This window comes from Murimonas intestini, assembly GCF_024622195.1.
GTDB lineage: Bacteria > Bacillota > Clostridia > Lachnospirales > Lachnospiraceae > Murimonas > Murimonas intestini.
On the sequence record NZ_JANKBI010000005.1, the window covers coordinates 115,344 to 173,014 of the forward strand.

56 protein-coding genes (1 of these 56 only partly in view) are annotated in these 57,671 nt (G+C 43.1%); 20 read left to right on the forward strand and 36 right to left on the reverse strand.

Translation table 11 applies throughout. The features are described from left to right. Positions 1–71 precede the first annotated feature (71 nt). The 8 genes from NSB28_RS10000 (at position 72) to NSB28_RS10035 (ending at position 7,840) form a co-directional block, all read left to right on the forward strand. Positions 72–659 carry a hypothetical protein gene (locus tag NSB28_RS10000; protein WP_330665364.1) on the forward strand — a complete coding sequence of 196 codons (588 nt, stop codon included), beginning with the start codon at positions 72–74 and terminating at the stop codon, positions 657–659. Positions 660–661: 2 nt separating this feature from the next. Next, positions 662–1,327, forward strand: a complete 666-nt coding sequence (locus tag NSB28_RS10005) for an ATP-binding cassette domain-containing protein (RefSeq protein ID WP_109625084.1) — start codon at positions 662–664, stop codon at positions 1,325–1,327. Then, complete coding sequence (locus NSB28_RS10010; protein ID WP_257497492.1) at positions 1,317–1,919, forward strand: DUF5028 domain-containing protein; 603 nt, start codon at positions 1,317–1,319, stop codon at positions 1,917–1,919. Before NSB28_RS10005 ends, NSB28_RS10010 begins: the two co-directional genes overlap by 11 nt. Before the next feature lie 123 nt (positions 1,920–2,042). Then, a complete protein-coding gene (locus tag NSB28_RS10015) occupies positions 2,043–3,041 on the forward strand; it encodes a LacI family DNA-binding transcriptional regulator (RefSeq protein ID WP_109625086.1) in 999 nt (332 codons plus the stop codon). 127 nt (positions 3,042–3,168) lie between these two features. Next, on the forward strand, positions 3,169–4,512 hold the full coding sequence (locus NSB28_RS10020) for an ADP-ribosylglycohydrolase family protein (RefSeq protein WP_109625087.1): 1,344 nt from the start codon (positions 3,169–3,171) through the stop codon (positions 4,510–4,512). Positions 4,513–4,620: 108 nt separating this feature from the next. Beyond that, positions 4,621–5,970: an ABC transporter substrate-binding protein gene (locus NSB28_RS10025; RefSeq protein WP_109625088.1), complete on the forward strand. Its 1,350-nt coding sequence runs from the start codon at positions 4,621–4,623 to the stop codon at positions 5,968–5,970. A 119-nt stretch (positions 5,971–6,089) separates the two neighbouring features. Further along, positions 6,090–6,992, forward strand: coding sequence for a carbohydrate ABC transporter permease (locus NSB28_RS10030; protein ID WP_109625089.1), 903 nt, complete (start codon positions 6,090–6,092; stop codon positions 6,990–6,992). Next, on the forward strand, positions 6,989–7,840 hold the full coding sequence (locus NSB28_RS10035) for a carbohydrate ABC transporter permease (protein WP_109625090.1): 852 nt from the start codon (positions 6,989–6,991) through the stop codon (positions 7,838–7,840). Before NSB28_RS10030 ends, NSB28_RS10035 begins: the two co-directional genes overlap by 4 nt. 312 nt (positions 7,841–8,152) lie before the next feature. Here NSB28_RS10035 and NSB28_RS25100 read toward each other — a convergent pair whose 3' ends face one another. The 8 genes from NSB28_RS25100 to NSB28_RS10065 form a co-directional block, all read right to left on the reverse strand. Continuing rightward, complete coding sequence (locus NSB28_RS25100; RefSeq protein WP_187374139.1) at positions 8,153–8,299, reverse strand: AAA family ATPase; 147 nt, start codon at positions 8,297–8,299, stop codon at positions 8,153–8,155. A 144-nt stretch (positions 8,300–8,443) separates the two neighbouring features. Beyond that, a complete protein-coding gene (locus tag NSB28_RS10040) occupies positions 8,444–9,160 on the reverse strand; it encodes a hypothetical protein (protein WP_109625092.1) in 717 nt (238 codons plus the stop codon). Between the two features lie 115 nt (positions 9,161–9,275). Continuing rightward, positions 9,276–9,818: a GNAT family N-acetyltransferase gene (locus NSB28_RS10045; protein ID WP_109625093.1), complete on the reverse strand. Its 543-nt coding sequence runs from the start codon at positions 9,816–9,818 to the stop codon at positions 9,276–9,278. Between the two features lie 43 nt (positions 9,819–9,861). Then, a complete protein-coding gene (locus NSB28_RS25105; protein ID WP_109625094.1) occupies positions 9,862–10,191 on the reverse strand; it encodes a DUF3786 domain-containing protein in 330 nt (109 codons plus the stop codon). Then, positions 10,136–10,351 carry a hypothetical protein gene (locus tag NSB28_RS10050; protein ID WP_109625095.1) on the reverse strand — a complete coding sequence of 72 codons (216 nt, stop codon included), beginning with the start codon at positions 10,349–10,351 and terminating at the stop codon, positions 10,136–10,138. Before NSB28_RS10050 ends, NSB28_RS25105 begins: the two co-directional genes overlap by 56 nt. Positions 10,352–10,507: 156 nt before the next feature. Then, positions 10,508–10,972 carry a hypothetical protein gene (locus NSB28_RS10055; protein WP_109625096.1) on the reverse strand — a complete coding sequence of 155 codons (465 nt, stop codon included), beginning with the start codon at positions 10,970–10,972 and terminating at the stop codon, positions 10,508–10,510. A 66-nt stretch (positions 10,973–11,038) separates the two neighbouring features. Beyond that, positions 11,039–11,698, reverse strand: coding sequence for a phage head-tail adapter protein (locus NSB28_RS10060; protein ID WP_109625097.1), 660 nt, complete (start codon positions 11,696–11,698; stop codon positions 11,039–11,041). Between the two features lie 231 nt (positions 11,699–11,929). Continuing rightward, positions 11,930–13,009, reverse strand: a complete 1,080-nt coding sequence (locus NSB28_RS10065) for a CdaR family transcriptional regulator (RefSeq protein WP_109625098.1) — start codon at positions 13,007–13,009, stop codon at positions 11,930–11,932. Between the two features lie 181 nt (positions 13,010–13,190). Here NSB28_RS10065 and NSB28_RS10070 point away from each other — a divergent pair, with 181 nt between their 5' ends. Then, positions 13,191–14,345, forward strand: coding sequence for a glycerate kinase family protein (locus NSB28_RS10070; protein WP_109625099.1), 1,155 nt, complete (start codon positions 13,191–13,193; stop codon positions 14,343–14,345). A gap of 12 nt (positions 14,346–14,357) precedes the next feature. Then, complete coding sequence (locus tag NSB28_RS10075) at positions 14,358–15,608, forward strand: GntP family permease (RefSeq protein WP_109625100.1); 1,251 nt, start codon at positions 14,358–14,360, stop codon at positions 15,606–15,608. Positions 15,609–15,796: 188 nt separating this feature from the next. Here NSB28_RS10075 and NSB28_RS10080 read toward each other — a convergent pair whose 3' ends face one another. From NSB28_RS10080 to NSB28_RS10090, 3 genes are all read right to left on the reverse strand, one after another. Further along, positions 15,797–15,991 carry a hypothetical protein gene (locus NSB28_RS10080; RefSeq protein WP_109625101.1) on the reverse strand — a complete coding sequence of 65 codons (195 nt, stop codon included), beginning with the start codon at positions 15,989–15,991 and terminating at the stop codon, positions 15,797–15,799. 23 nt (positions 15,992–16,014) lie between these two features. Continuing rightward, positions 16,015–16,752, reverse strand: a complete 738-nt coding sequence (locus NSB28_RS10085; RefSeq protein ID WP_257497493.1) for a hypothetical protein — start codon at positions 16,750–16,752, stop codon at positions 16,015–16,017. 86 nt (positions 16,753–16,838) lie between these two features. Next, a complete protein-coding gene (locus NSB28_RS10090) occupies positions 16,839–17,171 on the reverse strand; it encodes a winged helix-turn-helix transcriptional regulator (RefSeq protein ID WP_109625102.1) in 333 nt (110 codons plus the stop codon). 126 nt (positions 17,172–17,297) lie between these two features. Between NSB28_RS10090 and NSB28_RS10095 the strand changes: the two genes are divergently transcribed. Beyond that, a complete protein-coding gene (locus tag NSB28_RS10095) occupies positions 17,298–17,864 on the forward strand; it encodes a flavin reductase family protein (protein WP_109625103.1) in 567 nt (188 codons plus the stop codon). 155 nt (positions 17,865–18,019) lie between these two features. Beyond that, positions 18,020–19,912, forward strand: a complete 1,893-nt coding sequence (locus NSB28_RS10100) for a sensor histidine kinase (RefSeq protein ID WP_109625104.1) — start codon at positions 18,020–18,022, stop codon at positions 19,910–19,912. Between the two features lie 55 nt (positions 19,913–19,967). Here the strand turns inward: NSB28_RS10100 and NSB28_RS10105 are convergent, their stop codons facing one another. Further along, entirely contained in the window at positions 19,968–20,687 is a 720-nt protein-coding gene (locus NSB28_RS10105; protein WP_109625105.1) for a LytR/AlgR family response regulator transcription factor, read from the reverse strand. 84 nt (positions 20,688–20,771) lie between these two features. Beyond that, positions 20,772–21,665, reverse strand: coding sequence for a 4-hydroxy-tetrahydrodipicolinate synthase (gene dapA, locus NSB28_RS10110; protein WP_109625278.1), 894 nt, complete (start codon positions 21,663–21,665; stop codon positions 20,772–20,774). Positions 21,666–22,042: 377 nt separating this feature from the next. On the opposite strand from dapA, the gene NSB28_RS10115 reads away from it, so the two are divergent. After that, a complete protein-coding gene (locus NSB28_RS10115) occupies positions 22,043–22,693 on the forward strand; it encodes an SGNH/GDSL hydrolase family protein (RefSeq protein WP_109625106.1) in 651 nt (216 codons plus the stop codon). 56 nt (positions 22,694–22,749) lie between these two features. Here the strand turns inward: NSB28_RS10115 and NSB28_RS10120 are convergent, their stop codons facing one another. The 10 genes from NSB28_RS10120 to NSB28_RS10165 all read right to left on the reverse strand — a co-directional run bounded on the left by NSB28_RS10120 (position 22,750) and on the right by NSB28_RS10165 (position 32,578). Beyond that, the gene (locus tag NSB28_RS10120; RefSeq protein WP_109625107.1) at positions 22,750–23,322 is read right to left on the reverse strand and encodes a GNAT family N-acetyltransferase; all 573 of its coding nucleotides are present in this window, start codon (positions 23,320–23,322) and stop codon (positions 22,750–22,752) included. A gap of 23 nt (positions 23,323–23,345) precedes the next feature. Further along, on the reverse strand, positions 23,346–24,206 hold the full coding sequence (locus NSB28_RS10125) for a hypothetical protein (protein ID WP_257497494.1): 861 nt from the start codon (positions 24,204–24,206) through the stop codon (positions 23,346–23,348). A gap of 106 nt (positions 24,207–24,312) precedes the next feature. Beyond that, positions 24,313–25,890, reverse strand: coding sequence for a sensor histidine kinase (locus NSB28_RS10130; protein WP_109625109.1), 1,578 nt, complete (start codon positions 25,888–25,890; stop codon positions 24,313–24,315). Further along, positions 25,868–26,539, reverse strand: coding sequence for a response regulator transcription factor (locus tag NSB28_RS10135; RefSeq protein WP_109625110.1), 672 nt, complete (start codon positions 26,537–26,539; stop codon positions 25,868–25,870). Before NSB28_RS10135 ends, NSB28_RS10130 begins: the two co-directional genes overlap by 23 nt. 94 nt (positions 26,540–26,633) lie before the next feature. After that, the gene (locus NSB28_RS10140) at positions 26,634–29,123 is read right to left on the reverse strand and encodes an ABC transporter permease (protein ID WP_257497495.1); all 2,490 of its coding nucleotides are present in this window, start codon (positions 29,121–29,123) and stop codon (positions 26,634–26,636) included. 4 nt (positions 29,124–29,127) lie between these two features. Beyond that, on the reverse strand, positions 29,128–29,802 hold the full coding sequence (locus NSB28_RS10145; RefSeq protein WP_109625112.1) for an ABC transporter ATP-binding protein: 675 nt from the start codon (positions 29,800–29,802) through the stop codon (positions 29,128–29,130). A gap of 1 nt (position 29,803) precedes the next feature. Further along, positions 29,804–29,965, reverse strand: a complete 162-nt coding sequence (locus NSB28_RS10150) for a hypothetical protein (protein ID WP_257497496.1) — start codon at positions 29,963–29,965, stop codon at positions 29,804–29,806. 185 nt (positions 29,966–30,150) lie between these two features. Continuing rightward, complete coding sequence (locus tag NSB28_RS10155) at positions 30,151–31,083, reverse strand: sensor histidine kinase (RefSeq protein WP_257497497.1); 933 nt, start codon at positions 31,081–31,083, stop codon at positions 30,151–30,153. Further along, positions 31,080–31,760, reverse strand: coding sequence for a response regulator transcription factor (locus NSB28_RS10160; RefSeq protein WP_109625114.1), 681 nt, complete (start codon positions 31,758–31,760; stop codon positions 31,080–31,082). Before NSB28_RS10160 ends, NSB28_RS10155 begins: the two co-directional genes overlap by 4 nt. A gap of 194 nt (positions 31,761–31,954) precedes the next feature. Then, positions 31,955–32,578 (reverse strand): 4Fe-4S binding protein, encoded by a 624-nt coding sequence (locus tag NSB28_RS10165; RefSeq protein ID WP_109625115.1) that lies wholly within the window; start codon positions 32,576–32,578, stop codon positions 31,955–31,957. Between the two features lie 323 nt (positions 32,579–32,901). On the opposite strand from NSB28_RS10165, the gene NSB28_RS10170 reads away from it, so the two are divergent. From NSB28_RS10170 to NSB28_RS10185, 4 genes are all read left to right on the forward strand, one after another. Beyond that, positions 32,902–33,366: an HIT family protein gene (locus tag NSB28_RS10170; protein ID WP_109625116.1), complete on the forward strand. Its 465-nt coding sequence runs from the start codon at positions 32,902–32,904 to the stop codon at positions 33,364–33,366. 301 nt (positions 33,367–33,667) lie between these two features. Continuing rightward, positions 33,668–34,441, forward strand: a complete 774-nt coding sequence (locus NSB28_RS10175; protein ID WP_109625117.1) for a nitroreductase family protein — start codon at positions 33,668–33,670, stop codon at positions 34,439–34,441. Positions 34,442–34,466: 25 nt separating this feature from the next. After that, positions 34,467–34,808, forward strand: a complete 342-nt coding sequence (locus NSB28_RS10180; RefSeq protein WP_109625118.1) for an ArsR/SmtB family transcription factor — start codon at positions 34,467–34,469, stop codon at positions 34,806–34,808. 20 nt (positions 34,809–34,828) lie between these two features. Next, positions 34,829–35,581 (forward strand): EFR1 family ferrodoxin, encoded by a 753-nt coding sequence (locus NSB28_RS10185; protein WP_109625119.1) that lies wholly within the window; start codon positions 34,829–34,831, stop codon positions 35,579–35,581. A 111-nt stretch (positions 35,582–35,692) separates the two neighbouring features. Here the strand turns inward: NSB28_RS10185 and NSB28_RS10190 are convergent, their stop codons facing one another. Together NSB28_RS10190 and NSB28_RS10195 are read right to left on the reverse strand one after the other, a co-directional pair. Further along, positions 35,693–36,994, reverse strand: coding sequence for an SLC13 family permease (locus NSB28_RS10190; RefSeq protein WP_109625120.1), 1,302 nt, complete (start codon positions 36,992–36,994; stop codon positions 35,693–35,695). Between the two features lie 36 nt (positions 36,995–37,030). Continuing rightward, on the reverse strand, positions 37,031–38,011 hold the full coding sequence (locus tag NSB28_RS10195; protein ID WP_109625121.1) for a uroporphyrinogen decarboxylase family protein: 981 nt from the start codon (positions 38,009–38,011) through the stop codon (positions 37,031–37,033). 277 nt (positions 38,012–38,288) lie between these two features. On the opposite strand from NSB28_RS10195, the gene NSB28_RS10200 reads away from it, so the two are divergent. The 3 genes from NSB28_RS10200 to NSB28_RS10210 all read left to right on the forward strand — a co-directional run bounded on the left by NSB28_RS10200 (position 38,289) and on the right by NSB28_RS10210 (position 43,367). Then, positions 38,289–39,875 (forward strand): helix-turn-helix domain-containing protein, encoded by a 1,587-nt coding sequence (locus NSB28_RS10200; RefSeq protein WP_109625122.1) that lies wholly within the window; start codon positions 38,289–38,291, stop codon positions 39,873–39,875. Positions 39,876–40,015: 140 nt separating this feature from the next. After that, the gene (locus NSB28_RS10205) at positions 40,016–42,418 is read left to right on the forward strand and encodes a glycyl radical protein (RefSeq protein ID WP_109625123.1); all 2,403 of its coding nucleotides are present in this window, start codon (positions 40,016–40,018) and stop codon (positions 42,416–42,418) included. A gap of 4 nt (positions 42,419–42,422) precedes the next feature. Beyond that, entirely contained in the window at positions 42,423–43,367 is a 945-nt protein-coding gene (locus NSB28_RS10210) for a glycyl-radical enzyme activating protein (protein ID WP_257497499.1), read from the forward strand. Between the two features lie 106 nt (positions 43,368–43,473). On the opposite strand, the gene NSB28_RS10215 is transcribed toward NSB28_RS10210, so the two are convergent. From NSB28_RS10215 to etfB, 11 genes are all read right to left on the reverse strand, one after another. After that, positions 43,474–44,784, reverse strand: coding sequence for an alpha-L-fucosidase (locus NSB28_RS10215; RefSeq protein ID WP_207708130.1), 1,311 nt, complete (start codon positions 44,782–44,784; stop codon positions 43,474–43,476). Positions 44,785–44,819: 35 nt separating this feature from the next. Next, entirely contained in the window at positions 44,820–46,523 is a 1,704-nt protein-coding gene (locus NSB28_RS10220) for an extracellular solute-binding protein (RefSeq protein WP_109625125.1), read from the reverse strand. 99 nt (positions 46,524–46,622) lie between these two features. Beyond that, on the reverse strand, positions 46,623–47,510 hold the full coding sequence (locus NSB28_RS10225) for a carbohydrate ABC transporter permease (RefSeq protein ID WP_109625126.1): 888 nt from the start codon (positions 47,508–47,510) through the stop codon (positions 46,623–46,625). Positions 47,511–47,527: 17 nt separating this feature from the next. Next, entirely contained in the window at positions 47,528–48,454 is a 927-nt protein-coding gene (locus tag NSB28_RS10230; RefSeq protein ID WP_109625127.1) for an ABC transporter permease subunit, read from the reverse strand. Positions 48,455–48,654: 200 nt separating this feature from the next. Continuing rightward, the gene (locus NSB28_RS10235; RefSeq protein ID WP_257497500.1) at positions 48,655–50,502 is read right to left on the reverse strand and encodes a sensor histidine kinase; all 1,848 of its coding nucleotides are present in this window, start codon (positions 50,500–50,502) and stop codon (positions 48,655–48,657) included. Beyond that, a complete protein-coding gene (locus tag NSB28_RS10240; RefSeq protein WP_109625129.1) occupies positions 50,495–51,781 on the reverse strand; it encodes a response regulator in 1,287 nt (428 codons plus the stop codon). The genes NSB28_RS10235 and NSB28_RS10240 overlap by 8 nt, the downstream gene beginning before the upstream one ends. A gap of 64 nt (positions 51,782–51,845) precedes the next feature. Continuing rightward, entirely contained in the window at positions 51,846–53,192 is a 1,347-nt protein-coding gene (locus NSB28_RS10245; protein WP_109625130.1) for a sedoheptulokinase, read from the reverse strand. Positions 53,193–53,499: 307 nt separating this feature from the next. Next, on the reverse strand, positions 53,500–54,573 hold the full coding sequence (locus NSB28_RS10250; RefSeq protein ID WP_187374142.1) for a uroporphyrinogen decarboxylase family protein: 1,074 nt from the start codon (positions 54,571–54,573) through the stop codon (positions 53,500–53,502). 176 nt (positions 54,574–54,749) lie between these two features. Beyond that, the gene (locus NSB28_RS10255) at positions 54,750–56,000 is read right to left on the reverse strand and encodes an MFS transporter (RefSeq protein WP_109625132.1); all 1,251 of its coding nucleotides are present in this window, start codon (positions 55,998–56,000) and stop codon (positions 54,750–54,752) included. 3 nt (positions 56,001–56,003) lie between these two features. Further along, positions 56,004–57,182 carry an electron transfer flavoprotein subunit alpha gene (locus NSB28_RS10260; protein ID WP_109625133.1) on the reverse strand — a complete coding sequence of 393 codons (1,179 nt, stop codon included), beginning with the start codon at positions 57,180–57,182 and terminating at the stop codon, positions 56,004–56,006. A gap of 45 nt (positions 57,183–57,227) precedes the next feature. Beyond that, positions 57,228–57,671, reverse strand: the 3' portion of a protein-coding gene (gene etfB, locus NSB28_RS10265; RefSeq protein ID WP_109625134.1) for an electron transfer flavoprotein subunit beta. It continues 342 nt past the right edge of the window; 444 of the gene's 786 nt are visible here — the last part of the coding sequence; its start codon lies beyond the right edge, outside the window; its stop codon occupies positions 57,228–57,230.

Below are 57,671 nucleotides of genomic sequence, written 5' to 3' on the forward strand. Positions count from 1 at the left end.
TACAAAATAAAATGTCATTTTTTGAACTCCCGGCTATGTGGCTCTTATTTCATCTTTTCCTGACGTTTTGTATGAGCGGATATATACAGCAGGAAGAGCAGAATTTTGGACAGCAGGTGTTGCTTAGAACTAAAAGCAGAGGAATCTGGTGGTCGGGAAAATGCTGCTGGTGCATATTGGGTACAGCTGTTTATTATTGTATTACTTATTTTGTTACAGCCTTATTTGCATTATTCAGACAGGGATTCCAGCCAGGCCTGTCTGCTCAATTGCATGAACTTCTTTCCCATATTGATGTGAGTGGGATTGGAAACAAAAATATATTTGTAATTCTGGTTCTTATGCCTGTGATTTTATCCACGGGATTAATGCTCTTCCAGCTGTTGATATCCTCAATCTTTAATCCCCTTGTTTCAATGGTTGTGCAAACTGTGATTTTATCCGTATCCGGTTACTTTTGTACTCCATTTTTACCTGGAAACTATCTCATGCTCATGAGACTATCACCGGTTTCCGGTGAAAACATTAAGTGGGAATATGGGATTTCTTACGGAATTCTTTTAATTGCTGCCTGCCTCTTAACAGGAAAGATATACTATAGCAGAAAAGATTTATGTGGATTGAATTACAAACAAAATTTACCAAGGAGAGGTAAGTAATCATGTTGATAGAAATTAACAACTTATCAAAAGAAATAGGAAATGAATTAATCTTAAAAGACATAAATATGCGTATGGAATCAGGACATGTTTATGGAATAAAAGGGAAAAACGGTTCGGGCAAGACTATGCTCATGCGTGCCATATGTGGTCTTATTTTTCCTACTCATGGCAGTATTATGATTGATGGAAAAGAATTAGGAAAAGACTTATCTTTTCCTGAGAGTGTAGGTGCTTTATTAGAAAATCCAGGATTTATTAACGAATATTCAGGGGTAAAAAATCTGAAAACTTTAGCTGCCATACAAAATAAAGTTGGATATGAAGAAATCTGCGAAGTATTAGTAAAGGTAGGACTCGACCCATCAGACAATAAAAAATTTAAAAAGTATTCTCTTGGAATGAAACAAAAATTAGGAATTGCAGGAGCTATTTTCGAAAATCCTGAGCTCGTTATTTTAGACGAACCAACAAATGCTTTAGATGAAAAAAGCATTGTCTCTTTTAAAGAAATAATAAAAGAATTAAAAGCGAGGCATGCTTTAGTGATCATCTCCTGTCATGATACAGAGGATTTACAGGAGCTGTCAGACACAATATTTACTATGGAAAATGGGAGCATCACAGCTATGGAAAAATGTAATCCGGGGTATGATTATGAAAAATAAGAAATGGTTATTTATCGTGATTGCAGCAGTTGCAATACTATTAGTTTTTACCGGGTATAAAAATGCTAATAAAGAAATTCATCAGCCAAAAGAAGAATATTTTGATTTAAAGAATTGGGCAGAAACTGAGAAAGACTTATTATTCATGGTAGAAGGATACAATTTTATAGAAGATGAAGAGATCCGCAATATGGAAGGACTTCCAGATTCTACAATGTTTCGTGTTCCCATGAAGGTTTTGTGTCTCAAGATTCAGCTAAAGAATAATTGCCAGGAAAATATTCAAGTAAACCTTACAAAATATATTTTAGAGAGTGACGGCTGGTATAATTCTATAGACCAGGATTTTAACCATGTACTAAATCCTGAAAATTACCAATTACTATTTACCCTGGAGCCAAGTGAAATGAAAGAAATGTACCTGCCTTATCTTCTATTGGAATCACATTTTAGAAAATCAGAGTGGGAACAAATAGAAAACAGAGAATTTTGGCTTACATTTAAGCTGTACCCTGAAAAGAAGATGGGAATTTTTCAATCAGATACCCCGCTGAAAGCAGCCGGGGTATTTGACTCTCTTCACTACTGTTGAGCTGCCTTCTGTAAATTATACCCAAAAAAATTTATTTAGTTTGTCTAAAAAGTCAATAGATTATTGTCAGAAATTTCCTTATACTTGAAATAAATCAAAAACGTTAACGCACACGGAGATCAAATGAAGACTACAATTAAAGATATATCTAAATATTGTAACGTTTCTGTCGGTACGGTAGACAGGGCGCTTAATAACCGGCCGGGCATCAGCAGCCAGACAAAAGAGAAAATACTCCAGGCTGCCGAACAGTTAAGCTATCACCCGAATCATACAGGCAGAAGCCTGGCAAAAGGAAAGACGATGACGATCGGAGTTGTATGCTTCGACTTTTATAATTATTTTTTTCCTGAGCTGATCAATACTATCGAGGCAAGAGCAAAGGAAAAGGGCTACTTTATCTATCTCATACTGACCCACCGTAACTTTGATATGGAGAGGGACGGCATCCGCTATTTATGTGAAAGGCAGGTGGACGGAATCATTCTGTTTCCTATCGGTATGGATAAGGGCTATGTCAGAGAATTAGAGAGGATGGGCATCCCCATTGTTACGATTTATAATAAACTGGACTCCCACTTCCCGTTTGTAGGGGTGAATGACAGACAGGCAATGGAAGACGCTGTAGAATATATCGTCTCAAAAGGCTACAAACATATATCATATGTGACACCGGAACTTGAATCACAGGAGAAGGAAGGGCTTAATACATACACTTTGCAGCAGCGCCTTCAGGGATATTTAAACGGCATGAAAAAGGCGGGGCTGGAAGATATACAGGTATTGGAAAAAGGAAGCATTGAGGAAAAAACAGACCTTTTAACTAAAAACATTTCCCTTAAAGGAAAAACTGCTGTCCTGTGCCTGTGTGACTCTTATGCGATCCAGGTGCTGGACTGCCTTCAGAGCCGAAAAATAAGTGTTCCTGATCAGATAGGGCTGATGGGATATGACAATATTGATGCGCTCAAATATATCAAACCACGGCTCACCACAATAAAATATTCTGTTATGCAGATGGGACAGGCTGTTACAGATCTTTTATTCCAGAGCATCCAGGACCCTGAGTTCACAGCTGAATATATACTGGATTACTCCATAGTAGAGGGAGATAGTCTGTAAAAATGAGCGTTTGTAAAAAAGATTGTTTATAAAATAATTAAAACAAATATTTTAATATATTTGTTTTAATTTTGGAAAGTAACGTGTGCGCACACGATATTTATAAAACAGCAAAAGGAGGAAAAAAATGAAGTTACGGGATGTGAAATATGTTCCCTTCTCAGATACCTGGCTAAAGGAAAAAACAGATGATATTACCAGATATCTGAGGCTGTCAGCCGAATTTGGGTGCAGCAATGAAGGAGGCAGGATTTACGAGGATTTTAAAAACAACATTAACAAATGTATCTCACAGTTTCAGGAGCTGGTGCTGGCTCAGAAGGATGATGACGAACCAGATGACCTGGAAAGTATAAAAAAGCTGCGGCCGGAGGGCCCCCGCAGGCTCCTCTCCCATCTTCCGGATGATTATCTGAACCGGTTAAGAGGCGCTTTTTACGGACGTATGGCAGGCTGTACCCTGGGGGCGGCGCTGGAGTTTAATCCCATCGAGACTATGAAGGCATGGGCAGAATATTTTAATGAAGATTTCCCTCCCACAGATTATTGGACGCATATTAAGGATCCTGCTGCTCCCCATTATATAACAGGCAGAAAGCTCGACCTGACAAGAGGACATATGGATGCCGTACCGCCGGATGATGATACTATCTATACTCTGCTGGGTCTGCTGACTCTTGAAAAATACGGCATGGATTTCACACAGGAAGATATGGCTGAAATATGGAAGCGCTATCTGCCGCTGGATGGTGAGAACGAGAGCAGAGGCTGCTACTGGGGGGAGCGGATCATGATGACAAATCTGCTGAATGGCCAAGAACTTCCCGAGGCCGGCCTTGAAGCAAACCCCAATCTCCAGAATATCGCCGGTTGGACCAGGGCTGATTCTTATGGATATGTCTGTCCCGGCTGGCCTGAAAAAGCTGCAGAGCTGGCATATAAGGACTGCTCTGTAAACCACAGGCGGAACGGCGTATATGGAGCCATGTTTATGGCCGCTGCCATATCAGCTGCTTTTGCAGTTGATGACCCGATGGAGGCTGTCAGGATCGGTCTGACCGAGATACCTGAAAACTGCCTGTTTGCTGAGGGCATACATTGGGCGCTTGAGCACCCCTGCAGTGATTACCGCGAGGCAGCTGACAAAATGTGGGCTGTCTACGGCGGAATGTTTAATGGAAGCGCCATTACAAATGCCATTCACGTCGTTATGGGACTGGATATCGGAAAAAAAGACTTTACCAGGACTATCGGACAGACTATTGCAATGAGCGGTGACAATGACTGTACAGGCGCCACAGCCGGAAGTATAGCCGGGGCCGTCATTGGAAAAGAAGCTATTCCTTCAAAATGGACTGATCCATTCCGGGGCAGAATGCATATTTATCTGAAAGGACTGCCGGAATATCTGGATATTGAAGAGGTCTGCGGCAGATATACCGCCCTTGCCAGGAAATTTATGCAGTTCTAAGCACTTGCAGCGTATGTCTTAGCGCATGTCTTTTTGAAGGAAGTCTTTTTGAAGGATCTTTATAACATAACTTTATAATATTGTGTATTGGGAAAGGAGTTAATAAGAATGTTTAAAAAATCAATGTCCTTAATATTAACAGGAGCAATGTTAACACTTGTATTTGCCGGCATAAATAATGGCGGCGCAAGTGAAAAAGCTGGAAAAATAATCCCTGATATTACTAAAACAGAAAGTTCTGAGCAAGTCACCCTTACGATCTGGGATACCTTTGTAGACGGCTCTCTTGGACAGGCCCAGGAAGATATTATCGCGGCATACCAGGAAGCCCATCCTAATGTAACTGTAGAACGTGTGGCTAAAGACGGGGCTACTTTGTCCGAGACATTAAAGGCTGCTTTTATGTCAGGTGATGCTCCTGACCTGGTATATTATGAAGCCGGAATCGGTACTGTTGGAAATTATGTAAAGGCTGGCTACTATGAGGATCTTGCATCTGTCTATGATGAATATGGCTGGAAAGACAATATTATGTCAGCCTGCTGGGAGATTCCCAGTGCAGATGGATATGTATGGGGAGTCGGCAATGAGATGGAGACGATGAGCCTGTATATCAATCAGGCCATCTTTGATGAGCTTGGGCTGGACGTTCCTGAGTCAATTGAAGAGCTCACAGAGGATATGGCCGTGATCAAGGATTCCGGATACCAGGTGCTGGCCAACACACTTGATTCTCAGTGGTACAATAATATGAACTTTATTGGTACTGTGCTTTATGCATATATGACCCAGGACGAAATACAGGACTGCATGAATAATGACGGCTCCTGGGATAAGGAATCTGTAAGGAAGGCTGTAAATTGTATCCAGGATTGGCTGGATAAAGGATACTTCCCAGCCCATCCGGAGGTTGACGGAGACCAGGAGCAGATGTTTTTCAGCGGAGATTATGCATGCTGGATAACTGGAAACTGGGAGGTTGGAAACATTACGGAAAAAGTGGATTTTACAACCTCCATCTATCCATTCCCTGGCTCCGCATCCTGTGCTGACGGCGGCTCCCAGGTAAACTTCTCAGGCGGGGCTTATCTGGTCTACTCCGGCTCTGAGGTAAAAGATACCGCTTACCAGTTTATTGACTTTTCCATCAATAACCCGGATACAGCTAAAATATGGGCGGAAGTGGGAGGAACAATGCCTCCGTACATGAAGGAATACGATGTGGAACTCTCCCCTCTCAGTGAACGGGTTGTAGAACTGCTGGGAGACGAGACACTCCAGAACACAGCCGGAATTAACATGTGGCTTGGAACGGCATCATTTGATTTCTTCTCAAAGGCAGGACAGAATCTGGCGGTCCAGTCTTTGGATGAGGCCTCCTTTATTGCTGAGGCAGAATCCGCCAGACTGCAGGATATAGAAACAGGACTTACAAAAGGCGCATTTAAAGTGAAGTAAGATATCCGCTCCGGCGGATTGCAGAGGCGCGCAGCTTTATGATGCCATGCTCTGCATGACGCGCGCCTCGCAGCAGGAACGTCAGGGCGTTCCTGAATATAATTGGGAGGGTAATATCTATGCAAAAGCCTTTGTTTAAATCATCTTTACACAGGAACCAGGTCATAATGGGATATGTGCTGATTATTCCCGCCTTACTGTTTTTCTTCGTTTTCTTCGGATACAGCCTTGTTCAGGCCTTTCACTACAGTACGCTGGACTGGGATGGTGTCACTGAGCAGACATATGTAGGCATGCAGAACTATATTGATCTGATACATGACTCAGTCTTCTGGAAAGCTTTTACTAATAATGTATTTTACACAGTGGGAATCCTGATATTCGGTGTCCTGCCCGGATTGCTGCTGGCGTATGTCCTGTCCAGGCCGGGCATTAAAGGCCGCACTTTATTCAGATCCGTTTACTTTTTTCCAAGGATCATATCTGCTGTTGTGTACGGGGCGGTATGGAAGTGGATATATGATCCGAGAAACGGCCTTGTTACTATGCTGATAAACATGTTTGGAGGCAACGGCTCCGATATTGCAATTACAGGAAATGTAAAAACTGCCATGCTGGGTATCACAATAACAGGAGGCTGGACATATTTTGGCTTCTGTATGGTAATCTTCATCGCTTCCTTTATGGGCACAGATATGGAACTGGAAGAAGCAGCCACACTTGACGGAGCAAATAAGTGGCAGCTGTTTTACAGCGTGACCCTGCCCCAGATCAAACCTGTCATTAATACAGTCCTTATCTATACTGTGATCGACTGCTTTAAAGTCTATGACCTTGTACTCGTAATGACCAGCGGCGGGCCCAATGACGCCACCCAGATCATGACCTACTATATTTACAAACAGGCCTTTACCTTCAACAAATTCGGCTATGGTTCTGCCGCAGCCATCCTGCTGGGACTATTTATGATCATATTTACTGTAGTATATAATAAATCCATAGGTAAGGAGGACGAGGCATGATGAGATCGCACAGCAAACGCAGAAATAAGCTTATTCTGAAAATTGTGACATATACCGTTTTGATAATAGCACTTGTCTATACACTGATCCCCTTCCTCACAATTATCCTTACTTCCTTCAGGACAGCAAAGGATGCGGTAAGAGGACCATTTACATGGCCCCGCCAATGGGACATTATCAACAATTACATGGAAGCATGGAAAATAGGAAAATTCAGCCACTACCTCTTAAACAGCCTGTATATGATGGTCTTTACAGTTATCGGAACTCTGGCAGTAGCCACTTTAGCAGGCTACTCCTTCGCAAAGTTCCGTTACCCTGGCAGAAATCTGATCTATTACATATTGCTCATAGGAATGATGATACCCTTTCAGACTATAATGCTTCCTTTATATTTTACGCTGAAGTCTATGGGGCTGCTGAATACGCTGACTGGCATCTCCCTTCTGTCTATTGGTACTGGGGAAGGCTTTGCGATCATGATGATGCGTTCATTTTTCGTATCTATTCCCGATTCTATGCTGGAGGCAGCAAGGCTGGACGGATGCTCAGAGATAAAAGTCCTGACAAAGGTAGTCCTGCCTAATACATATCCTGCCTGGTCTTCTTTGGTTGTCATCACTGCTATGGGATCCTGGAATAATCTTCTGGCACCTATGATCTATATCTTCAAGCAGGATAAATATCCGATCCCTTATGCTTTATATGCTTTCCAGTCCGCACACACCACTGACTACCAGCTGCTGGCGGCCGGTATGATGATCTCGATCATCCCCATCGTTATTGTCTATGTGATCTTCCAGAGAAGTTTTCAGAATGGAATTATGGCCGGGGCTGTAAAAGGGTGAGCATGCTATAAAATTATATGAAAATAATAACCACCGGCTATGACGTCCTGCTTGAGGGTATCATAGCCGGTGGTTACTCTATATTTCTATAAATCCAGACTGTTTTGTTCCCAAAAAAACTGCCTGATTCCCATTGTTGTAATTCCTGCCTCATCTCTTTTCAGTTTAATATGATTTCCAACAATCACTATTTTTTTGAAGGAATCGCCTATAGAAAGTAATGGTCTTTCCTCTTGCATTTTCTTATCTGTATCAGGAAGAGAAAACGCTGATTGAATATAATATTTGTTATTTCCTTTATACGCAATAAAATCAACTTCCAGCTGTTTGCGAAGCCTTTTTCCTCTCTCTCAAGTCTTTTTTGAAAAGCTTGAACAAAAGATATGACTTTCCACATCTTCTTACTCCTGTAATTACTTTGACAAAACCATTTTTCTCTCTCAGTTTTATCTGATTCAAATAAAAATTTCTTGCTATCTACATTTTGAAATATTTATATTATCCCCTAATAATAACCACTGCAGTAATGCCTTTTATTACGTTTTTCTTTTTCATTGCCTCCCCTTTACACCAAATTTTAACTTTTCAACTCAACAGACAATTTCATTCTTCTACGTAAATATTTATATCTTTTGTATTATTGATACTTATGACAGGTTTCCCTGAACCTGACTCAAACCTGTTCTGTTTAAGTATGTTCTGCGGAGCATTTATGGTACCATTTTGAATTATATTTAAATCCAATCTGACATTATCCGGTAATTTATCCAAATAAATTGAGACCCCTCGAAATGCATTTGATTCTGAATCCTCCAATGTGATATTATGATCCAACCGGTCAGCCTCTAAGTCAAGAATTACTACTGATTTATTTGCATGTATTAACACATCCGAGTTTATTGTTTCAAAATAGATATGGCCAAAATCCCCTGTTGTTTCAACTTTTTCAAATTCTTTCTGAGGAATGTAAATGACAAAAGAACCAAGAACATTATTATCCGCTTCTGGATTGTCCATCAAAATGTTAATATCCAGTGTATCACCGCTCACCTCACAATGAACTTCATATGTATGATCCGTATTCAAATCCGCATTATTAAATTCAAAATATTTATTTTCACTTTGCCTTATGATAATGGATTTAGCATTCCCGCTCAGATTAACACGGCAAATATCTTCAGCCTCAATATCATCATATATCTGTTTCTTATTTTCCTTACTCGTAAAATTCAGCGTTTTTTCCGCATTCTTAAAGGCAGTACTTACAAATATAATAAAAATACTTATACATAGAAAACACATTCCTTTTATTTTCCTCATTATATCCTCTCCTTTTGTTTATCTGCTTCATGCTTCTATTCAACAGCATGAGCAAAAATATGAGTCCAATATATGAAATCCCAAATGCCTCATATAATTACCATCATTATAAATTCTAATCTGCAACATCACTTAAAAGCTTTTCATATAGCTTAAACAAATCCAATCCATAATGACCAAACCCCAAATCAATCGATTGAATATATTGATAGCCGCAGCGTTCATATAATGCGATTGCAGGCACATTGTTTTCGTAGACATCCAAGCGAATTGCTTTCATACCGTTTTGTTTCCCCCATTTTTCTGCAAAACGCAGTAGCTGTAACCCTATCCCCCTATTCATAAAGGCAGGATGGACAACGAGAGTATGTACTACCAATATTAAGCTGTAATCACCACCATACAGCCACTTAGCATTGTCATAGCCATTTTCGGGCTTATGGTTCAGGATGAAAGCCCCCACAATGCTGTCACCGCTTCGTGCTACGAACAAGCTATTTTCGACTATTCCAGTTAACGCATCCTTCCTGGTTGGATAAATACCTCTTTTCCAACCGGGATAGTTCATACCTGTTTCAAGTACGTCAAGCAGGTCATTGTACAGCTGCTCTATGACATCCAAATCCGCGTCAGTACCATGCTCTATTCTAATCTCCATTTTTTCTCCTCTGCGTGATTTCTTTAATTGTACAAACCTGACCTTAATTTATTACATCAGCACATATTTTCTTAATACGGTCAAACATATGAGTAATTGCAAACATCAAAGTTTCGTAATGCATATAATCGACAACATTTTTATCCACCAAAATTTGCATAGTGGGAGGAAAGTCTTCATCTGCTTCCCAAAATCTCAGAATTATTGAAAGGAATGAAAACAGATTGAGCTTATAAGCTACATCTCCTTTTTCCAATCTTTTTCCATGAAGAGCCTCGCATGCGAAAGATAACTCTTCTGTTTTTCCATTAAAATAATCACCAATGTTTTGAAAAAATTTCTTCCGACCAACTGACTGCCCCTGTTTCTCGATTTATGCGGTATTTTCTATCTACAAACAGAACATAAAGATATTTTTTATCGTACTCTAATGAAAATTTGGAAATTATTTCTTCCTGATTATACTGTAAAAATACATCTGCCATGCTGTCTTTCATTTTGTCATAATTAGATATTTTATACTCTGGTATCATTTCCTTCCCCTCAAAAATATCGATTTATAAGCAATAGTGTAAAACATATTTATTTTGGCTTACTCCTGACAACAAAGTTTTCAAATTATATGCTCCAAGCAAATTTAGACTCTCTTAAATTCAAATTTCCAGACTGCTGGGCAGCCATTAGCTTATCTATAACACAACAGTTGATTTACCAAGATCATTTATATACACCTCAATTGAATCCCCTGGCGCAAAATTTGGTTTATCCCATAAAAAATAACTTTTATGATGATGTACTTCACCTTGGTAAGTATAGGTATAAAGAATCCTATATGGATGTTTATCCCCATACTGCATATATTTTTGCAAATATACTTTTTCCACTATTCCATTAATTCTAGTTCCGCTGGAAAGCAATTCGGAATAAAGCTTGTTTTTGTTAGCGGCAAGTATTTTAAAGATGGTTTGTACAACAATAAAAACTATGCCCAACAAAGAAAAAATGATTCCAAGCATAGTAGGCTCCTGGACCATTGAGCTTGCATTAGGTTTTAATATACCTAAAAAACATAGGATTCCCATAAAAACAAAAGCGATACCCAGCCATAAAAAAATGATTTTCATCAATTCCTCCATGTATCTTGGTTTATTCATATTCCCATCCCTCCCTCCTGAATTTATCATTACTTTTTCAATATGAAATGGCCAAAATGTGAGCTGTCAGCTTGAGCATATTTTATTTTTAATACGCAAACTTGCTTCAATGTGCATAATCCAGTGTCTTGAAAAAGGCATCTGAATTAACCCTTTTATATCTTTTCCGCACCAATAATCAATAAGCCATACTGCTCTTTCATCTGTACTTACAACATTTAAGAATTTTAAATCGTCTTTTCTGCCCTCTGAAATTTTACTTTTCATATCTGTATAAGATAAATTTTTGATTAATTTTTCAGTACTCTCTTTAACCTCAAAAATATAGGAGTAAAGCTCACTCAAATTTAATTTTTCTGAAAATTCTGCTATCTGATATTTTACGAGTTCATTTCCTGTTGTGGCAATTGGCGCATTTATCCGCTCACCATAATTCCCTGAAAAGAAAACCTGCTCATCACCATTTATCAATGTGTGTGCAACAATATCCTCTATGCGAAAAATATGCCATATAGAATACGCAATACTCTTACTATGATAACCATCGGCATTTATAAACGGCATTGCATTAAAATCTTCTCTGCTTAATTCGTCCTTTAGTGATGTAAGTGTATTCATCAGTCTATTACGCAGATCAAACAATGCAGCAATGCCATCTGTGTAAGTATCTATCTTTTTGATTTGTGCCTGTACAGTTTTATTTATTTCAGACCATTCTTTCTTCATAGGTGTCACTTATGCCCATCTTTACAATTTTTCCGTTCAATGGCTTCGTCTTATTTACAGATTACAGTTTCATCAATTATATCATAAATATAAAATAAAAACAGTATTGAATGCACTAACCGGTAACACCCGCAGGATATGTTTATCTCAAATACTCTTTATAAAAGGGACTGTAATCTGTGAGGAGGAACAGCCTTATCAAAATTATCTTACTTCACATGAATATAATCTCTAAGCTAATCTAACCGCAAGGTACAATTTCACTGCGTCCCGAAAACACCGGGGATCAAATCCCGAAATATCATAAATACGTTTAAGTTTATACTGTAAGGTATTTTTATGAATAAATAACTTCTCAGCTGTATCCTTTAATGACATATTTTCGTCAAAATATGTTTTCAAAAGAGCGATCTCTTCTTTGCCAAATTTTCCGATCATTTTCTGAAGATATTCTTCCCTGGCAGCCCCATTCACACACCCAAGGATAATCTCTAATTCCAGTTCATCGAAACATGCAAACGAACTTTCCTCTGTTAAGCTTGCTATAGCTGTACAGGCTGATTGAAATGAAATATTCTGTTTCCAAAGTGAATTACAGCTTCCAACACCAACTGAAAGAATCTGTCCGTACTTTTCTGACAGATTTTTAAAAACATACTCCCATTTATGATATTGGTTTTCAGGCATAAGCAGAATATATTGGTTTGGATATTGAAAAGTGTAGATTGGATTTTTAATTACCTCAAATGCACGATATATCTGATTTTCTATCATAGAAAGATTACTTGGGTTATAATGAGAATTTAATTCCACCAGCACTACTCTATAGATATCCTCAACGCTTTGTCCTAAATCACTCAATAAGTCCTTTGCCAATTCAAAATCAATATCATTTCCTTCTGTTAAGGTACGAATCAAATAATTCATTTGATTCTTCTTTCCATAGTTAAAAGAATCAATTTCCTGTTCCCTTAAGATCAATGATGTTATCTTTTGCGCTAACATGGCATATTGCCTGACTTCACCCGGTTCGCCGCTTATTCCAATAGCAGCTATCAGCTCTCTGTTATATATAAATGGAATGTTTACCCCTTTGTGAGTTCCATAAAAACTGTCATCCGATGTTACCTCTATGGTTTCCTGTTTTTCAATTACCCTTTTCCCTATTTCATGAAAATCACCGATTCTGGAAAAGTCAGTACTGGCAAAAATGATGCCCTTGGGATTGATAAAATTAATGTCATATCCACAAACATCTTTTACCGTATCAACAATTTTCTGTGCTGTGCGCTTCGATAAGTATACTGACATAAAATGCTCTCCTTTATTCTTTATACTATATTTTCATTTGTTTTTTCAATTAATATTGTTATTTATAATATATCACAATTTCATAAAGTCCAGTATTATTATTCTAACAAAGGCGAGAAATAAGTTACTGGACATGAAGCGGACAGTCACACTGGAAATAATCTTTGAGGAGGAATTTAATATGGATGTAGTGATCGCAATTGATTCGTTAAAAGGAAGCCTGACATCCCTTGAAGCAGGTAATGCTATTTCAGATGGCATTAAAAAAGTTTTTGAAGATGCAAACGTAATTGTCAGACCTCTGGCGGACGGTGGAGAGGGAACTGTTGAAGCACTTACTCTCGGAATGAATGGAACTTTAAAACACGTCTCTGTAACAGGACCTCTTGGAAAACCTGTAGATGCTGTATATGGCATCATGGACAAAGTTTCATCCGGCCAAAAAAGGACAGCTGTCATAGAAATGTCTGCCGCTGCCGGAATTACTTTAGTTGAAGAAAGTGAAAGGAATCCTCTCGTAACAACTACATATGGAGTTGGAGAATTGATTGTTGATGCTATAAGAAACGGATGTCATCATTTTATCATCGGGATCGGCGGCAGCGCCACTAATGATGGGGGGATTGGAATGCTGCAGGCTTTAGGTTTTGGTTTTTTAGATAAAGATGGCAGGCAGATTCCCTATGGTGCCGGGGGGATTGAGAGTCTTGACAAAATTACAGACGAATACGTTATTCCAGAATTAAAAGAATGTACATTTCGAATCGCTTGTGATGTAACAAATACACTTTGCGGAGAGCAGGGATGCAGCGCTATATTTGGTCCACAAAAGGGAGCTACCCCATCGATGATCATGCAGATGGACAAATGGCTTCGCTATTATGCAGCATTAGCCCGGGAAAAATATCCAACTGCAAATATGAATCATGCCGGAACAGGTGCTGCCGGCGGTCTTGGATTCGCATTTCTTACCTTCACAAATGCAGTGCTGGAATCAGGGATCAAAATTGTATTAGAAGAAACAAATCTGGAGGAATACATAAAAGAAGCTGATATTGTTATTACCGGCGAAGGACGTCTCGACTCACAAACAGTAATGGGCAAAGCACCTATCGGTGTTGCAAATATTGCAAAGAAATATAATAAAAAAGTAATTGCGTTCTCTGGATGTGTAACAGAAGATGCTGTTGTATGCAACGAAGCTGGAATAGATGCATTTTTTCCAATTTTAAGAAGAGTTGTTTCACTGCCAGATGCAATGGACCATGATATTGCAAAAAGTAATATGACCAAAACAGTTGAGCAGGTCTTTCGGCTGATTAAAACTTTACAATAGGGGGCTTAAACAATGGAATATACATTTTCAACAGCAGGCGCTTTGATCGGACTTGTTATTGCAATCATTTTGATTATTAAAAAAATTCATCCTGCATATAGCTTAATTCTGGGGGCTCTGGTTGGCGGCATCATTGGCGGCGGAGGTTTAGTTACAACTGTAAATACAATGGTATCTGGCGCTCAAAGCATGATGTCATCTGTATTACGGATTATGACTTCCGGAATTTTAGCCGGTGCCCTGATAAAAACAGGCTCTGCTGAAAAAATAGCAGACACAATCGTTGTAAAACTGGGGCAGAAACGCGCAATAGCTGCAATATCTATTGCAACAATGATTATCTGTGCTGTAGGTGTATTTGTAGATATCTCTGTTATTACCGTAGCGCCAATCGCTATAGCTATAGGTAAGAAAGCCAATCTTTCCAAAGCCGGCATCTTACTCGCAATGATAGGCGGCGGTAAAGCCGGAAATATTATTTCTCCAAATCCTAATACAATTGCTGCCTCTGAAGCATTTGGGATTGATCTTACAGCCTTAATGATGAAAAATATAGTTCCTGCTCTTTTTGCACTGATTGTAACAATTTTGCTTTCTGGATTTCTGGCAAAAAAGGCTTCCGATAATTATGAAAGTTCAGGTGAAGCAGCTCCTAAAAATCTGCCAAATTTAATGGCTGCCATTGCCGGACCTCTTGCAGTGATCATTCTTTTAGCCTTAAGACCCGTCTCCGGCATCAGCATTGACCCGCTAATTGCACTTCCTCTGGGCGGCATTATCAGTATTATTGTCACAGGCAATGCAAAAAACACTATCGCATATACTGAATTTGGACTTAGTAAAGTAATCGGTGTATCCATTCTCCTGATTGGAACAGGTACATTAGCTGGCATTATTAAAACATCAGCTCTTCAGTATGACATGATTACATTGCTGGAGATAATGAATATGCCGGCATTTATTCTTGCACCGCTCTCCGGGATCCTAATGGCCGGAGCAACCGCTTCCACTACAGCCGGGGCAACTATTGCATCTCAGACATTCTCAGGAACATTATTAGAAGCTGGGGTTCCCGGTATTTCAGCCGCTGCAATGATTCATGCAGGCGCTACTGTTATTGACTCCCTGCCTCATGGTTCATTTTTCCATGCCACTGGCGGCTCTGTGTTCATGAATATCAAAGAACGCATGAAACTGATTCCTTATGAGGCAGCTGTGGGACTTACAAGTACTATTGCATCTGTTATTATATATTTAATTTAATGGTTTGTTCGCGGTAATAAAAGGCATGACTCCCAGTTCAAGTCATGCCTCTGTTACTTATGCAATATCTTTGGACAAATTCAATTATTTCATCTGCAGCCTATCCAATTATTTAATTCGTTTTCAATTTTATTTGACTGTCCTGTATTTTCAAAAGGTTCGGACACGGATATGGTTTCCTCGTTGATCTACTTCATTATTTTCTTTAAAAAAATACCAATTATAAATCCAACAACCAGTCCAGTCAGACTTTTTAGAGTATCATCTGTTAACCACCATCCAACTGCATATCCTATACAAGCACAAGTTGACCCCCGGGCAATAATAGATGCAACTGTCAGGGAGTTCTCTTGTTCATTCTCATTTTTATGCTTATTATCCAAATTACATCACCTCAAATTTTCTTTTAATTTTCAATAATCCATATTAGCCAGTTTGTAAATTCAACAGCTAAATGTTTTTGATGAGCTTTGACTATTGTTTTAGGACACAATACAGGAAATTCAACTACTAACCTGCATTCCATTCCGTCAGACGTGTTTCTGAATTGATGTCTTACACCGCCAATAACCGTTCCGTCTTTTAATTTTGCCACACCCGCTGACTGGTATTTAAATTGAGGGTTTTTAGGCTCTATTATTCCATTTTCATCACCAAATGTAATAAAAAATTGTACTGGTATTGGTGCATTCCCGGTTGTTTCAATAACCTCTAAAACTCCATTTTTATCAGGTGTTAAGACATAGTGTTCAGGATAGACTGATAAATTCACTTTCCGATTTTCATTTGTGGCTTCTACCATTAAGGAATCCAGCATTTGACTAAATTTATCAGCGGTTATTCCCTTTGCCAGTATTGTTGTCCTGGATGCACGCCGTTTTTTTCCAGAAAGTATACATGCAATTTTCATCACATATCTGCTTAAAAATAGTTTCTTTCTCAGAATCCTCCTGATTTCATCATCAGAAAATTGAACTTTTATCTTTGTTAATCTCCTGTTCATCTCTGATAACGTTACATTTTGTGGAATTTTTATATGTAAAGTTCTGTATGCTTTTTTTAATCTGGATTTTTTCCAAACATTCATATCTTGCTGGCTGAACCGCTTTCCATTGATTAAGACTTTTATGTTTTTTTCTTTCATTTTATTCCTCCTCAAATTCTTATTTTCTTTCTGCCAACCTGAAATGTACTAATACGGCTACAAACACCTTATCATAAACGATAATGCTATTCTCTGTTCTTCTCACCCCAAATACATAGTTGGTCTAACACATCCATCAGAGATCTTCCTCTGTCACTCAGACTGTACTCAACCTTTGGCGGTATCTGAGGATATTCTTTTCTGATAATGAGCCTGTCTGATTCAAGCTCTTTCAAATGATTGCTAAGTGTTTTATCCGTCACATTTTTCAAATATCGTTTTAATTCATTGAACCTCACAATTTCAAACTCCATCAGACAGTAAAGGATAACCATCTTGTACTTTCCAGATATAAGCGACAGCGTATAACTGAATCCTGTATCTTCAAAATTTGCATTCTCTATATATTTCTTTATCATTTTATACTTTCCTTTTTGATAGTACCTAACTTTAAAGATGGTACTTGTACTTTTTCTGCTGCATGATACAATCATATATAAGAACACAATATTTGTCAATCCTATATAAGAAATGAGGTAATCGTAATGAGAAAAAAGCTTAAGATAACAGAAGGTATTTTTCCAATGCCTGTTTTAATGGTGGCAACTTACAATGAAGACGGCAGTGTTAATGTCATGAATGCTGCATGGGGCACGATGCAGGAAAGAGGCAATGTGGTTCTAAATTTGACAGAGACACATAAAACAGTAAAAAACATCAAAGCAAGAGGTGCATTTACAGTAAGCATTGCCGACGCTGCCCATGTGGTAGAGGCAGATTATTTTGGAGTTGAGTCAGGGAACAGAGTTTTAAAAAAATTTGAAAACAGCGGTCTTACAGCAAGCAGATCCGAGATACTGGACGCTCCGGTTATCAATGAATTCCCACTCTGCTTAGAATGTGAATTTATTGAGTATCAGAACGGAAAATACGGATGCGGCGTCATCGGTAAAGTGGTAAATGTGACAGCAGATGAAAGCGTCATAGCTGACGGTAAGATTGACATGTCCTTAGTAAACGCTATTGCCTTTGACCCATATACGCATGGTTACTATAAGGTGACTGAAAGAGTTGGCGAAGCCTTCAAAGACGGCTTACAGCTTAAAAAGTAATATTCACAAAGCTACCGATACGGCTTATATGCATAAACCATGACGGCACATATACAAATATTCCTGTTTGGCCGAAAAATGCCCCTAACTGGTAAGATTTTGGCTTGATTTCGCACCTCCTTTCCTGCTATCCTTGTATCAAAGGAGGTGCCTTTTTGAAAACAATTAAACCCAAATGGAATATGGGGCTGCTCCCTCTGTATGCTGTAATCATACTGCTGGCTGCCTCTTTCCTCTATTCCTATATGTATACTGACGCGGAAAGATTATTTTTGACTCCGGTATTTACAGACAATAATGGATGGGAAATCTACAGACTGGAGGACGGGGTCAAAAAGAATATCACTGTAGAGGAACTGTCCGAAAATTCTGGCGAAACTATCTATCTTTCCCGAACACTGGATCAGGAACTGGAGGATGGCGGGTATACCATTCTGGAGCTGGATGGCATGGCCTGGCAGGAGAGCGTTTTTCTGGACGGCGCGCTGCTATACACAGCCAATCCGGCGCTGGATAACCGGATCGGTCATGTGGAATTCTCTGAGGAGTATCAAGGCATTCAGGGTATGGGGGAATATGTGCGCCTGTCACTGCCGCCAGGCTATGGCGGAAAGACTCTGACCATCGCGGCCGCCGCCAATACAGCTATAAAGGAACACAGCACACCGATGATCCGCCTGTCCAGTGAAGCAGTCCAGACACAGCTGCTGGTCAGTGACGCCAACCGTATTTCCATACCTGCCGCTGTATGCATGACGGCTGCTGTCCTGCTGCTGGGATTATTTTTCTATAATCTCTACTATGACAGAAAGTCCTTTTCCATCCTGCTGCTGACGCTGGCAGCACTCATACAGGCACTGCGTATCCTGCTCGATTTTGAATTCCGGTTCAGCTCTCATTTTGCCCTGGATTTCATCACCTCAGAACTGCTGGTTCCCCTGGCCTATGGTCTGCCTCTGCTGTATCTGCTCACACAGATGAAGCGTTGGAAGAAATGGTATGCGCCTTTTTTGCTTATTCCACTTGTTTTGTCTGTGGGGCTGCATATCATGGGAAGGATTCCGGTATTCACGGCTGTTTCCTCATATTCTTATGATGCCGTTCTTTATATTCCTCTTCTGGCGCTGGGGGTTTTCGTTGTGCTGGAATGGAAGGACAGAAATACCGTTTACCGCCTGTTTACTCCTGCTTTCCTTGCTGTCACAGCTGTCATTCTCCTGGACGCTCTTGGCTGCGCAATGGCCGGAAAAGCTTCCATCCTGACCAGTATCCTGCGAATGCCGGGTTATTTCTTATACGAAGCATTTCTGTACAGCGGCGGAATCCTTTTGTTCCTCGCCGGCGGGATCAGTTTCCTGCTGACTGTGAAAAAAGCCGCCGATACGCAAAGCGCCCTTTCTGTGATGACAGCAAGAAATGAGCTGGTGAAAGAGAATATCAGAAGTATCCAGGAAAGCAGTACAGAAATATCTGCCATGCGCCATGACATGCTGCGTCACCTGCACGCCATGCTGGATCTAAGTCAGCAGGGAGAAAACAAACGTCTGGAAAGCTACCTGAAAGAACTGGCGGAGGAGACAGAAGACATTCTGCCTCTGCAGGTATGCCAGCACCCCCTCGTCAATGCTCTGGTGACACGCTCACTGGCCAGTGCAAAAAGAGAGCGGATTCAGATGGAGTATCATGTGGAGGTGCCTGCCGATCTCCCGGTGACAGACAGCGACCTTTGCATCCTCGTAATGAACATGCTGGACAATGCCATCGAAGCGGTATCCTCTCTCTCAGAGGAGAAGAAGCGCACCATCGAATTGACAATGCACGTGCGTGGGCGCTATCTTTTTATTGAGACCATCAATTACTGTGAGAGAGCCGTTTTGGTGGACGCAGAAACAGGGCTGTTTATCAGTATGAAAGGTCCGGGACACGGCTATGGCATGAAAGCTATGTCGGAAATTGCGAAAAAATACAAAAGTATACTGCAGGTCAGGCAGGAGGGGGATACGGTTATGGTTCGCACTGCACTGCTCATTCCTGGAGAAAAAGAGTAAATTAAAAACGCTGTCAATTCCAATTTCTCGGAAAACAGCGTTTTTTATACCTTTGTTATAACTTTAGATAGGCAAAATATCTCTCCAGGACCTGGTCATGATAGCGGCGGCTGATGGGAAATTTTTTTCCGTTGTCCATTAGCACGTCCGTGCGCTGAATCTCATTGACGTGACTGAGATTCACCAGATAACTGTTGTGGGACTGGCAGAAACTGACTGGCGGAAGCTGGGGCTTCAAAGCGGACAAGGCGCCGTTCCAGTCCTGATAACTGTCTGCAAGCCAGATCCTTGCATGGTGCTGGGTGGATTCCAGCGCGTAAATATCCTGATACAGGATGGCAAGCTGCCTTCCGCCTACTTTTAGAGCCAGCCGTGCGCCGGCATAATTCCTGCGGTAATCTGATAAGAGGATCTCTTTATATTTTTCTAAATCCACAGGCTTGAGAAGGTACCATAAGGGACGGGTATCAAAACAGTCGAATACATAATCCCGATGGGATGTTATAAAGATGATACTGCATTTAACCTGCTGTTCCCGGAGCGTCCGTGCCAGCTCCATTCCATTTTCCCTGGAAATCTCTATATCCAGCAGCAGGAGGCTGTAGGAATCTTTGTCCTCCAGAACCCTGCTCTGTACTTGTGCAGCCTGACTAAACAGGTCCATACCAAAATCGCTGCCGCGCACAAGACCGCTGACTGTCAGGATTTCTTCTGTTGCCCGGCCCAAGTGATGCAAAAAAGCTTCATCATCGTCACAGATGGCAATTCGGTACATTTCTTCCACCAACTTTCCTTTACTATGCTTGTATGTGAAAGTATACCATTTTTCAAAGGCTTAGGCAAACTGTTTTGTGTCCGTTTACCGCTCTATAAGTCCGTACCCGGCCATAACTTCATACATTTTTTCAGCCGTGTCTTGTTCCATATCACAGAGGGGGAGCCTGCAAGGGCCTGCATCATATCCCATGACACGCATGGCCTGTTTTACCGGGATCGGATTCACATCCAGGAAGAGCGCTTTCATTAAAGGAAGGTATTTCAGCTGAAGATCTTCACTTTTTTTAGCATCTCCCTTCATATACGATATACAGATATCATGGACGGCCTCTGGAAGAATATTTCCCAGCACAGAGATGACTCCTTTTCCCCCAAGAGCCAAAATATCTGCTGCCTGGTCGTCATTTCCTGAATAAACAGTCAGATCGTCACCGCAAAGAGCGCCTATATCGGTGATCTGCTGATAATTTCCGCTGGCTTCCTTTACCGCTGCTATATTGTCAATCTCACTCAGCTTCTTATAAGTGTCTGGAAGAATATTGACCCCTGTTCTGGACGGCACATTATAAAGAATGACAGGGAGCTTTGAGGCCTTTGCACATTCTGAGAAATGCAGGAACAGGCCCTTCTGTGATGCCTTGTTGTAATATGGTGTTACATGTAGAAGACCGTCTGCGCCAGCCTTCTCACATTCTCCGGAAAGCCAGACTGCATGTGCCGTATTGTTGCTCCCTGCTCCCGCAATGACCGGGAGCCTGCCCCTGACCGTCTTAACAGCATGCCGCACCAGTTCTATATGCTCCTCATCCGTCAATGTGGAAGCCTCCCCTGTAGTACCAGCCACAATAACCGCGTCTGCTTTTTCCCTGACCTGCTTCTTGAGCAGCTTGTCAAACATCTCATAATTTATTGAACCGTCCTCCCTCATAGGGGTGATGATTGCCGTACCTGCTCCTTCAAATATAATCCTTTTCATAATAAATAAGACCTCCTGATAATCTATTTTCTGCCCTGAACCTGTTTTCCAGGAATGCCTGGGCATTCTTGCTGCGAAACGTGTATCCTGCTTGGGGCAAATAACTGAATTAATATCTATATTATAATTATGCAGATATGAAGATTGTGTAAAAAAGATGCCCGGGGCATAAAGATGGTCTTAGAGTGTGTTTGAAGTAACCAGCGTACACGCTTTTACTGATTTACTTCTCGTTCACTAGATGTTAAGATAAAAATATCGTATTATAAATAAAAAAAGAGCCTGTTTGAAAATTCATTCCCTCAGTCTGCACGCCTCACTTTGCGGTATATCTCACGGAAAGTATTATTCAGACAAGCTTTAAAACGGAGGATATTATGAAAACTCTTCTTTTTCTGGGCGACAGCATCACAGACGCCGGACGTCTGTTCTCTGGCCGGGCTGACGGACTTGGAGACGGCTATGTATCGGTTCTGGCTGACAGGCTGAAGGACTCAGCCCAAAACTTCCGAATCATAAATAAAGGCCATGACGGCTTTACCCTGCCGCGGATCATACACAATCTTTCTCAGGACTGTTTTTCATGCCGGCCTGATATGGTCAGCATTCTGGCCGGGATCAACGATGCCTCCATCTGTATGAACACAGGACTTAGCCTGAAGGATTACGGCTTTACAGCTTATTATGAACAGCTTCTGCTGTCCATCCAGGCAAATACCTCAGCCAAGATCGTCTGTATGGGACCTTTTCTGTTCCCTTACCCGCAGGAATATTTAAACTGGCTCCCTCTTGTGAATGAAATTAATCTCTGCATAAAAGAGCTGACAGACAAATACCATCTTCCCTTCATTTACCTGCAGGATCTGTTAAATGGTGCGGCCCGGGAACAGGGATACAGCAAAATCACCGTGGACGGCGTCCACCTGACTCCATTGGGCCATCAGCTGGCAGCCGGGGCCTGGCTGAAGGGAGTCCGGCTGAAGAGAACCAGGCAAAAAGCCGTTTGGCCGGAAGATTCCTTATTTTAAATACGCAGCAAGGGCCACGCGGAAACAGTCAGATCTGCCGCCGCATGGCCCCTCCATTATTCCATAGTCTTCTTCACCATTCTGTACATGAGTATCTCATCACGGTAAGTACCGTCTTTCAGCTTGAAAGCCTTTGGTATCCTGCCGCACTGGATAAATCCTTTTTTATTGTAGAGGGATATCCCTCTCTCATTCCCCTCGCATACCCCCAGTTCAACCATCTCATAGCCCATGCCCGGCGCCTCCTCAAGGAGTATATCTAAAAGCATGCCGCCGATTCCCAGCCCCCAGGCTTCTTTTATGATCGCTATGCCAAAACTGGCTCTGTGTTTCATTTTGAACCGTTCACCTGCACTCTGAATACCTGCATTGCCCACCAGCTTTCCATCCAGAAATGCTCCAAGCATCAGACTCCTCTTATCCTCCTGGTTCTCTTTGAGCATTTCCTTTTTCCGCTGTATCTCCTCCTCACTGATCTCCACTTCTTCAGGATACCTGACCATATTTTCAGTCTCCGCAGATGTCTGTCTCATATATTCCAGCATTTCCAGAGCATTTTCCGGCTCCTGGTTCTTCAGTACAAGTGTCCTTCCATCCTTCAGTGTGACTGCTTTCGGCTCAAAATGCATCTTCTTACCTCCTGTGTACCGCCTTACTCTTCATCTGCCTTCTTCTGCAGCATTTCTTTGGGCGTAATTTTTTCAGCTTTTATTATATTCCCCTCATCATCTCTGGATACATATATATAAATCCGGGCTTCTTTTGCTTTTTCAAGTCCATTCTGATACATACTGCCGTCATCATCCATCAACATGAAAATCATATTTCCTTCCCAGGTCCAGCATCCATTCTTATTTACGCCAATGCCTGCCTCCTCGTATTCCCGGCGTTTTTTCTTCTCTGCCTTTTTTTCCTCTTCTGTCAATACACCGCTCCCGTCAGCCACTGCTGTGGTGACCGCCTCTTCTGTAATCATTCCCTCCATGGCTTCACCCTCACCTATACAGTAAGATGAATCTGAACTTTCTATAAAATATGCCTCTTCACTGCCTTTTTCATTTATCTCCTGAATTTCCGTCTGCTTATCATATTCTTCTTTGGTTGCTTTCCTGACTCCTGTCAGCTTACTGTTTTCATCCCGGACTGTATACAGGTCGATTTCTCCCTTGCTGGAAAAAAATGTGATATACGTATTCTCATACTGTTCATCCAGAAGCCACCTTACCACTTTTCCCTTATAAAGGATATTGTCTGTATCTGCATCATACGTTACCCCGTATTTTTCCAGATATGCCAGGCTTTCTCTCTTTCTCTCCCTGTCGGCTGCCTCCCATTTTTCTCTTTCCTCATCAGTCATTGAATCAAGGTCCACAGAATAAGCTGCCCCTCCATCTGTATAATATCTGATACCCCCATCACCCTCATCAACTCCCAGAGTCTTCGCCTGAGCGGTAAGACTCGTACAGGCAAAAAGCCCCATTGCTGCCATACATACTAAATACTTAGATTTCATAATATACCCCTTTCTTTTCTCATCCGCTCTCAATCCGGCGGATATCTTCCTTTTGATTGATTACAGATGTATCATAACAGGGATATTTGTATTCCTTTTGGCAGTTTTATGTGTTTTTCATGGAGAAGTAAAAACTTACCCCCTGATCTGTATTGCAGGCGCCAAACTGAGCCTGATGGTATTCCAGCGCCATTTTGACTATGTACAATCCCAGCCCGCTGCCTCCCATGCTGCGGTTTCTGGAGTCGTCCACCCGGTAAAAAGCATCAAAGAGCCTGGGGAGCGCTTCTTCAGGAATATGTATTCCTGTATTTTCTACCCCGCAGAATATCTCCCCTTCATTTTCCCGGGCACGGACCGTTATCCTTTCCCCTTCCGGTGAATAACGCACTGCATTCATAATAAGGTTCCGGAACACCTTATTCATCATAGATTCATCCGCCATACAGTATATATGCTCCGGAATCTCCACGTTCCAGTCCAGGCCCTTCTGCTCCATCAGCTCAACCATCTGGGCAAACTGCCGTCTGATGATCTCTGACAGGTCCAGTTTTTCTTTCTTTGTGATTCCTTCCTGGGCATCCATCCTGGATATGGTCAGTATTTCCTGCACCATCCCTTCCATACTGTCAGTGACCTCATAGGAACGCTCCAGATAATAATCTCTGTCCTGATATCCGTCCACCCTCTTAAGCATGCCGCCAATATGCCCTTTCAATATGGTAACAGGTGTCTTCAGTTCATGAGAGACAGCAGCAAAAAAAGCTGTCCTTTTCTGCTCCTGCTCTCTTTCCTTTTCCATATCACTTTTTAGCTGCCGGTTAGCCTCCTGCAGATTCTTAAGGGTCACGGAAAGCTTTTCTGATAAGGCATTCAGGTTCCTGGCCAGAATACCGACCTCATCCCGCCGTTTCTCGCTGCATTTCCTGTCAAACCGCAATTCTGCCATATCCTGTGATATGCTGCTGATCCTCCTGATGGGCGCAGCCAGATAAAATGCTGCCCCTAAAGCACAAATGAAAGAAGCTGCCGCTATAACTGCTATGATATATGGAAGAATACTTTTTAGAACTTCCACTGCCTGGCTAACCTGCTGCAAAGTCCCCCTGACCAGCATTGTATAAGCAGCATCCCCTACCTTTATACTGTAGCTCTTTGTGCCTGCGCCCTCCACTGTATATATATCGGATGCTTCTGCTGTAACCTGCATCTGTTCAGCGGATGCCGCACTGACATCATGTACTTCCTCTGCGGCATTCTGCACCTGTTCAGCGGATGCCGCACTGCTGTCATGCGCTTCCTCTGCGGCCTGCTCATCAGTAATTCCCACGCCAGCCATATCCATATCACTGACGAGATCCTTACTGACCGATTCTTCATATACTGCCGTCTCCCTGGCAGGATAGACCTCATTGCCTTCCTCATCTAAAATGATTACAGAAGCCTGGTGGTCCGCCTCGAAATAATCCAGCACACTGACAGCATTTTCGACAGAATCATGTCTTTCTAATTCTTTTTTCAGATCCTCAGCCGCCTGTCCCAGTTTCTCTTCCAGCTGGTTCGTGTACACTGCAGGCATCATCCTTGCAATGCACAGATAAGTGATTCCGCTTATAAGACAGAGCAGCAGGCATGTGAGCAGGAATATCTTTACTGAAAGACTACTTCTGACATTTTTTTTCAACTCTGTATCCCACCCCTCTGACTGTCTGTATATAATCACTGTCCATCTTTTTCCTCAGGTTCTTAATATGTGTATCTACAATGCGCTCATCCCCGAAATAATCCATCCCCCAGACTTCGTCCAGAAGCTGCTGCCTGGTAAATACTCTTCCTTTGTTTGCCAAAAATGTCCTCAGCAGCTCAAATTCTTTCTGCGTAACCTCTATCTCCCTCCCCTCCTCATACACATGGTATCCCTCCAGATCCATTTCCAAAATTCCATGCCTGAGGCGCCCGGCCGCCTGGCCTTTCCCTGCCCTTCTGAGGACTGCAGCGATCCTGCACATCAGCACAGGCATATCAAAAGGCTTGGAGATATAATCATCCGCAAGAAGCTTCAGCCCCCTTACCTGGTCCTCCATGCTGTCCCTGGCCGTCACCATGATAATAGGCACGTCAGACTCTCTGCGGAGCAGTTCACAGACTGCAAAACCATCTATTTTGGGCATCATAATATCTAAGAGCACCAGGTCCGGATTTCCTATATGGAATGCAGCTATCCCCTCCACACCATCACCAGCCAGCGAAACACTATATCCTTCTGCCGTCAGGTAATTTTTAAGAACCTCCTGAATATCTTTATCATCCTCGATCACTAATATTTGCAGCATCGTTTCCCTCCATTGTCTGTGGAGTAAATGCACAGACCTGCTGAATAGTTACAAAGAATTATACCATACCTTTATGTAATTTTCATGGAGCGGTTTATGAATCTCTGATTCTCTCAATAACGCTGGCCTTTTTAACCAGCACCTGATATGCCGCCATAGGAATCCCGGTACAGACAGCAGTGATCAGCAGGATACTGATTATGACCGGATTCAGAGGAACCGTGAATGGAGCATGCATGGTATTCATAAACTGGAAAATCATATAAGTGGTCCCCAGCCCGGCAGAGACGGTAAACAGGATTGTCAGGCCCGCATACAGCAAGCCTTCGCAGAACAGCATCCTGCTGGTCTGTCTGCCTGTCATGCCGATACTTTCAAGCACAGACAATTCCTTCAGCCTGTTCCTCAAATTACTGATCGTCGCATTAATATAATTCATCAGCCCGATAAATCCTACCAGAACAGCAATACCAACACCGAATATCATGATATTGCCCTGAGTATTCCTTAGATTCTCTCTTATCTGAATCCTTGATTCTATGCTGGAATCAACAGCACATGAATCGTTTTGCACAACTTCTCTTATCTGCTGCTCTGTATTTTCATCGTACCTTTCCCTGTAGTGCAGGGCTATCCTCTGCCTGTAAGCATCTGTCATGATCTTATTGAGCCATCCGCTGCTTACAATGATATTTGGTCCATAGCCTGTAAATCTCAATATATCCATACTATCTGTCACAGCTGCTATTTCTATCTCCTGCATGAAGCCTTCCCCATTTTTCTGGGGATAAAACTGCAGCTTCTGCCCAACCAGAAAGTCATCAGACAAATCAAGCATACTTCTGTATATCAGACAGCATTCCCCATTGTAAAACTTCTGCGGACCCATAGGGTTTTCCAGCCCTGCATTTATTTTTTCAAACTCTTCATTATCAATACCCGCCATCACAGAATAAAACTTTTCCGGATTATCCCTGTACTCTTCTGGATCATATGGTACAGCCATGGACGTGGCATAAAATTCTCTCATCCAATCATCCGGCAGTCCCTCTTTCCACGGTACTATAATGTCTGCTGCATACGTTACATGCACAGATTCCACTCCCTCAATCTGTTCCAGTCTGTCCACAAATTCCTGTTCAAATATCTGCTTATATTCGGAGCGGTTAAATTTTGTAAAGGTATCATTTTCTATTACCAGATCCGAATCCAGATAAAATGGAAATAATGTACGCGCTTCCTGGCTCTGGATAAGTGTCATAATACATAAAAACAAAGATGCGGAGAGTCCCATGGAAAGGACAACAACCGCTGTCCTCTTCTTTTCCCTTTGCAGATTCCTGCATGCAATATTAAAGACAGGACAGCCTTTTCTGATTCTCTTATGTTTCTTACCTGCATGTCCGCCTGCAAATCTGGATGCTTCAATAGGTGAAACACTTCCGGCTATCTTCGCTGGCTTCCGGCTGCCCATATAGATTGTGATCCCTACAAGTATTGCCGCCAGCACATAGATCCATGGACGGAAACGTACTTCAATCACACCTTCGTTTTTTATGCCAAGCCCTCTGAGAAGTTCAGGGAGCAGAGCCATTGAAATGCTCCCTCCCAGCAGCAGCCCGGCTGTGATTCCCACACTGCCCATATAGTACATCTGACGGAACAAAAAAGAGCGGATCTGCCTCTCAGTCATACCAACCGTCTGAAGAAGCCCATAGTACCTCACGTGGCTGGTGACAGACAGATAAAGTATATTATAGATCAGAAGATACGCACTGCAGAGGGTAATCAGGACAATTCCTCCCATCCCTGTGAGTACCTGCAGCTGTCCCCCCGCTCCGTCAGTAATAAAAAAAGCCTGCTGCTTTCCCAGCTGAAGAGCTTCTTCAAATTTCTCCTGTTTCTTCTCTGACCATATCCAGTCCCGGAATCCCAGATACATACTGCCTGACAAGACATCTGAAAGGCTGGATCCGCTTTTCTTAAAAAAGGCTTCCGAGACATATGCCTCTTTGTCCTGATAATAATCCTGAAAAATGCCGCTTATGGTAAATGTATTCCTGTGGAGCCCGGTCTCATCTTCAAAAACAAGTTCCAGGGAAGAGCCTATCTTCATCCCCTCTTCTCCGCATTCTTTAAGGGCCGCCTCTGATATCATCAGTTCATCTTCTTTTTGGGGATAAGATCCTGTAACATACTGAAGTGCAGGCTTCTTCTGCTTTTCCCAGAATACATCATTACACCAGATAAATTGTGTATGAAGGGTGTCATCCCTCCCATTGCTTTGGACCTTTCCGCACTTTGCCTTCAGCCCCACATACTCTATCTCCCTGTCTTCTCTGCATGATCGGATCTGCTTCTCACTGACTCCTCCCATTACTACCGCATCATGCTTTGCACCATACTGGCGTATATTCTGGACCCGGCTGGCCTGGTAATAAGAAGCTCCCAGTGTCAGCACCGCAGAGACCATAAATGCTGAGAGTACTACCGCAATAATGATAAACGCATTTTTTCTCCTGTTTCCTGAAAGTGAATTCCGGGCCATCCTTGAAATAATTCTCTTATTATTATTTGTCAGCACAGACTCATCTCCCTTCAGCGATCCGCCCATCCTCGATACGGACGATCCTGTCTGAGAGCTGTGCAATATCTTCATCGTGTGTGATCACTACAAGTGTCTGCCTGAACCTTTTGGCTGTAGATATGAGAAGCCCCAGTACATCGTGGCTGGAAGCGCAGTCCAGGTTTCCCGTCGGTTCATCTGCCAGCACGATCGCCGGTTTTGCAGACAGTGCCCTTGCAATGGCCACACGCTGCTGCTGCCCGCCAGATAGTGTATTTGGCATCGCCTCCTTCTTGTCTGACAGCTGAAGCATATCTATCAATCCCTCAATATAATCCTCATCCACATATCCCCCATCCAGTTCAATGGGAAGCACAATATTCTCATACACATTCAGGTCCGGAATCAAATTATAACTTTGAAATACAAATCCAATCTTCCTTCTCCTGAAAATAGTTAACTGTTCCTTTTTCATTCTTCCCAGGTTCCTGCCATCTACGACAACTTCCCCGTCCGTGGGGGTATCCAGTCCGCCCAGCATGTGTAAGAGGGTAGATTTACCGCTGCCTGACTTACCTATGATTGCCGTGAATTCCCCCTCCTTAACCAGAAAATCCACACCGTCCAAAGCCTTCACTATATGCTTTTCCATTTTATAATATTTCTTCAGTCCTGTTGTTTTTACAATCTCTTTCATTTTATCCCCCAATCTGCTGACGGCTATAGCTGTTTCGTATCTCTTCCTCCGCCTCCATCTCTGTGACGGGCTCTTCCCCTGGTTCCCTTGCCTGCCTGCACGATACCGCCAATACAAAAATGCATATCAAAGTCAAAAGTGCCGGAAAACATCTCTTCTTCATATTTCCTCCCATCCGGGGGACAAACTGCCCTGCCTGATAATATCTCCGGACCGCAGATCAGCCGTCTCACCTTGTTTCCTTATTCCTGTTTACACTTTTACTTTATTATACAAAAATCACAGACCTGTCTCAGTTTCCAATCTTCACAAAATTGTGACTAATTCTTCTGCAATCCGCTGCAGCCTTTATCTGGGCAGGTAGATCTGAAATACCGATCCCTTCCCCTTCTGAGATTTAACTTCTATATATCCCTGCTGCATTGTAATGATCTCTCTGGACAGATAAAGACCTATTCCCACTCCCTCCTGGTCATGGACATCCTCCTCCCTGTAAAAACGCCTGAATACCCTCCCCAGATTCTCCTCAGCAATTCCCTTACCTGTATCTTTTATACTGATCTTTACAAATATTTCCTGCTGAACCACAGATATACTTATTTTTCCTCCTGTTTCGGTGTATTTGACTGCATTATCCAGAATATTATAGACGGCCTCCTCTGTCCACTTCCTGTCATGGTTCACAGTCAGCTTCTCCGGACAATCCACAAATACCTGTATTCCTTTCAGTTCCGCCTTGGCCCGAATAGCCGCCAGCGCATTCCCGATTGTCTCGAAAACAGGTGCCGGAGTCTTTACTATCTTCAGAACTCCCGTCTCCAGCCGGGACATCTTCACCATTGACCTGATGAGAAAGTCAAGCTTTTCTACCTGACCGTCAATCAGCTCCAAAAAATCCTGTGCCTTCTCCCGGCTGTTTTCTCTGTTCTCCAGGATCTCCAGATACATTTTCATATTTGCCACAGGCGTCTTCGTCTGATGAGAAATATCGGAAATAAGAGCCTGGATCTGTTCCTTTTCCCTGCGGGCGCTCAGAGCATATTCCTGTTTCATCTCATAAAGGCGCTTCAGCTTCGTCTGAAGCCTGGAGAGCACATCTTCCCCTGTCTCCTCAAATTCCAGGCCATCTTTTCCACTGATCATTTCTTCCAGGCACTTATCCATCTTGTCCACAAAATGATAGATATCTTTCTTTAATCTCCAATACCTGAAATATAAAAAACCGGAGGAAAAAAGAAGTACCAGAATTACTGCGCCCATTGCCGCCCCTGCTCCGCTCATTCTCTCTCACCTGCCCACTGGTATCCCATGCCATATACATTTGCAATATATACATGGCCGTTTCCCTCCAGCTTACTTCTCATCCTGTTCACATTTACGGCTAACGCATGCTTATCAATAAACAATCCCTCCACTCCCCACACATTTTCTATAAGGACTTCGTGGGTAAGCAATTGTCTGCGGCTGCTTAAGAATACCTTCAGAAGCCTGTACTCTGTAGGCGTCAGGTTCACCTTTTCCCCGTCCTTTAAGACTTCCATCTCATCCAGTCTTACAAAGAGATGCCCGTCATCGTAGTCCGGCTGGCCTGCCCCGCCAATCCTCCTGAAAACGGCAGCGATTTTTTTTCTGAGCAGCACCATGCTGAACGGTTTTATGATATAGTCATCCGCGCCCAGGTCATATCCCTGCACCGCATCTTGTTCCAGATCCCTGGCCGTGACAAACAGGACAGGAACCTCTTTTTTTCTATCCTTCACCCACCTGCAGAATTCGAACCCGTCTCCGTCCGGCAGGTTCACATCCAGAAGTATAAGGTCTGCGGAATGTATTTCAAAAAGCTTCTTTCCCTCTGCAATGTTGAATGCAGGACGTACCAGATACCCTTCCGCCCCAAGGTCATATTGCAGCCCCTGGTTTAATGCAGGGTCATCTTCCAATATCATGATCTGTTTCATGCTGCGTTCTCCCAAAATTTGATTTTTCGTTATAGATGTTCGTATGTAACTGTGTAGGCTGAACCATTGCGTTATTTCTTGTTACTTTTATTATAAAGTCCTGGTAATTAAAAAGCAAATCCTCAAATATCACATGTTTGAGATATTTGAGGATCTGCTTTTTACCTGCGCGGTACAGATTTGATGCCGCAGCTTTACTGCGTGGCCTTTGACTTATACAGGCTTCTGACAGCATCAACCGGACAGATTTCCCGGCATGCCCCGCACTGCAGGCAGTTTGATGCATTAATTATACAGGGAGTCCCTTCCGTAATACATTTCTGAGGGCAGACTGCAGTACACGCCCCGCATCCGGTACAGGCATCTGTTATCAAGTATCCTGCCCTCTCTTCCTCCATTCCATAAGAAAATGATTCCCTCCTTATAGGATAATGAAGCAGATCAAACCACTCCCCGCTTCCCTGATATATAAGAAATGCATCCAGTATATATCTTGTATCTCCCGGGTAGACTTCATTCATGCCTGGATTCTGTTCAAATACTTCATCTACCCACTTCTTTTCCGCCATTTTGACCTTTCCCCAGAATTTCAGGGACTGGCAGTCGGGGCACATGGCGCTAAGAGCTATCTCCCCTGTCTTAACGAGCTGGCTGTAGAACGGCTTTCCCTTAGAAGTTACAATATACATTCCCTCGTCCGATGCTATCATGATATTTATGATCCTGCTGCGGGGATGGCCGCCTTCATCTACAGTCGCCGCTGAAGCTATCTTTACCTGCCGGAACATATCCACGTATTTTCTTGCTTTCTCATCCATCTGCTTTTCCTCCGTTTCTACTGCAGTGTTTCTTTGACTATATTTATTCTATACCTGGAATCTGCGGGAGTAAAGCAGGCACAATTAAGTGGGATAGTTACCTTCCGGATACCTTGGCGTGTGAATAGTAACCTTGGCAGTTACCCTTTCCGCAATAATATGGAATTTAGTTGTAAATATACTGCTTAGATTGTATAATAATTTAAATTCTTAAGTTTACGATATTCTTCAGATTGTATAATCATACAGTGTTATTCATTCTGTAAATTATTATTGAACCAGAATTTCCATATAAACATTAATTGGTAAACAGGGAGAAAATTATGTGTATAGTTTGTGACAGGATTTCCATGATAAAAAATGGAACAAACCCTTATTTTGTTAAAGAATTAGAAACTGGATATGTAGTAATCGGCGATAATCAGCATTTCAAAGGATATACATTATTTTTATATAAGGAACATGTAAATGAATTATACCAGCTTAATCATTCAACGAAATTAAAATTTTTAGAAGAAATGTCTCTCGTTGCTGAAGCTGTCCAGAAAGCGTTTAAGGCAGAAAAAATGAATTACGAATTACTCGGTAATGGTGACTCTCATATGCACTGGCACTTATTTCCACGCCGAAAAAACGATTTAGGAATTTATGGAAAAGATGGACAGGGACCTGTATGGTGGTATCCCAGAGAAAAAATGTATTCTTCTGCAGCTGAACCAACTGAAAACGAGTTAGAAGTAATGAAATCTTCTCTCTTGACTGAACTTAATTCTCTTCTTGCAAAATAAATATTTAGTATTATTTACACTTACTGTTTCCTGCACTGTCCGGCTCACCCCAGTAAAAGGAACATCTATTTTTATTATAAAGTGTTTTGTATTTGTACATCAAATTTCTGTTATTCATACCCCACTTTTATCGTTGGGCATGATTTTTTTCACATTCCATATTTCATTTGAAATTGCTTTCAGCGATAGGATTTCCGCACTCTTCTTTATTTATGGTAACGACTTTCTTTACGGATAATGCAATTTCCATCATCTCTGTTATAATGGTTAAAGAATGTTAACGAAGGAAGGGAGCATTATTATGTCAAACCATGTAATAAGTATATCAAAAGATAAATGCATTGGATGCAGTATGTGTGTGAAGGACTGCCCGGCAAATAATATAAGGATCAAAAATAAAACTGCCTGCATCATTTCAAATGACTGTGTCATGTGCGGACACTGCACGGCAGTCTGTCCGAAGGGCGCAGTCACGATCAGCGGTTACGAGGAGCAGCCGGCTGAGAAAAGCAGAGAGGTACGCCTGAATCCTGACGATGTACTGGACACCATACGTTTCCGGCGTACTGTCAGACAATTCATAGATAAAGAAATTCCCGACAGTGTTCTGCAGCAGATCCTGGAGGCCGGGAGACTGACTCACACAAAAAAGAATATGCAGGACGTTTCTTTTTTCGTATTAAAAAAGGAAAAATCAAATCTGGAACATCTGGCAGTCAATCTTTTCCGGAAGCTGAAACCTTTTGTGAATCTGTTCAGCCCTATGTCCCGCAGGGTAGAAATTACAGACAGCTTTTTCTTTTTTAATGCGCCGGAGGTCATTGTTATCGTATCCTCCAGCAGTATAAACGGGGCACTCGCAGCACAGAATATGGAATTTGCCGCGGAGGCAAATGGTCTGGGGGTACTGTACAGCGGGTTTTTCACAATGGCTGCCAACAGTTCACGCAAGATCAAAAAAATACTTGATCTACCCAAAGGGAAAAAAGTAATTACCACCCTAGTTCTTGGATATCCTAAGGTTAAGTACCATCGTTCTGCCCAGCGTGAAAAATTAAATGTTAAATATTTGTAACTGTAAAAGTACAAAGGTGGATAAAATGGAAAAAGAATGCAAAGAACGGGTTGAAAAAATAACTCGGGGATTTCAGGAATGCCGGAAAGCATTTACTGCAATCGGAGATGAGACAAGGCAGCTGATTCTTCTGGTGCTTCTGCAGAGTGATCTCTCTGGTATACGCGTAGGCGAGATTGCAGAAAAGACTCACCTGACAAGACCTTCTGTCTCTCATCACCTGCAGATTTTAAGAAGTGCGGGTATCGTAAGCATGCGCAAAGACGGCACTAAAAATTATTATTATATCTGTGAGGATGAAACACAGTGGAAATCCATCGCAGACCTGGTAAATCTCATATATGAAAGTGTGACAACCATCCATTAATTAAAAGGAGCTGATAAATTATGATTATATTTTTCTCTGGAACAGGCAACAGTGAATATGCTGCCAAAAAAATAGGAAAGGAGATCAATGACAGCGTTCTGGATCTCTTTGAAAAAATACGGAACTCAGATTATTCTGCTGTTGCATCTGAAAAACCCTGGATACTTGTAGTTCCCACTTATGCGTGGCGGATTCCCCATATCATACATGACTGGCTGATGAAGACAGAATTGTCAGGAAACCGCAGTATCTATTTTGTAATGACATGCGGAGGATCCATCGGCAATGCAGGCAGTTATCTGAAGAAGCTCTGCAGAGCAAAAGGTCTGAACTATATGGGATGCGCTGCCATCACCATGCCGGAAAACTACATTGCGCTTTTTACCACTCCTGGAAAAGAAGAGGCCTTAAAGATCATCGAACAGGCTGATAACAAAATATCTGATGTGATACGCTATATAAATAAAAACACATCCATTCCAGATGCCGGGATAACCTTTAAAGATAAAATAAGCAGCGGCCCGGTAAACAATATTTTTTATCCTCTGTTTGTCCACTCTAAAAAATTCTATTCCACAGATGCCTGTATATCCTGCGGAAAATGCGAGAGGGTCTGTCCGCTTGATAATATACGGCTTCAAAACGGAAAACCAGTATGGGGCAAAAACTGTACCCACTGTATGGCCTGTATATCCAGATGTCCGAAAGAGGCAATTGAGTACGGCAGCCACAGCAAGGGTATGCCAAGATATACCTGTTCTAAAGTCTTATAAACCGATGTCAGGGGCAGCCGCTGTTAAAAGCGGCTGCCCCTGACATTCTAACTTTAAATGTATGTGCATCTACTACACAGACTTCTGAATAGTTACCTTTAAACTTTGTACTTAAATATGGAAAAATGAAAATACGCCAATGGTAGCCAGAACCGCACATATTAATGGAATAACAAGTGAAGCAACTATCATGCCATTAGGCAGTACATTTTCCTTTACATCCTTATCCGCACAGCTGGCAATTGTCAGCGCTCCACCTGTTGAGAACGGTGACATGGCTGTTGACAGCCCGCCTATATAGATACATGCAAACAGCATGACGGGATTTAACCCCAGGGATGCTGCCAGTCCGGGTACCAGCGGATACATCAGCGGCATAACTGTTGATGTGCAGCTGGAGAAGAAGCTTAAGAAAGCTGCAAACAGGATCAGGAATGCCGGAACCAGGAATTTCGGAATAGTACCGGAGAGCAATGATGCCATCGCGTCTACTAAGCCTGCTTCCTTTGCCACACAGATCAGAGTGTATACACCAACGATCATAACAATTGTGTTGATTGGAATAGATTTGATAACTTTTTTCTCATCACCAATTTTCATCAGTACACATACAAGCGCACCTATAAACATGATGACCTGCGGCTGGCAGAAATTAGCCACTGCTGCTACAACATCATTTTTTACCCAGGCATTTAAAAGAGCCGGTACGACCATAAATGCAAATGCTATCAATACGATAACCATTGTCTTTTTCTGCAGCGGATTGAAAGCCTCCGGCTTCTCCACTGCCACTCTTTTAGCCTTATAACCTTTATAGAAGATATAAAAAATAACTACTGAAAGGATAAAAGCTATACATGAATTCAGCCAGACAAAGTTCCCTGCTGCATTCACCTCTGAAGCGCTGTAATTACATGCTTCAATCAGAGATTTAGAAATCATACCGCCGTAACCGTTGTAAATATTTCCAGATCCAATAGTATTTCCATATCCGATGCAGACTGCGATCAGGACTGGATTTACATTGGCGCTGAGTCCGATAAGGAACAGGAAGGGACCTACGATAACTGGTGTAGATGCGCCAGCCCCAAGACCTCCAACAACTAAAGATACTAAAAAGATGGCAAGCGGAATCAGTTTGGCATTTCCATTTAAAGCGTACAGGATCTTATGTCCCAGCACATCCATAGTTCCGTTGTCGTTTGCATACGTAAAAAACAGTGAAATTGAGATCAGATAGAATACGATAGTCGTCGGCCAGAAATTAATGATATCGCCGGCTTTCATACCCATAACGCCTATACCGATTACAAATGCACATACCATGGCGATGATACCGGTATTCTGTTTAAACTTCCATCCAATCACAATAGAAACAACAATTGCTATCAGGCATAACCACATTGCAAGCATTTCTTATCCCCCTTTTATCATGTCAATATTTTTGTTTTAAGCAGGACCGTGGGCAGCTTCCGCCGCATACCTAAGTCCTTCTTCACGAAGCAATAAAACCCTTCTCATCGTTTCCTCCGGTGTAGCCCCCTGCACGATATGGTTGCCCATAATAAAGCTGCCATAAGGGCCATACGTATCGATCACCCGGTGGACCTCGCCGATCATCATCTCATCTGTGGCGTCAATGCCTGCAGGAGCACCAAAGGAATCAAATCCGCCGATCAGTGTGATCTGTTTACCATATTTCTTTAAAATACCCACTATATCATTTGCCGGATCGACTGAACTCCAGGCAACTGCGCCCTCCCTGATAAACTCTTCTACAAGTGTCTCTGCCTTGCCGCAGCAGTGCTGTATCGGCCTGGCGCCAATTGCATAAATTGCATCATTAATCATTTTGTGGGAAGGCTGGATGAATTCACAGTACTGCTCCCGTGACAGGAACAGTCCTGACGCATAACCAGTATCATCAAATGTGACCACAAAATCAGGATGATAGTATTTCCCTATGTATTCAATATACTCAATACGGTATTCTGTGAATGCTTTCAGGAAATCCTTGCAGTGGTCCGGCTCATCCATCAGTGCATAAGTCAGCTCCTCAAGCCCCATCAGGTCCAGGAACCGCTCAAACGGCCCATTGCCCATACAGTATTCCATGAACTGGGTATCTCTGTCCAGGCCCTTTAACTCCTTCTCCGATTTTTCCGCCCAGTCTACTGCCTTCAGATCCGGAAATCTGACTTGATTTTTCCAGTCAGTTATATCTGTCAGTACATAGTTTCCGGGTACAGGTGTCTGTCCTCCGATCCCAGACGCCCACAGACATCCAAAGCCGTCAAGTCCGCCGCCAGCCGGTCCCTTTTCCCATACATCCCCCAGTCCTACATTGTAGCGGACAGGTTTTGAATAGACAGGCACCTGTTCAGGCATCCCATGGCGCATGGCAATGTCGTAATTCTCTTTTAATGTCATTAATACATCTGCATCTCCCTTCCCATTTTGTTTTATTTCGTACAGTATACCATGTGCCTGTCATATTGTATCTTTTTGTAAGGTGTTTTCCAAAAATCATGGCAAAAACGTACAGTTTTTTTTAATTTCTTATGCACAAAAAGACATTTTTTCATAATTTCCTGTCGAATAATGCTGTATATGTGGAAGATAATAAGCTATACTAGATAATAAATATATACATAATAACAAGAGTCCAGATACAATCACTTATAAATCACAAAACCAGGAGGTCTCTATGGCTATTTTTGATCTGTTAAAACTTAAGCTGCAGGAAGATATTATTTTCTCAAGGTTTTCCGGCAAAAATTTCCGGATTGAGTCTGTCGATATACTCACTGAAAAAACTGTACTCTGCGACAGGATGATCTGCATTTCTAATGAAAAAACCGCCAGTTCTATTATCCAGACAAGGAAAAGCCAGTGCTCCGGCATCTCTGCTATTTTTCTTGTGTCAGCACAGCCTTCTAAAAACCGTGTGCTCCAGGAACTGAGTGAAAAATATAATTTAAATATTATCATGGCCAGCCGTTCTGAGAATGAGCTGAATCTGGCTGTGACACAGGCCATGAACTACTATCTGTCTGCCTCCCGCTTTTTTAAAAAGCTGTGGTCCTGCCAGGATATGGTACAGGTTATCAACCAGGTCTCAAAATTCCTGGGGGAAGAGGCCCTGGTGATGAACAGTTTCGGGAATCTGGTATACCAGACTGCCAATTTCAACACAAGCATCAAAGCCCATATCACCAGGCAGTTTCATGACATCTGTTCCGGCACGGATAAAGACAGTTTCGACCGCTGCAGGATCGGAAATATGCCTGAGACTCCTTTTATCTATGTAAAACTATGGCAGAGCAATTTCCTGTATGGTATTTTGTTCATTACCACTTCCAACCATACCATACATGATTACCGCTGGCTTTTGAAGCATCTCTTTGACTGTCTTACCAGGCTGATTTATTCTGATACCCGGACAAATCCCAATGTGCCGCCCAGATTTTCTATCATCTGGAAAGAGATCATGGACAAACGTTTCAGCTCATCTGAGGAACTCAGGAACCGTTTTCTTCACTCCGGATACAGGATCGATACATTCTCCCGCCTGATGGTGGTCCAGATGAACCAGCCCACAGAACAGCTGGAATATCTGTACCTGCAGCTTTATCCACTATTGAAGAACTTTTTCCCTGACAGCCAGATCACCCTTTATCTGGGCACCATTGTAATCCTTAACTGGGAAGCAGAGCGCAATTACAATCTGTCTCTCTCACCGGAGATAGCGGTTCAGTTAGAAGAGCTGCTGAAAAAATATAACAGTTATATCTGTGTGGGCTGGGGAACCCGTGATATGAGCTGGCTTCCGGCCCTGTACAACTTCAGCCACAAGGTACTCTATCTGCACTACCAGATCGAAGATAAATATCAGGAATCCCGGATCATCCACTATGGCAACTACTGTCCAATGCTCATCACCGACCTGTGTGTGCAGCACGCCCGGACTGAGGGCAGTACAAAGAGTGTGATGCTGCTGTGCCATCCTGCTGTCATCAACCTTTACCGCTATGACCTGAAGCACAAGACAAATCTGGAAAACACCCTGTTTCATTATCTGATCAACCATCACAGCCTTGAGCAGACAGCTGCCAGCCTTTTTATGCACAGGAACACAGTAGTAAATAAACTGAGGAAAATAAAAGAGCTGGTCTCCATGGACCTGACCGCCCCCGAAAACCAGCCCCATCTTATTTTCTCACACTATGTCCTGCACTACTGCATCAGCATGGTGGATCCCGGGTTTGTAACTACATACCCGTTAAACAGATAGTCACAGATTTAACCAGAATATCTGTACTTTGCGACCAGATGTTATATTTTCTGAAAACCTTCCATAGATATGCGTGCGTGACTTATGTTAAGCTTTCGCTATAGAATCATAATTATCATGAAATCAAAGGAGGTTTCCAAATGAATGAACGAGTCAAAAAGATGAAGGACAGCCTTCGTATCAGCAAATATCCGCTTTGTATCGAACTGTTCCGGCTGGCTAACGAATCTCTGGATTCAACTGCCGGGGAGCCCATGATTACCCGCCGCGCCAAACTGCATGAGCATATTCTTGACAATATCACGATCTTTATAGAGGAGGATGACCTGATCTGCGGTTCAGGCGCCAGCAAGCCCTTTGGTATGGAGATGCAGTATGAGTATGGGGTATGGACAAAGGATGAAGTAGAAGCTCTGAAAAGTGAGATCTATACGATTGATCCCAAAGATGAAGAAGAACTCTACCAGCTGAACGAACGTTTTGCAGGAAATGCATTAAACAGCAACCTTGTTGACGCACTCTCCCAGTCTCTGGGAATGAATGACAGGATGTGGCCTTTTATGAAATCCGGCGTCATTCTCCCCCCGTGGAAAGACAGGAAAGGCGGCTCCGGAGGAGGATTTGCCATGTCCGGCTACGGCCTCGGCCCCGGCTTCTTCCTTGTCTGCATTGATTATGAGCGTATATTAAAGGAAGGCGCTAAATCAGTCATTGCTGAAGCTGAGCAGTGCCTGAAAAATCTGCGCTATACTTCCGGGGACAGCATTGATAAACAAAATTATTGGGAGGCTGTTATCCGTGTCTTCAAGGCATGGGTACGCTTTGCCGGCAGATATGCCGATCTCGCCAGACAGATGGCTGCTGAAGAGAAAGACGAAGGCCGAAAAAAAGAACTGCTTGAAATGGCCAGAATATGCAGCAAGGTGCCGTATGAGCCGGCTGAGACCTTCCCTGAAGCTATCCAGTCCTTCTGGTTCACCTTCCTTCTGGCATGTCCGTCGCCCACAACTACAGCCGGAAGATTTGACCAGTATATGTATCCTTACTACCGCCATGATATTGATGCCGGCCTGTTGACTGATGATGATGTCCTGGAATATCTGGAGATCATGCGCTGTAAAACCATGAAGATCAACCGTGTATCCGGAAAAGCAAACCGGGCTAAAAACTCCGGTATGGCTAAATGGTATAACTGGACCATCGGCGGTGTTGATAAGGACGGCAATGATGTGACGAATGAATTATCCTATCTGCTGCTGGAATCAGCCAGGGATACACAGCTGCCCCACTTTACAATTACAGTCCGGGTTCATGAAAAAACACCGGAAAAGCTCATGGTCAAGGCTCTGGATGTAGTAAAGACAGGTCTTGGCATGCCTGCCTTTTTAAGTGACAAGAGCTACATCAATTTCTTCCTTGAGGGAGGCATGTCCATAGAGGATGCCAGGGATTACTGCGCAACCGGCTGTGTGGACGGCAATATACCAGCAAAGACAAGAAGCCAGGTTGTAACCTTTTTCATCATAGCCCAGGCCTTTGATGTGTTCATGCACAATGGCTTCTGCCGTTTTACAGGTGAAAATGTGGGGATCCCCACAGGCGATGTGACTCAGATGAAAACCTTTGAGGAATTTAAGGATGCCTTTTTCGTTCAGTTTGATTATCTGATGCATATGGCAGCCGAGCGCAATAATGTAGAACTCATCGCAGAGCGCCGTCTCTTTCCTGACCCGTTCCGTTCCGCTCTGATGAAAAACGGAGTCTCCTGCGGCAAGGATATGCTGGACCGCCACTTTGATTTTGAAAACGGCAGTCTTCTGGGTGCAGTCGGCGGCGTTAATACAGGTGACTCACTGGCCGCTGTCAAGACTCTGATATTCGACCAGAAAAAATACACGATGCAGGAGCTTCTCACTGCTCTTGATAATAACTGGGAAGGCTTTGATGAGATGCATTCAGACTTTATCAATGCTCCAAAATACGGCAACAATGATGATCTGCCCGACCAGCTCGTTTCAGAAGTATATAAGTTTTTTGCTGACACCTGCCACCGCATGGATACTGCTTATGACGGCAAGGTAACGCCGAATGCCATATCCATATCTGCCCATCAGCCCGGCGGAGCGTGTACAGGAGCTACCCCGGACGGCCGCAGGAGCGGAGAGATCCTGGCGGATGCCTCTCTGTCCCCGGATCACGGAAAAGACCACAATGGCCCTCTGGCAGTACTCTTAAGCGCCATGAAAGTAGATCAGGACCCGTACCAGGGTACACTGCTGAATATGAAGTTCCATCCTTCTGCGCTGAAGACTGCAGATGATGAAAAGAAGCTGGCCTCCATGATCAAGACATATTTGACAAACGGCGGCAAACACATCCAGTTTAATGTAGTAAACCGCCAGGAGATGACAGACGCCAAGATCCATCCTGAGGAACATCCTGAACTTGTAGTGCGTGTTGCCGGATACAGCGCTTATTTCACCCGCCTGAGCGGAGCAATACAGGATGAGGTCATTAACCGTACATCCTTTGAGCAGGTGTAATATTATGGAGCTGGCAAAAGAATATCTGCACCTTGCTGCACCTGTATTTAATATACAGACATATTGTATACATGACGGCCCCGGCATCCGTACCACAGTATTTGTCAAGGGATGTCCCTTGAGATGCCTGTGGTGTGCAAATCCGGAGTCCAATACTTCTTCTCCCCAGCTGCTGACATACCGTGAAAAATGTACAGGCTGCGGCATATGTGCCGCGGCCTGTCCGCAAAAAGCGATACATATGGAGCTGGAAGATGAAAAGCGCTTTGCCGTCACTGACCGCAGCCTATGCACCTCCTGCGGCGCCTGCACCGGAAAATGCCCTTCCCAGGCCCGGGAGATTGCCGGTAAAATGACGACTGTGCAGGAATGCTTAGATAAAATAATGGAGGATAAGCTCTTTTTGGTCAGTTCCGGGGGCGGAATGACAATAAGCGGAGGCGAGGCATTAAGCCACCCCGACTTTTGTGAAGCGCTGCTTTATGCCTGCCATGAAAATGGCATCAGCACAGCAGTCGAATCCTGCAGCTATGGAAGCCGCGATGCCATCGACCGGATATACCGCTTCGTGGATCTGGCTCTGCTGGATATAAAGCACATGGATTCTGCGCAGCATAAGCGTCTGACCGGCGTGCCTAATGAGCTGATCCTGGAGAATATCCAATATATCTGCCATTCCCTTGGGGTGCCTGTATGCATACGGATTCCGGTAATACCGGGCTATAATTCAGATGCCTCCAATCTGGAAGCCACGGCAGAATTTGTGAAAAATAAGTTAAAAGCAGACGTCCCGATCCATCTGCTCCCCTATCACCGCCTGGGTCTGTCCAAATCGGAAAGCCTGGGGCAGCAGGGCGCAGATGACATAGAGGTCCCTGATGACTCTTTTATGGAAAAATGCAGGGCCGTGGTAGAAAGCTGCGGAGTTTCTGCAAAGATCGGAGGATAAACTGAGACAGCGCAGGTCTGCGCTGCGGTTCCTAAAAAGCTCCCGGGAGAGAAAATCCGGGAGCTTTACTATATATAGAGCGTAACAGTTTTATATTTTACTGGTACTATTCAAAAACCCTTCCACCATTCAGCTGCGGCAATATACTGAATGAATGATATTCCGGTTCTTCCTCGAATTCCATATCAAGTACCGCCACACCCGCAACTTTGTCAGGGCTTGTTTTTGGCAGACCATACAACCTGATCCTCTGATTCTTCTCATCATACACAAAAGGTATCTCCTCGCCTGTAGACAGAACCTTTACTGACCTGGGGCTGTTAAAATATCCGCCGACTCCCATCTCTCCATTAGAAGGCCAGATATAGTTCCACAGATAGATATGTCTCCCATCTTCTGACTGGCTTGAAAAGGTAACACCATTTCCACGTGCCGGAAACCCATCTACTATCTTTTTATGAATACCATAGACAGCCGCCTCATTCTGTGAGAGCCATTTTCCAGTCTGCCTGAGCGGCTCCCAGGCATCTTCCGGCACGCTTCCATCCGGTGCCGGCCCAATGTTTAAAAGTAGATTTCCGCCTTCCCTTGTGCAGATGTTCACCATTCTGATAATACGCTGGGCATTATAGGCATATGGCTCTGCCTGTTTTGCATCCAGGTACCCCCAACTGATATCGTTGAAAGTCATGCAGGCTTCCCAGTCTCTGGTCTGTGATTCCACAGCTCCCTCCGGTGTGCCAAAGTCTTCCTCCAGCTTACTGCGGTCATTAATGATTATATCTGGCTGCAATGCCCGCAGACGTTGGTTACGGGCCAGAGAATCCCAACCCTCCCAGCTTTCCATTGGACTGGAGACATCATACCACAGCAGATCGATTTTGCCATATTTCGTTAAAAGCTCTGTATTCAGTGCTTCTATATACTCTGTAAAACGCTTTCTGGCTTCTGTGTCAAAGGCACATTTCCAGCTGTCAGGATGATGCCAGTCCATCAGTGAAGAATAAAATCCTATTTTTAGCCCATATTCATGGCAGGCATCTACAAACTCTTTTACAATATCTCTATGGCAGCCGTAATTGACGCTGTTAAAGGGATTTGTCTTAGAATCCCACAGTGAAAACCCTTCATGATGCCTCGTGGTCAACACCATATACTTCATACCTGCTTCTTTTGCCAGCTTTGCCCATTCCCTGCAGCATCCTTCTATAGGCTGAAAAGAGTCCGCCAGTTTTTCATATTCATCCTGCGGGATATTTTCACATGCCTGGACCCATTCATTACGCCCCAGTACAGAATACAGTCCAAAATGCACAAACATTCCAAAGCGCGCCTCTCTCCACCACTTCATCCTCGCATCACGGGTATTGGCAATCTGTACTGCATACTCATTTTTTGATAAAAGCTTCATATCCATCCTTCAACTTTTCCTCCTTATCGATCTTTTTATACTTACTTCAGGGATTTCAGTGCTTCCAGTGCCTTTTGGTTTGCTTCTTGATTCCAGCGGTAAAATTCTGTAAATTCCATTTCTTCCAGCTCCTTGTTTCCTGTTTCCCAGTTTTTTTCAAACTCCTCGTCTGTCTCAGATAAAATAAGTTTAGCAACAAAATCCAGGCTGTAATTTTCAATTTTACCTTTAATTAACTTTATATCATCTGGCATATCCGGCATCAATGCCTGCCAGGTGGTGTTAAAGAACTGGATATTACATTTTCCCTCTTCTGCTGCCTTCTGAAAAGCTTCACCCGGATAACTGACCTGATAATAATCGCAAAAGCCTTTGTCAACTTCCGTCACACGCTCCTTCATAGCTTTTTCAGAAGTCATAAGGTCAATATAATTCCCGTCTTCATGTTTAGTGTTTGGCGAGAGCCCTACCAGACTATGGTAAATCCCCACTCCTGTTTCTAACGGATAATTTGGATTATTCAGCCTCTCCTGAATTGTTTCTGAAGTTAATTCTCTCTTTCCATCTTCCATTGCCCAGTCTATCCCCTCGATACCGTCATAAAATAAATTAGCGCCTTCCAGAGTATATAGATAATTGATAAGCTCCATAGCTTTTTCCGGATACTTACAATTCTTAGATATCATTAAGACACGGTCACATGAGCCTGCAAGAATGGAACCGTAACCTTCCCATACCACAGGCGCAGAACCTGGAATCAGAAAATATCCGTCTCCTCCGGCCTGAGGAGCAAGCACCTGATTGTTTTTCCTCTTTGTTTCGTAGTCAGTATACTTCATGGTAAAAGATTCCGGGTCATATATTCCTCTCTGATATGCCTGATTATACATTTTGAATGATTCCTTGCACAATACTGCCTCTTCTCCAAACATGGGCTGCAAATTTCCTTCTGCATCAAAGATATAGAAGTCACCATTCATATATCCTCTCGAAAAACAATATGGTACGATAAATGGCCATATTCCCCAGTCATTCCAACCACAAAAAGCATATACAGATTTGCCGTCTTCCGTCTTCGGATGAGCTGTCTGGATTTCTTCCAGCACATCCAAATATTCTTCAGTTGTTTTGAATTCAGGGTATCCTGCTTCCGCATAGAAATTCCACGGGACCATAGGACCATAGACATAATTATACTGCGGAGCCACATCGTCCTTTACCAGGTAATTTCCTCCTATCAGCCCATAGAGTGTCCCTTTAAATTTTTCTGGTGTAATATAATTTTTAGAAAATTCTAAACTGTCCGAAGCATTTTTTATAATATCCTGACCGTACTGTGATACCAGATCATCCAGGGCTATAACATGTCCGCCTTCAATATATGTATCAATTTCTGTTGAGTACACTTGTATGATATCCGGTAAATCACCGGCTGCCAGAGAAGTTGCATTAATGCTGTCATCTGAATGACTGTAATCTACAAGCACTCCAAACTTGTCTTCCACAGCCTTCATAACCCGGTTATCTTGTATTCCCGGGATTGGATCAGGTGCTGTAATCCTTACTGTTAATGTGATAAGCTCTTCATCGGAAGAAGGCTCTGCTGCCTCTGAAGTCACGCTTCCAGTTTCCGCCTTTTCCTGAATTTCTGTTTTTCCGCACCCTGTCAAAGCTCCAGCTGCCACAGCAACCGTCATAACCAGTGCGCATCCCTTTGTAAAATAGTTTCCTAAATACCTTTTCATATTCCTTCTCCTTTTCTTTTTATTATTCGCAGCTGTCCGGGATAGCTATCCGGCCAGTTACTTTCTTTTTTCTGTATCTTCCAGTACAGGATAACAGTACTAGCCCTTAACTGCCCCCATCATTATACCTTTTGTAAAATAACGCTGCATGAATGGATACACTATAATAATCGGCAAGATAGTAATTACAGTTATGGCTACCTTCAGTGACATAGGTGTTGTCATCTGCGAAGCTCTTCCTGCTGCCAGGTCAAGATTGGACATATTCTGGAGAACCGAGGAAGAATTCAGATAATCATACAGTACAAGCTGCAGAGTCTTAAGTCCCGCTTTCGTGTTGTACAGCTTATTATCAAACCAGGAGTTCCATTGTCCGACCGCTGTAAACAGTGCTATAGTCGCTATGATAGGTTTAGACAAAGGAAGCACTATTTTCCAGTAAACAGATAAGGTCCCCGCTCCGTCCAGCATAGCTGACTCCCTCAGTGAAGCAGGAAGAGATTCTATATATGTCTTGATCAGTATTATATAATAGGCTACTGCCAGCCCGGGAATAATATACACCCAAAATGAATTTGTCAGATGCAGCCCTTTAATAACAAGATAGACTGGTATCATACCTGCGTTGCAGTACATTGAAAAAATACAAAGCCTGTATATAAAGGAACGGAACCACATCTCCGGTATAGACACCAGATATGCAAAAAAGGAGCAGGCCAGCACGGTTCCCACTGTGCCAATAAGTGTCCTCAAAACAGATATAAATATAGCATGGGGAATGTCATTAAGTTTAAACAACGTGATGTAAGACTGCAGGCTGAAGCCTTTAGGCAGGAGAGAAATCCCCTGTTCTGCCAGCTTAGCATCACTGATAGAATATATAAATACATAATAAAATGGGAAAATACAAAGTATTGTAATAATGCCTATAATCAGATAATTAAATATATCAAATACCCAGTCCTGCCTTTTTTTCTTTTTCTTCATTTAGCGACTCTCCTCTCTTAGAAAATTGATTCCTTTCGTATTTTCTTGGACATCCAATTGGCTCCTACCAGTAATAACACACTGATTAAACTTTTAGACATGCCTACGACAGTAGAATACGAATACAGATTCTGTCCTATTCCAAGATTATAAACATACACATCCAGCACATTGAGTTTCGAAGACACCATTGGGTTGGAAAATGCAAAGTATTGATCAAAACCATTACTCAGAATATTACTGATACTCAGCAGCAGCAATACGAAATATGTAGGCAGCAATCCAGGTAATGTAATATGTCTTATTTCAGCCAGCCGGCCCGCACCGTCCACTCTGGCCGCGTCGTACAGTTCCTGGCTTATTCCTGCTACTGCCGCAATATAAATGATTGCCGACCACCCCAGGTTCTTCCACATGCTCAACGCCGTCTGGAACCACCATGCAATTTTTTCGTTTCCTAAAACATTCACTCCTGTATTCAGTATCCCTATTTTTGTCAGCAGATTATTTACTATCCCTTCATTAGAGAAAATGGCGAATGCAATTCCATAAACAATAATCCAACTTACAAAGTTTGGAAGAGTAGTTGCCGTCTGCACGAACTTCCTGACTTTATTGCTCCGGATCTCATTAAGCATAATGGCAAATATCATAGGCACCCAGGAAAAAAGCAGGTTCAATCCGCTGAGTACTAACGTATTGCGAAGAACGATACTAGTCTGCCTCCAGTCTTTAAAGATCTCCATAAAATATTTCAATCCCACAAACTCACAATCCAGCAGATTTAGTCCAGGTTTATAATTAAAGAAACCGATAATCCATCCTGCCAGTGGCAGATAGGAAAATACTATGAAAAAAAGTACAAAGGGCAGAGAAAGTAAAAAAGGTGTTCTCCCGCGTTTTGTCAGCCCTCCAGTTTTTTTACCGCTGATTTTCTGATACATTTTCATATCCTCCTTCCATCTGCTATAGATTATATCAGCGTTTCCCCCTATATTGAATGAATACACCCACTTATGTTTGGACATTTCAAACTGACAAGCATGGATTTTTTTCATATTATATGTACATTTTTCACATATCCTTTGAATCATTAATCTCATCGGGAATAAGTTACTAATAAAGTGAAAAGGACACAGCAGCTTTATTTTCCTGCTGTGTCCCTGAGACATTTCCTGCTAATTCTGATACACACCGTTGTTCCCATCTCATTACTGATAATCTGCATATCCTGTTGTTCCCCATAATAAAGATACAATCTCCGCGCTACATTGGCAATTCCCACATGTTCACCTGTACTTTCCTCCCGGTGATTGCTGACCATAATACGAAGCTCCATCAGCCTCTCAAGGCTCATACCTCTTCCATTATCCTGCAGCAGCAGCTCTATCTGCTCTCCCCTTTGGGTTACTGCAATTCGAATCACATTTTTGCTGTCGGAATAATCGAAAGCATGCTGCAGGGAATTTTCCACCACCGGCTGGAGTACAATGCGCGGGATCTGGATCTCCCATAACTCATCTTCCACATCCAACTCTAATTTAACAACTTCTCCGAATCTCATATTATAGATCTTAATATAGTTTTTTAAAAAATCTATTTCTTCCCGAATAGTATGGAATGCTTTCTGTACCCGAAACAGCGCTTCAATATATTTCCCGAAAATAACAATGCTGTTTTCCACGTTTTCTGCCCTTGCCATAACTGCCATACATTTAATGGTATTGAGCGTGTTCAGCATAAAGTGAGGATTTATCTGGGCTCTCAGCGCAAGTATTTCCTGCTGCGTCTTCTCCTGCTGCACGCGTTCCTTTTGTATTATCAGGTTCTTAACGCTCTGCGCCATGGAGTTATAACTGCTGACTAGCAGCCCTACTTCATTCTTCCAGTTTCCTGCCACCTTATATTCCAGATTGCCTTCCTGTACCTGAGCCATAGCTTCCATCAGCTTTTCTACCGGCCTCATTATTTTTCTTACAGCCAACAGCAGAATCACAAATAAGCTTACCAGAGTGACTGCCAGTATTATACTGAAAATCCGCCTGAACAGGACAGTATCCTTCTGATAACCAGAATAAGGATATACAGATACCGCCAGCCAGTCTGCGCTGCTCAGCCGGTAATACAGTACATTTATCCTCTCCCCTTCACTTTCTGCAGAGAGATTTCCGTATACGCTTTCCCCTATCTCTGTAATATAAGGACATTCCTGTCCAATTTCCTGACTTTTAAGAGATGAGATGATTTCTCCGCTTTGTATGTCTGCAAGATAAAAATCCGCCTCTTTACTGTCAAAAATATACCGGTAACTGTCCGATATATAATCTTCCTGAATACTCAGGCATATCATCCCAATCTGACTGCCTCCCTTGACATCAAACAATTTATGCGCCCATGTAATCACATTTGTATCCTGATTATACTTATCCCTACTGGATATGGAAATATCCCCAAGTGGATTGGCTCCAAACAGATACCAGTCATTTTCCTTTCCCATGACGTTCTGGTAAGTACCATTCCTGTATAACGGATAATCTCCCATTCCCGAAAAATCATAAAAAGTCCCAGCTTCACTGCAGGATATTATATTTTGATCAGAAGTATAGATGTCAATAGAAACCAGCTGTGAATAACCTTCCAGAATTCCATCCATCTGCGCCAGAATATGTTTCAGCCGTGTAATGCGTTCTCCTTCTTTCAAGCCGCTTAACCTGTTCAGCTGTGAAAAAAGATCCACATTATCCACATTTGTAAAGATAAGATTATTCAATAGGATATTAAATATTTTATCTATTTCATCATTAATTTTATCAAGTCCTGAATCCTGCTGCCGGAATTTCTGCAATGTCTCCTGTTCCTGTTTTTCCTGAAGTATAGTGATTGTCTGACGGTAATATACAAAATATCCTATGGATATCACCAGCATACATAAAATAGCAACCGGAATAAATAATTCCAGAAAAATACGATTAGGCCTGCGGTATTTAATCAAGTGAGTCATCCCCTTCCAGTGTACAGAACATATCCTTATATTGCTGGGGTGATAAACCTGTCACCTTTTTAAAACATCTGCTGAAGTAACTGTAATCCGTAAAACCTACCTTCTCGGCCACCTCATAACTATAAACACTCACATCCATCAGAAGCTGCCTGGCATGTCTCATCCGCACGTCCAGCAGATATTTGGCAAATCCTGTATTCAGTTCATTTCGAAAAAGACTGCTAAGATGGCCGGCAGAGAGTTTCATCCGTTCCGCCAGTCCTGTCAGTGTTATTTCACTTGCATAGTGGTTCTCAATATAATGTATGGCCTCACGGATAATACCGCTTAATGGCGCATCATCTCCTGCCGCCCCTTCCATAAGATGCCAGCTTTTTACATCATCAAAGAAGAAAATAGAACTCTTGGGATAGTAAAATTCTTCACAAAAGGCACGCTCCGCCTGTTTGTACATGTCCGCAAGCCTGTCTTCCCCTTTCATGCTGCTGACTCCAAAAACAGCCCGGATATTCAAATACATTTTAAACAGTTTTTTCATCTTTTGAAGTTTGAGAATCAATTCCTGCCTGCCGTTTTCACCTTCCTCAAACACTGTTACTGCAATGTATTCTACCATACTTTTTCTCTCTATAACAAAAGGAGCTTTCCTAAAACAGTCTTGCATCAGATTACAGACAGGATCCCCGCTCTCCGGCATTGCCGGTGCTTCCGTGGTGCCATAATTCAATTTGATCAGAATCATGATACACGTCTGCGCCATTCCTCTTCCTATTACATTATCTTTCAGCAATTCAAACGCTGAGCCGTTCTCCTGTTTCATCCCCTCCAACAGTCTGTGCTGAGAACCCTGCATATTGTGCCCCATACCTGGGAGTTCCGCAATACCATATATCCTGTCCAGCTCCTGCTGAACTCTCCCAATGACCTCTTCCAGTTGTGACCATTTCATAGTCAGCTTGGGAATATAGGCGCTGACATGCAGATCAATAGCTTCCTTAGCAGTGTCAAATTCTTCCACGCAAGTCAGTATGACCACCCTGCACCGTTCATCCTGTTCCCTGATTTTAGCTATAAGCTCCATCCCTGACATATCTGGCATCCTGATATCTGTAACAACCAGCTGTGGTTTCAGTTCCTGGCAGGCCTCCCATGCTTCCTGCCCATTAGCTGCTTCCTTTACCACTGTCATATTGAACTTCTTCCAGTCCACTGCATTACACAAAGTCATGCGGGTCAGAAGCTCATCTTCTACAATCATCACTGAATACATTATTTTTCCCCCTGTTTTCAAACTTTCTCCTTTTTAATCCCTCCACAAGCCAATTTATTACACTTTATCTGTTAATTCCCAGAGTATCCAAAACAGACAGTTCCTCTACTGCCATGAGCCCGGCTTTTGCCGCACCGCAGGCTGCCTCCTCCTTCTGTTCTGCCAGATACAGTTCCCGGGCAAATCTCCTGCTTACGATCTCCTGAAGGAAAACATTTTTACGGATCCCGTTTCCTGAAGCTATAATTTTAGTTTTAGGAATATGGATAGTATTTTCTATGGATACATACATCTCATATAATTCTTCAGCCATCCCTTCCAGCACCCCCTGTATCAGAGCCGCCGGAGTAAAATTATCCGTGCCTATATTTTCAATTGCCCCTCTTAAAGCAGGTTTCTCTCTTGTCCCCGCAAACCGGGTGTCTACACGCAGCCTGTCCCCATTTACATTTCCTGACCGGAGCAGCCCTTCCATGATCTCATAGTGGTCTGTATCCTTAATGCCCAGTGCCTCTGCATATTGACGGAAGAACCTTTCCAGAAGCGCATAAGCCCTTCCTCCACACAGGGAGGAGCCTGCTAAAATATAACTGCCCTTCAGAAACGGCCTTGTTTCGATTCCATCCACTGAAAAATACTCCTCTGTGTAAACAGACACCTGTCCCCCCGTTCCCATATTGACAAGAATCGTATCTTTTGCACTATCCACTGACCCAAGAAAGCTTGCCTGGTTATCCCCGATGGCCACGCACACAGGAATTCCCTTATAGGTGCCCAAGATCTCAAGCTCCTCTGTGATCTCCGGGAGTATTTCCATACCTGTATTCATTTTTTTAAAGACTTCACTTATAAAACTTCCTTTTTTTACATCATACATTCCAAGGCCTGCCGCATTGCCTGCATGGACCAGCGGTCTTTTTCTTCCTGTCAGGATCATTCCCAGATAGTCCATGACCGTACAAAAGCTCTCCGCCCCGTCAGGCACCTGTCCTGTCATGGCATTGTAAAAATGAGTAACTGTTCCATATCCGGAGTACGCCTGAATTCCGCATTGCTGTCTGAGTATCTCACAAACACTTTTGTTTTCGAAATGTTTTTCATTTCCCCTCTTGTCCTGCCATGTGTAAAGAGGACTTACATGAGTTCCCTCTCTGTTTATGTAGACAATTCCATGCATCTGCCCCGTCAGCCCAATAACTCCAATATCCTTATACATATCCAGAACTTTATCCAGCAGCCCCTTTACCTTTGAGATAATGATCTCCGGGTCCTGCAGCTTTTCCCACTGCTGATCTGATCTTATAAAACTGCTGTTTTCTATTGTGTATGCCTCTTCTGCCTTCCTGCTCTCACTGTCCATTACTATTCCGCTGACAGTCGTTGTCCCAATGTCTATTCCCAGCGCCCTCATACTATTCTTCCTTTCCTGAATAAGCATTTATTCATATATTAAAGATATACGATTATTGGTAATTAATCAATATCCAGTATACAAAGGACAAGGGTACCGGACTTGCCATGTTACTGTTCACTCCACCAGTAACACGCTTCGCGATGACAGGAACGGCCAAAATCGCCGTTTTGCGCTGCAGCCCTCGGGATTTTCGTGTAAAATACGCACGAAAACGCTTCGCGGGACGGTGACGTGTGAATAGTAGCCTTGTCATTACGTAAAAATGCCCATATTTCATGTTCACTGAAATATGGGCATCCTTGTCTTATTCTCCCAATGCCATCCTTCCATACCGGTACAGAGACTCACGGTACTCCGGAATAGCTCTTCTCAATACTGCAAAGAATGGTTTCTGATGGAAACCGGGGCCGTAATCGTCCACAAATTTCTTTGCCAGTTCATCTGCTTTTTTTACATCGCGTTCTGTTCTGCAGTCATATGGGGTTATGCCGATCACCAGCTTATCTCCATATTTCTCATAAATGTAGTCAAAATCATTGACTGCCTGTCCGCCCCACTGGTCCATACCACATTCTATCATGATCGGAACGAGAGCTTCATTTTTACCGCAGCAGTGGAAATCAAAAATGATTCCCCTCTTATGGCAGCTGTCAACTACGCGTTTCATATAAGGAGCGATCATTTCCCTGATCGTATCAGGATTGATCAGCGGTCCTCTCTGAGAACCCCAGTCATCGTGGAACTGGAACATATCAATGTGGAAATACCTGTGCAGGTGGTCTATCAGATCATCGTAAAAATCACACAGACGGTCAAATAATTCTTTGACTGCATCCTGCTGATCCTCATCCATCAGGGCGATCAGGGCATTCTGCATTGTCATAAACGAAATTAAACGCTCAAACATCCCTGTAAACTGCACATACTCAGTCATACGGTCTGTGTCAAAATAGATTCCTCTGTTCCTGTCAGCACATCCCTGCCAGTCCCATTCATCCAGGTTCGGGAATACAACCTTATCCTTCCAGTCATTTGCATCGTCAAACAGATATACTCCGGATTTTACCATAGAACCCCCGACATTCTCCTCATATATCCATTCCAGGCCAAACATATCTCTGCCGCCCTCCTGGCCCTTTTCCAGCATCTGTACCTCATTTACCATACCTCTCGCCTTACAGTCAGGAATAATAACGGGATTAAAGTTAATACAGTCACAGTGGGCCGGGATCCACTCGCATTTTTCATCTCTGCGGAACAGCCTGTAATAATTTTCTTTTGCAGTTATAGGCGTATTGTACTTAGGGATTGCTTTTGCTACCATCAATTCAGGAGACCATTCTCCTGTTACTCTCATTTCATCTTCTGAAAATCTCATAATTACCTCTCCTGTTCTATCTAATTTATATTGTAACTGTTCAGTACCTTCACAGTTACATGCAAAAATCCATTTAAAATCGCCTCCGGCGATGGGATTTTTGCACCCTTGAATCATTTTCTTACGGTCTGTGCAGTAAATGCACAGACCTGCTGAATAGTTACTTTATATTAACATTAAATCCCGCATCCTGCCACAGCTTCCGCTGCTTTTCGCACAGGCCTCCTCAGTATAAAGTTTATACCGAAGCCTGCCACGCAGATAATTAACATTACTGCGGCTGATACCAGATAGGAACCAGTCTTCAGATACAGGTTGCTTCCAATATACTGCCCCAGAAACGAGGATACAAGCAGATTAAAATTAACAATACTAAAGTTTACCGGATAGTGTTCCTGCCCATAGAAATCCCTGATAAAATTGGAATTGGTTGGGGTAATGCCGCCATAGCCCAGACTCATGAATGCAAATGCCGCGATCAGCAGCACACTGCTTCCTGACATGACTGCGGCCACAAGCATCAGCGTGCCCAGAATACTGCTTCCGGCTATGACACCCATAGTAGTTTTCCGTCCCTTCCTGTCATAGATGGTTCCAAAGACCAGACGTCCTATTCCATTGCTGGCAGAGACCATACTGACTGTAAGAGATGCCGCCATGCTGCCAAATCCGAATGTGCCGGCAATCGTTGCCGCCTGTCCCACAAGAGCCAGACCCACGGCAGAGAGTATTGTACTCCACAGCAGATAAAACCAGAACGTAGGGTGGGACAGCATTTCCCCCGGCTTAAATCCTGCATTTCTGATCTCCCTTATCGCCCCGTCTCCTGAAGCTTCCGCCATGGCTGCCGGATCCCCCTCCGGCATACATACCTGGACCGATGTAAGGGCAAAGACGATAAAAAACAATACTCCCAGGATAACAAATGTCCAGCTCCAGCCTGCCACATCCATCAATACAGTGATCAAAGGTCCGAATAACAGGCTGCCGGCCCCAAAGCACATCAAGAACAGTCCTGTCATAAGCCCATTTTTGCCCTTAAACCAGGCATTTCCGGTGGATAATACACAATTATAGACAGCTCCCACACTGAATCCTACGACTACCCCGTATGTGAGATACAGCTGCCACAGAGCATCCATCCTGCTTGCAAAGCAAAATGCAGCCAGTATAGCTGTTCCCGCCGCCAGCACTACTGTGCGGTGCCTGATTTTCTTTGTGATCTTCGCTGCCAGCAGGCTGCCGAAGCAGAAGAACGACATACAGATGGTAAAGCACATAGTCAATTCCTGGTCATTCCAGGCAAATGCATCTGCCAGAGGTTTTTTAAATACACTCCAGGCATAGACCAGTCCCAGAAACAGCAGCAGGATACAATTGCTGGCTGCTATGAACCCGGGCCTGGATGATTTACTTTTTGCCGTCATTTTTTATGCCTCCAGCGCCTCCAGGATCGCAGGGATCACCTGGAACAGATTTCCTACAATTCCATAGTCAGCCACCTCAAAGATAGGAGCAGCTTCATTTGTATTAATAGCCACGATCTGTCCTGAATCCTGCATTCCTGCCAGATGCTGAATGGCTCCGCTGATACCGCAGGCAATATACAGTTTAGGCTTGACTGTCGTTCCTGTCTGCCCTACCTGACGGGCTTTCTCGATCCAGCCCTCATCCACTGCAGCTCTGGATCCCGCCAGGGTCCCTCCAAGCTTATCAGCCAGCTTCTGAAGCAGTTTGAATCCTTCCGGGCCGCCTGTTCCCTTTCCGCCTGCCACAATAATATCTGCATCCGTAAGAGATACTGTTTCACCTACAGCTTTCACAACCTCCAGCACCTTTGTCCTGATATCACCCTCTGCAAAAACAGGAGCCAGATCTATGATCTCACCCTTGCGTCCGGGAATACTTTCAGCTTTTTTCATAACGCCCGGGCGGACTGTGGACATCTGCGGACGGTGCTTCGGACAGCGGATGGTTGCCATGAGATTGCCGCCGAAAGCAGGCCTTGTCATCATCAGAGAGCGGTCCTCCCCTATCTCCAGCTTTGTGCAGTCGGCTGTCAGTCCTGTGTTTGCCTTTACAGCTAGGACAGGGCCAAGGTCACGGCCTATGTGGGTGGCGCCGTATAGCACGATCTCAGGTTTATATGTATTTACTGCTTCCTCGATCACTTTTGAATAAGCGTCAGTAGTATAGTTTTCAAGTTCCGGGGCATCAGCCAGATACACCTTGTCTGCACCGCCGGCAAACAGTTCTTCTGCCAGCCCTCCTATCTGGCTGCCGCAAAGCACTGCTGCCAGTTCTGTGTTCAGCGCATCTGCCAGCTTACGGCCTTCGCCCAACAGCTCTATGACTACAGGCATGATCTTGCCCTCTCTTTGCTCAGCGAACACCCATACTCCGTGGTACAGGCCAAGATCCACCTCTGCACTGCCTTCCTCACTCTTACTCAGGGCGCCAAATTTACAGTTTTCCACGCACTGTCCGCAATTGGTGCAGGAACTGCCTATAACAGGATACTTATCCTCCATCACAATTGACTCAAACGGACAGCTTTTCATACATTTCCTGCATCCGATACATTTCTCTTTATCTACAATGATTCCCATGTTATGTACTCCTTCCTCATTATGATCCGCCTCTGCATATTTGTTTTACAGCACATGCTTCTCTCTCAATGCCTCCACCAGGGCCTTTGACATCTCAGCCGCAGTTCCCTCCAGCATTACGCCTTTTCCCTTTGGCGGCGGAGTGAAGGAACGGAATACCTGGGTAGGAGAAGCTTTCAGACCGCAATTTTCAGGATCCAGCTCTACATCCTCATGGTTCCATACTGTGATTTCTTTCTTATAGGCATCTACGATTCCTTTTACAGTCATATATCTGGGCTCATTCAGCTCTTTTACCATTGTCAGCAGACAGGGCGGCTGTACCTCTATGATCTCGTATCCATCTTCCAGCTGGCGCTGTACTTTTATTACACTGCCATTCATTTCCATATCCTGCACATATGTCACCACAGGCATTCCAAGTCTCTCGGCTGTCTGCGGCCCTACCTGAGCCGTATCTCCATCGATAGCCTGGCGTCCTGCAAATAC

Bases quoted from the DNA above. Each gene is read 5' to 3' on its own strand.
- NSB28_RS10050 (WP_109625095.1), bottom strand. From the start codon at position 10,351: ATGATACCAGAGTATAAAATATCTAATTATGACAAAATGAAAGACAGC.
- NSB28_RS10070 (WP_109625099.1), top strand. From the start codon at position 13,191: ATGGATGTAGTGATCGCAATTGATTCGTTAAAAGGAAGCCTGACATCC.
- NSB28_RS10030 (WP_109625089.1), top strand. From the start codon at position 6,090: ATGCAAAAGCCTTTGTTTAAATCATCTTTACACAGGAACCAGGTCATA.
- NSB28_RS10180 (WP_109625118.1), top strand. From the start codon at position 34,467: ATGGAAAAAGAATGCAAAGAACGGGTTGAAAAAATAACTCGGGGATTT.
- NSB28_RS10035 (WP_109625090.1), top strand. From the start codon at position 6,989: ATGATGAGATCGCACAGCAAACGCAGAAATAAGCTTATTCTGAAAATT.
- NSB28_RS10165 (WP_109625115.1), bottom strand. From the start codon at position 32,578: ATGGATGAGAAAGCAAGAAAATACGTGGATATGTTCCGGCAGGTAAAG.
- NSB28_RS10060 (WP_109625097.1), bottom strand. From the start codon at position 11,698: ATGAAGAAAGAATGGTCTGAAATAAATAAAACTGTACAGGCACAAATC.
- NSB28_RS10065 (WP_109625098.1), bottom strand. From the start codon at position 13,009: ATGTCAGTATACTTATCGAAGCGCACAGCACAGAAAATTGTTGATACG.
- NSB28_RS10240 (WP_109625129.1), bottom strand. From the start codon at position 51,781: ATGTATTCAGTGATGATTGTAGAAGATGAGCTTCTGACCCGCATGACT.
- NSB28_RS10210 (WP_257497499.1), top strand. From the start codon at position 42,423: ATGGAGCTGGCAAAAGAATATCTGCACCTTGCTGCACCTGTATTTAAT.
- NSB28_RS10255 (WP_109625132.1), bottom strand. From the start codon at position 56,000: ATGACGGCAAAAAGTAAATCATCCAGGCCCGGGTTCATAGCAGCCAGC.
- NSB28_RS10120 (WP_109625107.1), bottom strand. From the start codon at position 23,322: ATGCATTTTGAGCCGAAAGCAGTCACACTGAAGGATGGAAGGACACTT.
- NSB28_RS10160 (WP_109625114.1), bottom strand. From the start codon at position 31,760: ATGAAACAGATCATGATATTGGAAGATGACCCTGCATTAAACCAGGGG.
- NSB28_RS10095 (WP_109625103.1), top strand. From the start codon at position 17,298: ATGAGAAAAAAGCTTAAGATAACAGAAGGTATTTTTCCAATGCCTGTT.
- NSB28_RS10075 (WP_109625100.1), top strand. From the start codon at position 14,358: ATGGAATATACATTTTCAACAGCAGGCGCTTTGATCGGACTTGTTATT.
- NSB28_RS10135 (WP_109625110.1), bottom strand. From the start codon at position 26,539: ATGCTGCAAATATTAGTGATCGAGGATGATAAAGATATTCAGGAGGTT.
- NSB28_RS10015 (WP_109625086.1), top strand. From the start codon at position 2,043: ATGAAGACTACAATTAAAGATATATCTAAATATTGTAACGTTTCTGTC.
- NSB28_RS10000 (WP_330665364.1), top strand. From the start codon at position 72: ATGAGCGGATATATACAGCAGGAAGAGCAGAATTTTGGACAGCAGGTG.
- NSB28_RS10215 (WP_207708130.1), bottom strand. From the start codon at position 44,784: ATGGATATGAAGCTTTTATCAAAAAATGAGTATGCAGTACAGATTGCC.
- NSB28_RS10005 (WP_109625084.1), top strand. From the start codon at position 662: ATGTTGATAGAAATTAACAACTTATCAAAAGAAATAGGAAATGAATTA.
- NSB28_RS10020 (WP_109625087.1), top strand. From the start codon at position 3,169: ATGAAGTTACGGGATGTGAAATATGTTCCCTTCTCAGATACCTGGCTA.
- NSB28_RS10190 (WP_109625120.1), bottom strand. From the start codon at position 36,994: ATGCTTGCAATGTGGTTATGCCTGATAGCAATTGTTGTTTCTATTGTG.
- NSB28_RS10045 (WP_109625093.1), bottom strand. From the start codon at position 9,818: ATGGAGATTAGAATAGAGCATGGTACTGACGCGGATTTGGATGTCATA.
- NSB28_RS10260 (WP_109625133.1), bottom strand. From the start codon at position 57,182: ATGGGAATCATTGTAGATAAAGAGAAATGTATCGGATGCAGGAAATGT.
- NSB28_RS10220 (WP_109625125.1), bottom strand. From the start codon at position 46,523: ATGAAAAGGTATTTAGGAAACTATTTTACAAAGGGATGCGCACTGGTT.
- NSB28_RS10245 (WP_109625130.1), bottom strand. From the start codon at position 53,192: ATGAGGGCGCTGGGAATAGACATTGGGACAACGACTGTCAGCGGAATA.
- NSB28_RS10230 (WP_109625127.1), bottom strand. From the start codon at position 48,454: ATGTATCAGAAAATCAGCGGTAAAAAAACTGGAGGGCTGACAAAACGC.
- NSB28_RS10010 (WP_257497492.1), top strand. From the start codon at position 1,317: ATGAAAAATAAGAAATGGTTATTTATCGTGATTGCAGCAGTTGCAATA.
- NSB28_RS10205 (WP_109625123.1), top strand. From the start codon at position 40,016: ATGAATGAACGAGTCAAAAAGATGAAGGACAGCCTTCGTATCAGCAAA.
- NSB28_RS10185 (WP_109625119.1), top strand. From the start codon at position 34,829: ATGATTATATTTTTCTCTGGAACAGGCAACAGTGAATATGCTGCCAAA.
- NSB28_RS10105 (WP_109625105.1), bottom strand. From the start codon at position 20,687: ATGTACCGAATTGCCATCTGTGACGATGATGAAGCTTTTTTGCATCAC.
- NSB28_RS10250 (WP_187374142.1), bottom strand. From the start codon at position 54,573: ATGAGATTTTCAGAAGATGAAATGAGAGTAACAGGAGAATGGTCTCCT.
- NSB28_RS10145 (WP_109625112.1), bottom strand. From the start codon at position 29,802: ATGAAAGAGATTGTAAAAACAACAGGACTGAAGAAATATTATAAAATG.
- NSB28_RS10175 (WP_109625117.1), top strand. From the start codon at position 33,668: ATGTCAAACCATGTAATAAGTATATCAAAAGATAAATGCATTGGATGC.
- NSB28_RS10085 (WP_257497493.1), bottom strand. From the start codon at position 16,752: ATGAAAGAAAAAAACATAAAAGTCTTAATCAATGGAAAGCGGTTCAGC.
- NSB28_RS10125 (WP_257497494.1), bottom strand. From the start codon at position 24,206: ATGAAATCTAAGTATTTAGTATGTATGGCAGCAATGGGGCTTTTTGCC.
- NSB28_RS10040 (WP_109625092.1), bottom strand. From the start codon at position 9,160: ATGAGGAAAATAAAAGGAATGTGTTTTCTATGTATAAGTATTTTTATT.
- NSB28_RS10115 (WP_109625106.1), top strand. From the start codon at position 22,043: ATGAAAACTCTTCTTTTTCTGGGCGACAGCATCACAGACGCCGGACGT.
- NSB28_RS10150 (WP_257497496.1), bottom strand. From the start codon at position 29,965: ATGAAGAAGAGATGTTTTCCGGCACTTTTGACTTTGATATGCATTTTT.
- dapA (WP_109625278.1), bottom strand. From the start codon at position 21,665: ATGAAAAGGATTATATTTGAAGGAGCAGGTACGGCAATCATCACCCCT.
- NSB28_RS10025 (WP_109625088.1), top strand. From the start codon at position 4,621: ATGTTTAAAAAATCAATGTCCTTAATATTAACAGGAGCAATGTTAACA.
- NSB28_RS10170 (WP_109625116.1), top strand. From the start codon at position 32,902: ATGTGTATAGTTTGTGACAGGATTTCCATGATAAAAAATGGAACAAAC.
- NSB28_RS10195 (WP_109625121.1), bottom strand. From the start codon at position 38,011: ATGACATTAAAAGAGAATTACGACATTGCCATGCGCCATGGGATGCCT.
- NSB28_RS10225 (WP_109625126.1), bottom strand. From the start codon at position 47,510: ATGAAGAAAAAGAAAAAAAGGCAGGACTGGGTATTTGATATATTTAAT.
- NSB28_RS10155 (WP_257497497.1), bottom strand. From the start codon at position 31,083: ATGAGCGGAGCAGGGGCGGCAATGGGCGCAGTAATTCTGGTACTTCTT.
- NSB28_RS10090 (WP_109625102.1), bottom strand. From the start codon at position 17,171: ATGATAAAGAAATATATAGAGAATGCAAATTTTGAAGATACAGGATTC.
- NSB28_RS10055 (WP_109625096.1), bottom strand. From the start codon at position 10,972: ATGAATAAACCAAGATACATGGAGGAATTGATGAAAATCATTTTTTTA.
- NSB28_RS10200 (WP_109625122.1), top strand. From the start codon at position 38,289: ATGGCTATTTTTGATCTGTTAAAACTTAAGCTGCAGGAAGATATTATT.